This window comes from Corynebacterium sp. HMSC077G07, assembly GCF_001809225.1.
GTDB lineage: Bacteria > Actinomycetota > Actinomycetes > Mycobacteriales > Mycobacteriaceae > Corynebacterium > Corynebacterium jeikeium_D.
Genome location: NZ_KV796550.1, coordinates 65,064 through 109,549, shown reverse-complemented (window position 1 = coordinate 109,549; position 44,486 = coordinate 65,064). Strand labels below are relative to the sequence as shown.

The following is a 44,486-nucleotide window of genomic DNA, read 5'->3' as shown; positions in this document are numbered from 1 at the left end:
CCTCCGCGTGTGCGGAGAAGAGCGGGTGCGTGGCCCTTTAACGTTGTGGGTTCAGGAAATACCTCCGCGTGTGCGGAGAAGAGGAGGTTAAGTGGGCGGAAACGTCGGCTCGTTCGGAAATACCTCCGCGTGTGCGGAGAAGAGGAAAAGCGTCTCACGAAGGAAAAGGCGGCTTAGGAAATACCTCCGCGTGTGCGGAGAAGAGGGAAGGAGGAGAACCGATGAGCCGGGAATTTCATGAAATACCTCCGCGTGTGCGGAGAAGAGATTTGACCACGCAGTCAGTGTCTCGAATAACAGGAAATACCTCCGCGTGTGCGGAGAAGAGCCACTCAATCTTCATCGTTACCCCACCACCTTGGAAATACCTCCGCGTGTGCGGAGAAGAGTGCTGTTGACGTTTGTTAAGGGCATGGCTGATGGAAATACCTCCGCGTGTGCGGAGAAGAGCTCCTGCTGCTGTTGCTGTCTGAGTTCTTCCAGGAAATACCTCCGCGTGTGCGGAGAAGAGTTGGGGGTTGCTTCTCCGGTGCGGTCGAATTTGGAAATACCTCCGCGTGTGCGGAGAAGAGAGTTCCCGACCTGCGGTTTTACGAAGAAGTTTCTTCAAGTCCGCGAGTTTCGGCAGATAAGGTCACAGGCAGCAACAGACCATCGAAGTCCTGAATCACTCGGCGATTACTCCCCATCGTATTTACGGCGAACCCCTGCTCTCGGGTGGGATCATTATTAATCATCGTTAGACGTCCCTCCCCTATAGCTCGGCTGCACCGGCTCCATAGATTATCACGAACGCGTCTCGACACGTTACCTACAAAAACTCCAGTATCAACTTCAACTAAGAAACGAGTTAGATACCCTCGGAGATGTTCCGGCAAATTAGATGCAGTAAGTACCAAAAACATAAGGGATGCGCCTACTGTTACTGGGGTCGATTTCCATACTGTGTATGCCCAGCCACTTCGTCGCCCCGTCCCGCAATCAACCGGTCATCGTCTCTTTCTGGCAGATACGGTTCGAGAATCTCCATTAATACTCCAATCATCTCTTTCAACATGCCCCTTCGATGAATCTCACGGCGAATTTCCTTCCGAACTTCTTTTAGAGCGTCACCACTTTTCGAGCATCGGAAAGACAACGGAAGCGAAACTTCAGGTTTATATAAATCAGCCAGATCGAACAACAAAGAACGGGCATCGCCACGATGGATTACTCCCAGCGCAGGGTTAATCCCCAAAGCTTGGCAGGCGGAAGCGGCACAGCCGTATAACATTGAGTTCGCCAAATTGAGGCACAAGTTCACTGAATCTTCAGCTGTAGTATCACGCCGAAAAGCCTTGACACCATGCTCTCGAGCTAAAGACCGATATGTCTGTTTCATCATCCGGCCTTCGAGTCCACGCATCACGGCGATGCTGGTCTCTTCGGAATCAATGTCCAACCCAAGCTGGCGCCGATACAGGATAACCGCAGCTTTCCTCTGGTTACGTTCCGATGATACAAGCTTGGCTTGGGCAATCGCCCATCGAGCAGAGCTCGTCAATGGTACAGAGTAGGAATAAGAAGGCACTCCTCCCCCACCGGTGAACATGACTGTCACCCCTGCACGGGTACACGAAGTCATGGCCGCCGCTGAAATGCTCGTCCCAGGCCCTAAATGCAGCACAGCCAAACCTGAAACCGGTAATTGCACACGCTGAATCAGCGACTCGCCTTCGACTTTCGAATAAGCGACAACACCGGTCTTGTCCTGGCGCACGCTACATCGCTCGAGGTAGAGGAAACTAACTCTATCTTCAAAACGAACCTGGTGTCCTGCTGGAATTTGAGAGAATGCAATAGCTTCCTCTGAATAAGTCACTACGCACCGGTCGCTTTCCCGCTGAATCCTAGGAAACCAACCAAAGAATCGTAGAGTTCATGCGCCTCGACGGCATAGTACTGACTCAAGAGGGTTTTAGCATCGGCCAGTGAGATTGGAGACTCAATCTGCGAAAACTTGCTCTGTCTCATCGGCATAGAAGCCCTTAGCGCTTTGCGGATTCGCTCACGATCCCCGCTGCGAATCGATCTCAGTTCCTCGACATCTCCTTGCCATCCGCCTGGAATGCTGTCCCCGGAATCCAGGAGAATAACTCGCACTGACTCCTCCTCGATAAGGCGAGTTCTAGCATCACCACCATCCAAAGATAGAGCAGACTCATTACTAAAGTTCTCATGGAGATTGGCCATGCGGTATTCCGGGTCTAGGATCTCTTCGACTTCGTAAGAGACGCTTTTACCCTTACGCGCCATTAGGCTTTCAGCTGCAACCTGATCGAAATCAGCATCCGTTGCAGACGGGTTCTTCAAATCGTCAAAACTCACTGAAGCAGCATCCACGAATTCCTGACACTCCTCCGGCATCTTCAGAACTCGATGCTGCTGGATCCACCGCGATGTGCGAAGCATCTCCGCTTTGTAATACGGATATCGCAGTTTTTCGCTTACTTCAACACCATCGACCACTCGAATCAATGGAGTGTGAATCCCAGGAATTCTTTCGCTTCTTGACGTATCTTGCCTTCGCCACACCCTACCGATTCGCTGAATCAGCGAAGCTGAAGGACACAAATCCGTAGTCAAAATATCCATGTCAATATCGAGCGAGGCTTCAATCGCCTGCGTACCTACGACGGTCACACCAGTGGCGTTACCGTTAGGTCCGATTATTTTTTCCAGCAACTCTGCGTTACGACGTCTATGTTCCGAAGTCATCGCGGAATGTAGCACGACTACATTGTGCCCTGCATCGGACAATTGTCTCGCTACTGATTGAGCCCAATCCACTTGGTTCACAATTACTCCAATACGTGCTTGCGGGAACCGTAAGCGTTGTTGGATTACCCATTCCGCATGAGCACGGCAATTGTCGGAGTGACTGATCTTTGTGTGATTAAGTTCTATATCTCGTCGTAGAACATCAAACGGCAGAACTGAAACTACTTTAGACTCCTCAGCCTTCTTGACCCGTTCGCCCCCAGAATTATGCTCTAGTGCGCATTCCTCCCGCTGCACACTTTGAACTTGGCGACGAGGACGAACAACCGCTACTGCGGGAAACTCAGCAGGTTTGTCAACATTCACTCCTGAGTATGCATGTACAAGTCGTCTGTATTGCCAGCTCGGGAAGGTAGCAGTCAGAAGAGTTACTCGTGCACCAACTTTGCCAAGCCACTCAAGAACAGTGCTCAGCAGCTCTGTCTGATAATGATCAAGCGTATGAACTTCGTCAACAACGATGTGGGCATTGGCCAAGGACAATAATAGTAAATGTAGCCATTTTGTACGGAGTCCGGCTTTCAAACTCTGATCAACCGTTCCCACCGATACAGCTGCCATCAGTCGTGACATCCCGGCTCTCACGAATGATGCGGGATACAGTCCGCCAGATTCTCTACAGCTAGGATCCCCTTCCGTATCATCATGGAAGCTACTTACTGGGGTGTCGTAAAAATCCTCAACACTCGCGAGGCTATGAGCCAACGACGCTACGTTCGGCGTGCTAGAAAAAGCACGCTGCACACGTCTCATTAATGCATTCGTTGTTGCTTGGGTTGGCAGTAAAAACAGGAGGCGCTCATTCTTCTGCGCATGGCGAAGCAGAGCCGCCTCTGTCTTCCCGATTCCAGTCGGAGCCATGACTCCGACAAGCCCGTCACCAGCGTCACGAACTATTTTCTGGATGTGCCGTGGACTACGTTGCTGCAGAATAACTGACTCTGCGTGCTCCTGCGATTCCCAGCCAGAGTAGATGCCAAGGTTTTCACGGACGTATTCGTCTGCCCTCTCGAGCTGAACTCGATACCACTCGGTTGGGTCATTGAGATTAAGCTCACCTCGGCTTGTGGCTGCTTGCGCGTTCTCAACCCACTCATTATTTGATGCCAAACGATCAGCCAGCACGGTCAGTCCAGATAAAAGGATAGAAACCGCAGGGTCACACTCTTCGGGAAGTTCGTTTCGCGATACCCCGACGGCCCTCTCAAAACACTCTTGAATATTCTCGTGCGCAGTCTTCCATCCTTCCCATTTGAGCATCTCATCGGCACGTTTCATGGAGGATGAATGCATCTTTCCACGGAAGGGAAGGGTAAAGTAGCCATGATGACCTAAAGCTGGCAGTGTCGCCCACTGTTCTCCGATGGTTGAATCCCCGAGATTCATTCCGCCGATACCGATTGCAGATACGCGTTCATGCCTACGAAGATCGCTGTACCTATTCCAGCGCTCCATCTTCTCCCGTGGAACGGGTTCGTAATTTCCACTGTCACGAATCTCGGATCGGACTTTTCGCCACGATTCATCGTCCCGCATGTGCTGAAACTGAAATAGCGGGTTGGCTTTTCCTAAATCATGCATACCCACTACCCAGGCCACGATGCACTCCGCATTTTCTCCCAGTGCATCGCTTATTTGGAAGCGCAGCTCGGGTCGAAGCCAATGCCTAAACAAGTAAGTACCTACCGCAGCTGCATCAAGCATGTGTGCTAAAAGCGGATACGTCTCAGCGTTCTCACCCTTCTTTGCCCAAAGCTCGGAATGGACAAGTGAGTCACTCATGGAATTGCCTTCACGCTTAGCATCCCGCAGCCATACGCCTTTTCCCTGCCGACACCTTCGAGAATCAATCTGTTTAGAGCCTCTGGATCGTCGACAAGCGCAGCACCATCCAAAACATCAACCTGAATGGCCATTCGGGAAGACTCCCGTTCGGTGGCCTTCAGCACCTCTCGCTGATGGTTAACCAACTGCACCTCCTTCAAGGCTCCAGCGAGTTTGTTCTGAATCCACGGAGTAATTGTTGTCCGCCCCTGCTCAATTGCGTCTATCTCTTGGTCATATGGCACGGGCGTCACGATGGTCTTCATCTTTCCATCATGCTGTTCACGCTTTCGACGAACTGCATTGACAGCTACACGAAAGACAACTGGCTGACCGGGCTCAAGGTCGAATAATTCCACAGTACGACTTTCAGCCCCTCGAAGCTCACCGAGATGTACAGGTTCCACCGAAGACTGGATAAGGAAGTACGGGGGGTGACCTGCAGTGAAATCAACTCGGAAAAGAATTTTTCCTGTCTGTCTGGGATTTGCATCAAACTCCCCAAAGAGGCTCATCACAGCCCTGTGTCGGAACAACGGAGAGTCAATCGACGACGGGACAAAGCTCTTTTTCTTGTTTATTCTTCGCGAAAGCAAAGAATGCACTGGAACCTTAGTCAGAAATACTGTTGCTGTCATGAAAACCTCTCTATTTACAGCATCAACGGTACAGTGAAACTGGTCTCCGCTTTCGTGGAGGTACTTCGTTATATTCGGCTATTTGCACACCTTCTCCGCGCTCGTGGAGGCACTCTCAAATAGCCAACCAGTTTTATTAATACTTATATTCGGCAATTGCTTGCGACGTATTAACCTCATCGGTACCATAAAGCAGTACCTAGCGAAAGTGAACTACGAATGAAGATAAATGCTCTCACGGATTCACCCTTCCTAAGAACACCGAACGGTCGCTCAACCGTTCGAGACCTCCTTCTTTCATCACATAAGCAAGACACCGCCATCAGCGTCGATGGCGCCGCATATCAGTTCACGGCGCAGTTACGTTTCCTCGCTGCGATCACAGCAGTGGCTTTACGTCACACATCAACCCCAATCGAAGAAATTGTTCAGGGCGGCCTACCAGAAAATGCTGTCGACCAGGCAATTACAGATTTAGCTCCGGGCTGCGACCCCTTTGATTCAATTCAGCCTTTTCTTCAACGTCCACCACTGCCATGCGATGGCCCAAAGGACAAAGCCCACCTACTGATGGCTGGACATTTCCCTATTAAAAAGCTCTCACCGGCAATGCTCCCCGACGAGGGCGAGACGTACTGGAACCTAATCAATGACGGGACTCCAGCCTTAGCACTGCCCGACGCTCTGCTAGCCCTCGTGGTGTACCACCACCTCTCAATGGCGGGAAATAACAACTACGCAGGAGACAAATGCCAAATGGGAGCTCCAGGCATGCGTTTTGTGGGCGCCGATTACACCGCGACTGAGGTTATCCAAACCGGAGATACCCTTCTGGAAACCTTGCTGTACCAAATACCGACATCATGGGTAAAAGGCAGTGGCCTTCCGGCTTGGGCAGATCGAACGTGCAACAATTCCACACTCCCGGATGCTCCAAATCAGGCGCATCCACTTTGGCGAGCCACATGGAGCTCCAATGCTCCAGCATGCCATTGGGAAGATGGGGTACTTAATGGAGTTCGCACAGGCGGCATCCCCGAAGAGTGGTACTTCAAACCCGAGATGGGCACAAATAAAACGACATACAAAGAATGGTGGGATCAGCGCAATACACTTGACCCGTTCTACCTGTATGAAACGCGTGAAAAAGGCGGCGAAACCTTAGTTCGTGTCGACTTGGGGCGAGACAACACTGACCTTGCCGTTGAGTGGGCCGCAAATAACCGTTCAAACAAAGTGCATGCTCGAATCTCAAGCCGCGCATTATCCCGCTTACCCAACGACGCGCCGCTCATTTTCGCACAACACCTAATTGCAGGTACAGCTAGCTCACCAAATATTCGCGCCAGCGAAGTTTTCTTTCCCTCATCTGCGGAATGGGCATTCGATGTCGACGAAGACTTACAAGAGGACATTCAGCTTCAAGCTAAACTTATCAACCAGCTGCATCGCAGGGTATGTCAAGTGTTTAGCAGGAAACCCACGAAATCTAAGTACCCACCCGCAGTTTTAGATGACATGATTGACCGAAAGCAGGACGCTTCAAACGCTTTCTGGCGCAATATTTCAGCGGTTTACCAGGACATATTGAACGACGCTCGCAGATTCTATAAAGCTCAGTCTCCTTCACCTTTTACGCACAGCTACGAGATGCCAACCGACCTCAGAGACCGCTGTATTGACGCGTCGTTGTGCGCATTTGATGAAGTTGTCAATCCCCATTCCATTCAGGAGCCAGCACGAATCGCATATGTCCGAGCGCAACTCCGAAATGGATTACAAGCCTTAATACCCAAGCCGGCCAGTACCGAGGAGAGTTTCTAATGACATCTTCCGAAGCTAATAGTGTCCACACAATGTGGGCAACGCGGTTAGCCAGCGTTCTCGCCTTACGAGACGACGCAAATATCCAGTCACCCCGTTGGAGAAAGACTCGAGCAGAGCTGCGTCGCGGAGCCTCACCAGCAACCGAGCACTATGCCTATCCGCATGTTCTTCCGTATGCAGATCCGACACTTTCCGACCATCAAATAACATCACTCGTTCGTCTCTTTGCTTTGGTAGCAGAATTCGACCAAGTTCCTCACTACCGACCACCGAACACAACAGACACAAATGGACAAAAGAAGATTCGGAGGATCGGGCATTGGGCTCGACAAGTCTCAATTGCTCAAGCGAAGAAAACTGGCGAACAATTTGAGGCTAATCCCGACGACCTCGACTCCGTTGGCCAGCGCCTGCAATTCATCTATTCACTCGATGCGGAAGAGGCAATTCTTAACGTTTCGCGTATCTTGAAAATTGCAACTGCCCTGCCCGGACCTATTCCGGCGCTCGACTACTACGACCTGTTCCGGACCTTCCTATATTGGGGCAATGGATTCACGCCTGAGTCACAGAACATTAGGCGCCGAATGCTGCGAGACTATTTCTCTTACTTCGCTGAAATTCCAGAGACCTCCTCCAACGCAGATAACGACAACAAAGACAACGCAACAACATAATTCTGTCGTAGAGGCATAAACAACTCCCCGAGAAAGGCCTAAACTCCATGCCCCATAACTTGACCCTCAGCATCGTCACCGCAATCCCATTCAGCAATCTAAACCGTGATGACACCGGAACCCCAAAACGAATTAACCAGGGCGGAGTTCTTCGAGCCCTCCATTCTTCTCAATCGATTAAGCGCAGCATCCGGTTACGCTACGAAAACGCGTCAATGGACCTAAGCATCCGCTCGGGTGAACTCGCCGAAGAAATCGTCGAAAGAGTCCTTGAACTGAACCCCGACGTTGACCGGAAGGCTGCACTGAAAAACGCGAGATCAATCGTCGGCAAGCTCACCAAAGCTGAAACACCAGCTAAGACTTCTGGCGACGTTGATTCGCAAACCCAAAAGGCTGAATCCGCTCGTTCGACGTGGATGTCAAATGAAGAGATCAATACTGCCGCCCAGACTGTGCTGGCCAGCCTGACGAGCGGAAAGGACATCAAGAAAACCGATGTCAACGACTTTATTCAGGAGCACCGAACAGGATCACTAGCAATCGCTGCCTTTGGTCGAATGTTCGCCAATTCCCCTCAAAACACAACGGAAGCGGCCCTCAGCGTCTCCCCAGCAGTAACAACTCATGCGACCAGCATCGATACCGATTACTTCTCAACTGTCGATGATCGACACGAGGCACAACATCGAACTGGGGCAACATATCTCGGAGTTAGCCAGTACACCAGTGGCGTTTTCTACCGCACAGTCAGTATCGATAAGAAACAGTTGCGTGAAAGCTGGTCAGCTTTCGATGCAGAAGACTCTCGAGAAAACGTCCGGGAATTGATTCGATCAGCTATCTATGGCCAGCCACGCGGCAAAGAGCACAGCACAGCCCCATACGTCCTTCCAGCCCTAGTACTCGCTGAAGAACAGCGCTACCGGACTGCATATGACTTCCAAACTCCGGTCATCCCCGAAGGAGCTGGAGGATTCCTCGCAGCTACAATCACTTCCCTTTCTCAACAGTATTCCGCAGCACGAAGCTTTGACGCCGGAAACTTCGGCCCCACTGAAGCCCTCGCTGGAACTTTCCCAGGGCTTGAAGGCAAGTTCGGCAAACTCGAGCCGACTCAGCTGGACGACCTCATCGACACCGTCGTGAAGTGGGTTTTTGATGACTGATTCAGTGTTCATTCGGCTGGCTGGGCCAGTTCAAAGTTGGGGCAAACCAGCCATCACCGGTAATTTCGTCAAAACTGACAAAATGCCTACAACCACTGCACTCCGCGGACTGATTGCTGGTGGCCTTGGATACCGCCGAAATGAATGGCCGGACTGGATTTCTGATATCGAGTTCACTGTTCGAGAAGAACGCCGACCTACGTTCGTGGACGACTTCCACACCATCGGCTCGCGTGAAGATGAGTGGGACTTTCGGCGTCGTCTAGCGATTAGCCAAGGACTTAAAGCCAAGTCAGCAAAATCGGTTGCCTACAAACCCGGTGTCGGAGCGACTGTGGTCGTCCGCCGAACATACTTGGCCGATGCGGAATTCATCGTCCGCATAACCTGCGAGGGACACACGGAGGACATTGACCGAGCTGTTTCAGACCCGGTATTTGTTACGTACTTAGGCCGCAAAGCGTTTTCGGCAACTTTCCCGTTCTATTTAGGCACGGGAAAACCCGAGCTTCTCCAACGAATTCCGAATATTTCGAAGGACACCCAACTCGGAGATAGCACTACAGTTAATCAGTACTTTTTAGCAAAAGGTGCGGGCACACGCCCCGCAACAGTTGTTGTTCCTCGTGTTTCAACTCGCGCGGAATGGATGGGCAGGGTCGGCCAACTGGGTTTGAAGCTACGGTCAACGATTCAAGAAAACTAGAAGCACCGAACTTCGGCACAGTGGGATTTTGATTCACAACGCACGAGCGTGGCTAACGGTATCTCGCGTATCTGTCAATTTCGCCGCCGGAGTCCACGCGCCGAGTTCGTGGCCGGCGGGCGTCGTGAAGCAAAAGCGAAAACTACCTGGGAAGTCGTATGGTTCCTTGACAATCTTGCCACCCGCGGACGTGACCTGCTCGTAGGCGGCATCGAGATCCGCTGCTCGAATGAGGGGGCATGATTGCGCGGGTGGGATCCTCGGCGTTGATTCAGCTGACGATGCCAGAATCGCTGGTATCGGCGCAGTCGTCGCCGTACATGGCGTAATTCCACCCGAATACGCTGGAGACGAAGTCGCAAACGGTACTCAGCTCCTCGACGGACGACACAGGAAACTCAATGTCATCAAAGAGTGCGCCAGTCACGAACTAATCCTAAGGCAGAATCGAGCCCCCGCCATTCGCCTGCCACATTGCAACGCGCCCCACTCTCGCGCCACATCACCAAAACTACTTATGTAATTACCCCCGGTTTCTCCCATAACCGCAGGTGAGAGACTACAGCGAGTCAACTTTCTCCCCAGCACCCCTCAAATCACCCCCGGCAATCCGCCATTCGTTATAGAGTGACGCACGACACTTTACGACGAATCTGTGAGGTAAAAACACATGACTTCCGCCACCATTCAGCCGGGCGGCGAAGCCTTCATCTACGAGGCAATTCGCACCCCTCGCGGCAAGGGCAAGAAGGACGGCTCCCTCCACGAGGTACGCCCGGTATCACTTCTCGTCGGCCTCATCGACGAAATTCGCAACCGCTTCCCAGAACTGGATGAAGAACGCATCAGCGACCTCATCGTTGGCTGCGTCAGCCCGGTCGGCGACCAGGGTGCGGACATTGCCCGCACCGCAGCACTCACCGCAGGTCTGCCGTACCGCACCGGCGGTGTCCAGATCAACCGCTTCTGCGCTTCCGGCCTCTCCGCCATCAACTTGGCTGCTCAGAAGGTCCGCTCCGGCATGGACGAGCTCGTCCTCGCCGGCGGCGTCGAGTCCATGTCCCGCGTGCCAATGATGTCCGACGGCGGCGCAATGGCGATGGATGCACAGGTCTCGTTCGCGACCGACTTCGTCCCGCAGGGTATCTCCGCTGACCTGATTGCATCGCTCGACGGCTTTGACCGCGAGTCCCTCGACGAAATGGCAGCGCTCTCCCACGCCCGTGCCGCAAATGCATGGTCTGAGGGCCGCTTCGACCGCTCGGTCGTCCCAGTCAAGGACGCTAACGGCCTGACCATCCTCGACCGCGATGAGACCATTCGCGAGGGCGTCTCCGCAGAGTCCCTCTCCGGCCTGCGCGCAGCCTTCACCATGATGGGCGAGCAGGGTGGCTTCGACGCAGTTGCACTGAAGAAGTACCCGCAGCTTGAGCGCATCAATCACGTCCACCACGCAGGTAACTCCTCCGGCATCGTCGATGGCGCTGCACTGACCCTGGTTGGTTCTGAGAAGGCCGGCGCAGACATGGGTCTGACCCCACGCGCACGCGTTGTCGCCACCGCCGTTAATGGTGTCGAGCCGACCATCATGCTCACCGGTATCGAGCCGGCTGTCCGCGAGGCACTGGCCAAGGCCAACCTGACCGTCGACGATATCGACGTCTGGGAAATCAACGAGGCGTTTGCCGCCGTCGTCAAGCATGCTCAGCAGAACCTGGGCATCGACTACGAGAAGCTCAACATCAACGGTGGCGCAATGGCCATGGGTCACCCGCTGGGTGCAACCGGTGCCATGATCACCGGCGCCGCAATCGACGAGCTGCACCGCACCGGTGGCCGCTACGCCCTCATCTCGCTCTGTGTGGCTGGCGGCATGGGTGTTGCAACCATCATCGAGCGCGTCTAAAGCAAACCGGAACGAAACTCACAGCGACAATTACCGCGGTCACACCGCGATAACCACAAAGGACTGACTGATTTATGAGCACAGATAACATGTTCCGGTGGGATCAGGACGACGCCGGAATCGTCACCCTCACCATGGATGACCCGAACGCACCGGTCAACACCATGAACAAGACCTTCCAGGACGACATCCGCGCCACCGTGGAGCGCCTGGAAAACGAAATTGGCGACGGCTCTGAGACCTCCATCAAGGGCATCATCATCACCTCTGCGAAGAAGACCTTCTTCGCAGGCGGCGACATCAAGCAGATGTCCAAGGCCACTGAGGACGATGCAGCTGACATGTTCAACATGGTCGAGGACATGAAGGCCTCCCTGCGTCGCTTGGAGAAGCTCCCGGTGCCAATTGTTGCTGCCATCAACGGCGCAGCACTGGGCGGCGGCCTCGAGGTCGCGCTGGCTGCTAACCACCGCGTTGCTGCCGATGCCCGCGGTTCCAAGATTGGCCTGCCAGAGGTCACCCTCGGCCTGCTGCCGGGTGGCGGCGGTGTTTCCCGCGTCGTGCGCATGCTGGGCATTCAGGACGCGCTGATGAAGGTCATTCTGACCGGCGCTCAGATGAACCCGGGCAAGGCTCTCGCAGCTGGCCTCGTTGACGAGGTTGTTGCTCCGGAGCAGCTCATCAACACCGCTCGTGCATGGCTGACCAGCGAAGACGCCAAGGCCGCACAGCCGTGGGATGAGAAGGGCTTCAAGATCCCGGGCGGCGATCCGAAGACTCCTAAGTTCGCAATGAACCTGCCGTCCTTCCCGGCAAACCTGACCAAGCAGCTCAAGGGCTCCCCGATGAAGGCTCCGCGCCTTGCGATGCAGGCTGCCATCGAGGGCTCTCAGGTCGACATCGACACTGCACTGCGTATCGAGTCCCGCTACTTCACCGAGCTGGTCACCGGCACCCAGTCGAAGAACATGATGCAGGCGTTCTTCTTCGACCTCAACCACGCTCAGGGTGGCGGCTCCCGTCCACTGCAGGCTGACGGCACCCCGTACCCGAAGCGCGAGTTCAAGAAGGTTGCCGTTGTCGGCGCCGGCATGATGGGCGCAGGTATCGCCTACGTGTGTGCAAAGGCTGGCATGGAAGTTGTCCTGAAGGACATTTCCCTGGAGAACGCCGAGCGCGGTAAGTCCTACTCTGAAGGTCTGGAGGCCAAGGCTCTCAAGCGCGGTCGCACCACTGAGGAGAAGTCCGCAGCGCTGCTGAACCGCATCAAGCCGACTGAGTCCTACGACGACCTGTCCGATGTCGACCTGGTCATCGAGGCCGTCTTCGAGAACACCGACCTCAAGCACAAGGTTCACGCCGAGATCGAGGCCGCAGTTCCGGAGACCTGCATCCTGGGCTCCAACACCTCCACCCTTCCGATCACCGAGCTGGCTTCCCACGTCAAGCGTGAGAAGGACTTCATCGGCCTGCACTTCTTCTCCCCGGTGGACAAGATGCAGCTGATTGAGATCATCTCCGGCGACAACACCGACCCGGCAATCCTCGCCGCTTCGCTGGACTTCGCTGTTGCAATCCGCAAGATCCCGATTGTTGTCACCGACTCCCGCGGTTTCTACACCTCCCGCGTCATCGGCACCGTCATCAACGAGGCCCTGCGTATGGTCGCTGAGGGCTACGACCCGGCCATCATCGAGGCCGCTGGTCGCCAGGCTGGTTACCCGGCACCGCAGCTCCAGCTTGCCGACGAGCTTAACCTCAAACTCATGGAGAAGATCGCTGGCGAGACCCGCGCTGCCGCCGAGGCTGCAGGTCAGACCTTGGACGAGGGCGGCGTACCGGCTTTGGTCGAGGCCATGCTGCACAAGTTCGAGCGCCCGGGCAAGCTCGAGGGTAAGGGCTTCTACGAGTACGTCGACGGCAAGCGCTCCGGTCTCTGGCCGGGCCTGTTCAATGAGCTCCGTGAGGAGCTGAACATCGCCCCGATCGCTCCGGAGGACACCGACCTGCAGGAGCTGGTCGACCGCATGCTCTTCATCGAGGCCATCGAGACTCAGAAGTGCGTCGACGAGGGCGTTCTGCTTCACGACGCCGACGGCAACATCGGCTCCATCTTCGGTATCGGCTACCCGGCCTGGACCGGTGGTACTCGCCAGTTCATTAAGAACTACGACGGCGCCACTGTTGTCGACCCGGCCGCAGCTCACCCGGAGCGCCGCGGCGTCGCGGGCTTCGTCGAGCGCGCCGAAGAGCTGGCCGCTAAGCACGGTGAGCGCTTCAACGCTCCGGAGTCCCTGAAGAAGTAGGACTACCCCGAGCGCACCCCGGTTGCTGGAATTGTTCCAGTAACCGGGGTTTTTCGCCTTCGAGGCCACGTCAACGGCGTAGCACCGCTGAACGCACCAGCGCACCAACCCCAATTCGGCCTACCCGTTAAACTGCGCACATGGCTAGAAACGTCGCTGATCTGCCCACCGCACTGCCTGAACTCGCTATCGACCAGCAGGGGTTTGATGCCCCATCGCCGCAGCTGGTCATGCTTAACGACGAGCTCGCGACCCAACTCGGCCTCTCCCCGCAGTGGCTTCGCTCGGAGGCTGGCCTGAAGTTCCTCACTGGCCACGGCGCCGATCACGGAGTCGGCCAGGAAACCGATACCCCACTCGGCGCATACACAACCCCGATGGCCACGGCCTATGCCGGCCACCAGTTCGGCAACTTCGCAGGCCTACTCGGTGATGGTCGCGCGCTCTTGCTTGCCACAGTTGAGGTTGAACCGGGGCTGACTGGGCTGCACTGTCCGCCTAACCAGCCCGACTGCCCCAAAGAGACAACCCACAGCGACAACACCCAGGCCTACGAGATTCAGGCGAAAGGCACCGGCCCCACGCCCTTTTCCCGTGGCGGTGACGGCAAAGCCACGCTGACCTCCGCGCTGCGGGAGTACCTCATCAGCGAAGCCATGTATGCGCTCGGCATCCCCACCACCCGCGCGCTGGCGGTCATCAAAACCGGCGAAGAGATTTACCGCGGCTCGCAAACCCCATTCGACAACACCGACCCCACCACCGAACTTCAACCGGGTGGCATCGTCGTGCGCGTAGCATCCAGCCACCTGCGAGTTGGCACGTTCGAGCTGGTCGCTCGCTCCGGAACGGACACCGGAATCATGGATCGGCTCATCGAGTTCGCCGCGCAGCGGCACGGCTACGAGAGTTCGGCGGAGTCGGTTCTCCGGGACGTCGTCAAGCGGCAAGCCAATCTCGTTGCGGCGTGGCTGGCCTGCGGATTTGTCCACGGCGTGATGAACACCGACAATGCCAGCATCGCGGGCGAGACCATCGACTTTGGGCCGTGTGCGTTTCTGGATGCGCACGATTCGCGGGCGGTGTTTAGCAGCATTGATCACGGCGGTCGGTACGCGTACGGCGCGCAGCCAACAATCGCGGGGTGGAACATGTCGAAGCTTGCGGAGACTTTGCTACCGCATTTCGCAGGCACCCCGGAGGAAGCCCTCGCACGCGCCCGCGACATCCTGGGCGAATTCGCCGACGAATTCACCGATGCGCTCAGCCGCAGGTGGCTGCCCAAGTTGGGGATTCTCCCCTCGCTTTACGACGACCCGCTGGCCATCCCCCTGGTGCAGCAGTGACAGGCGTTGCTGGCGAAGTTTGGGCTCGACCATACGAATGCTCATCGGGCGCTGATTGAGGTTCTGGCCGATGGTGATGGGGATACAGTTGCTGCGTTGGCTGCGCTGACCAGGCTGACCGCTGATCCTGCGTTCCCCGCCGCCGCGGCTGAGTGGGGGCAGTTGTGGAAGCAGACGCGGGAAGAGCTGGGAATCGACCAGACGACGGCCCTGACACTTATGGAGGAAACGAATCCGCTGTATATTCCGCGAAACTACCTGGTCACGGAAGCGTTAGCGGCGGCAGGGGCGGGGGATCTGACCGACTACCGGCACCTGCTGGAGGCGGTAACCAACCCCTTTGAGTCGCAAGACGTCCCTGCGGGGTTCACGGAGCCGGCACCGCGGGAGTTGGGTGCTTTCCACTCGTACTGTGGGACTTAATGCGCTGCCTCTCCGCCTCCTCCAAAGTCCACTTCCTCTTCCAAAGCCCACTTCACGACACAGGTGTCACCTCGTGCCAGCTGTGGAGGTGGCATGAGGTGACACCTGTGTCGTGAAGTCGCGGATGGGGCCGGACAGGAGCCCGGCGGTGGGACAGCCAGAAATTCAGCAGCCCCAACCCCTGCGGGGGTGCCAGGATGTTACAACGTTGCACCACTGCACAGGATTAACTCCCCAATCGAGGGTAAAAGACACCGTCAAATAAGGGATGGTTCGCCTGATTAATACTCATATGTTTTTTGGACTTGTATGGTTAGAGACTGTATTGAACGGTCGTATCCAAACCTTAGAGCCCACCACACCCAAGTTGTCACCACCACCATTGCCTATGCAGGTGGGAGGTGGGTATCTAAGTCATTTGGAGTGAGCCGATCACCAAATTCATATCGCCTATCTGGCAGAATCTAGAAAGGCTCGCGATGCATAGACCCGTTGCCTCCGGCCCCTTCCACACCCGGCAGAAACTCCGGCGGAAGCTCCGACAGCGAGAGAAGTCCCGTGCCACAAAACTGCACGCAACAACGCTCAGCGGAAAAGGAAAGTTCACGCTGCATGTCCGCCAGATCCTGGCGGCTTTGCTGGTAATCGCCTTGCCAGGAAGCGCGCTCGCTGCCTGCAGCACTGACCAGCAACAGGTCGGCGCGGGGTTCATTGTGGTCCAGAACTCCGAACCACAGTCGCCGCTGTACACCACTGACACCAATGAAACCGGTGGTGGCGATATCCTCCGCATGCTCTACTCAGGTCTGGTGCGCTACGACACCGACGGCTCGATGATCCTGGACCATGCGGCAGAAATTAAGCCCAACGAGGACTCGACCCATTTCGACATCACGCTAAAACCGGGCTGGACCTTCCACAACGGCGAACCAGTCACCGCGCAGAGCTACATCGATGCCTGGAATTACGCTGCCTACGGCCCGAACCTGCAGAAGCAGCAGTCCTTCTTCGCCAACGTGCAGGGTTTTGATGCTGTTTCGGGAGAAAAGGCCACGGAGAAAACACTCTCCGGCCTGAAAAAGGTCGATGACCTGAGGTTCACCGTGGATCTGACCAACCCAGATTCTTCCTTCCCGCTCAGCCTCGGCTATGTCGCGTTTATGCCGCTGCCGAAGGCCGCGTTCGAAGACAAGAAGGCTTTCGGTGAACACCCAATCGGCAATGGACCGTACAAGATGGCCGAAGGCCGCGCTTGGCTGCACAACAACCAGCTAACTGTGGTTCGCAATGATGACTTCGCCGGTGAGCACAAGGCCCGTAACAACGGCCTGGTATACCGCTTCTACTCGGACGTGGACACCGCATATGCAGACCTCCAGGCCGGCCGCCTGGACACGCTGCCACGCACAATTCCACCAACGGCTCTCGCCAGCTTCCAAACCGACTTCCCCGACTCCAGCGCAAATGTCCCGACCTCGTCTTCGCAGTACTTCGCAATTCCGCGAAATCTGCCAGGTTTTTCGGGTGAAGAGGGCAAGCTTCGTCGTCAAGCGATTTCTATGGCGATTGACCGGAAACTAATCACTGAGAAGATTTTCTTCGACACCCGCACCCCGGCGCGCGAGTTCAGCTCGTTGACGCTCGGTGACCTTGACCCGAACGTACCTGGCCAAGAGGTGCTGGAATACAACCCGAAGAAGGCCCGCCAACTGTGGGCCGAAGCCAACAAAATTGCGCCGTTTACCGGCTCGTTCGACATCGCCTACAACGCCGACGGCGGACACCAGCAGTGGGTCGAAGCGGTGACCAACATGATTGGCGAGACCCTCGGCATCGATTCCCACGGCAAGGCCTACCCGACCTTCAAGCAGCTGCGCGATGAAATCTCCAACGAGACCATCACCAGCGGCTACCGCACTGGCTGGGCAGCTGACTACCCATCTGTGGCCAATTACATGCTTCCGCAGTTCGTCACCGGTGGCTCCTCGAATGACAACCACTACTCCAACCCGGAGTTCGACAAGCTGATTCAGGAGGCGGCCTCGGCAAAGAGCGCAGAAGATGCCAAGCCGATTTATGTCAAGGCTCAGTCTGTGCTGATGGAGGACCTACCAGCGATTCCGCTGTGGTACCCCAATGCTTCGGTGGCGTGGAACCCGAAGCTGCGCAATGCCGTAGTGATGTGGGACGGCATCTTGGACTACCCAATGATTGAGAAGGACTAGCACCATGGGTTGGTATATCGGAAAGAGACTCCTGCAGATGGTGCCGGTATTCTTCGGTGCCACACTGCTGATTTATGCAATGGTCTTCGCCATGCCAGGCGACCCCATCGCTGCACTGGCTGGTGATAAGCAGCTGCCACCGGAGCAGGTCGCAGCACTGCGCGCTCACTACCACCTGGATGAGCCTTTCCTCGTCCAGTACTGGGAGTATCTCAAGGGCCTATTCACCCTGGATATGGGCGAGACCTTCTCCGGCCGCTCGGTCGGCGAGGAAATTGCGCTGGCCTTCCCTATTACGATTCGCCTGGCGCTGATGGCCGTTGCCATTGAGGCCATTTTCGGTATCGGCCTCGGCGTTATTGCCGGTATGCGCAAGGGCGGCTTCTTCGACTCCACCGTTCTGGTGATGTCCCTGCTGGTTATCGCAACTCCGACCTTCGTGCTCGGCTTCGTGGCCCGCTACCTCTTCGGTGTGCGCTGGGAGATTGTCTCCCCCACCGTTGGTAGCGATGCCTCCTTTACCTCCCTGCTGCTGCCGGCATTCGTGCTGGGTCTCGTCTCGGTTGCTTATGTTCTGCGACTGACGCGCTCCGAGGTCTCGTCGGCACGCCATGCTGACTTCGTACGCACTGCCCGCGCCAAGGGCTTGCCAACCTCTGAAGTCACCCGTCGCCACATCTTGCGCAACTCGCTAATTCCCGTTGTGACCTTCATCGGCGCTGATCTCGCGGCTCTGATGGGCGGCGCAATTGTCACCGAGGGCATCTTCAACGTGCCAGGTATCGGTGGCCTGATCTTCCACGCCGTCCAGATTGGTGAAGCTCCCACCGTGGTCAGCATCGTGACCATCCTGGTGGTTATTTACATGTTCGCCAACTTGCTCATCGACTTGCTCTACGCAGTCCTGGATCCGAGGATTCGTTATGCCTAAGCCAGATTCGACGCAGTTAGATTCGACTCAGCCAGAAAAGCAGGCCAACGCCGTGCATACCGGCACCGCGCAGGCCAACACCGCGCAGGCCCCCGCCGCACAGGCGACGAACCCCGACCACAAGCAGTTGCCGGATACCCCACCACTGGGGCTCTGGGGTTCGGCCTGGCAGAACCTGCGTTACCGCCCACTGTTCTGGGTTTCCGCATTCATTATTTTGCTCTCCATCGCAGTGGCCGCATTCCCGTCGCTGTTCACCTCTGTGGACCCGACGGCGGCAAACCTGCGTGACTCGCTGGCCCCAGCCCGCGACGGCCACCCGATGGGCTTCACTCAGCAGGGCTACGACGTCTACGCCCGTGTCATCTACGGTGCCCGCGCCTCGGTCATCGTCGGCATCGGCGTCACCCTGGCCGTGACCGTGGTGGGCATCATCCTCGGTGCCATCGCTGGCTATCTCGGCGGTTGGGTCGACGCGGTGCTCTCCCGCATCACGGACATGTTCTTTGCCATCCCCCTGATTCTCGCCGGCATCGTGCTGATGCAGCTGTTTACCGAACGCACCATCTGGTCCGTGGTCTTCGTGCTCGCTGCTTTCGGCTGGCCGCAGATGGCGCGCGTGGTGCGCTCCTCGGTGATCTCAGTGAAAAACGAGGAATACGTCACCGCCTCCAAGGCGCTCGGTCTGTCCAGCACTGGCATTCTCTTCCGCCATGTGCTGCCGAACTGCCTCGCCCCTGTCATCGTCATGGCCACGACCTCGCTGGGTATTTACATCGTCGCCGAGGCCACGCTGTCCTACTTGGGCATTGGCTTGCCGACGACCACCGTTTCCTGGGGCAACGACATCTCTGTCGCACAGCAGGTGCTCCGCCAGGCCCCGTCCAACCTGTTCTGGCCAGCACTCGCCCTGGCGATTACCGTTCTCGGCTTCATCCTCATGGGTGACGCTTTGAAGGATTCTCTCGACCCGAAGGAGCGTCGTCGATGAGCACCGACACCAATACTTCCGCAGCGCCCATTCTCACCTTGAAGGATGTCTGCATTGGCTTTCCGACGACCACAGCGTCCGGCCGCCGCAGTAAATCGTTGACCGATGTGGTGCATGACGTCGACCTGGAGGTTTTCCCCGGTGAGACGGTCGCCATTGTCGGCGAGTCCGGCTCGGGTAAGTCCACCACTGTCCACGCCGCGCTGGGGCTGTTGCCCGGTGATGGTGAAGTCACCGGTGGCACCATCACCTTCGATGGCCGTGACATCACACACCTGACCGACCGCGAGTTTGTTAGCATCCGCGGCAACGGCATCGGCCTGGTCCCCCAGGATCCGATGACCAATCTCAATCCAGTGTGGACCGTCGGTTCCCAGATTAAGGAGGCGCTGCGCGCCAACAACATCGCCACTGGCTCCGAGGCCCACAAAAAGGCGATTGAGCTGCTGGAACAGGCTGGCCTGCCGAACGCTAAAAAGCGTATCGACCAGTACCCGCACGAGTTCTCCGGTGGTATGCGCCAGCGCGCGCTTATCGCGATGGGCTTGGCCGCGCACCCAAAGCTGCTGATTGCCGATGAGCCCACTTCCGCTCTCGACGTGACCGTGGCGAAGAAGATCCTCGACCACCTCGACAAGCTCACTAGCGAACTCGGCACGTCCGTGGTGCTTATTACTCATGATCTCGGTTTGGCTGCCGAGCGCGCTGACCGACTCGTCGTTATGCAAGCAGGACGTGTCGTGGAGACCGGCCCTGCTCTGGAAGTCCTCACCCGCCCGCAGCATCCATACACCAAGCAGCTGATCGCGGCGGCTCCATCGCTGGCTGCCCGGCGCGGTGATCGCGTGGTGGCGGCGCCGACGACATCGGATGCGGACCAGAAGGAGATTCTGGTCGCGAAGAACTTGGTGCGCGACTTTGCCATCCGCGGCGACCGTCCGTGGCGCAAGGATTCCTTCCGCGCCGTCGATGACATCAGCTTTACGCTGCGTCGCGGTCGCACCATCGGAATCGTGGGCGAATCCGGTTCGGGCAAGTCCACTGTCGCCAACATGGCGCTGGGTCTGCTCGATCCGACCGAAGGCGAAGTGCTTTTCGACGGCAAACGAGTCCAGGGCCGGAATCGTAAAGAGGAGCTGGAACTGCGACGTCGCATTCAGCCGATTTTCCAGAATCCATACGCGACGCTGGATCCGATGCGCACCGTGCATTCCTCCATCGAGGAGCCATTGCGCATTCACAAGATTGGTACCAAGAAGGAGCGTGAACAGCGCGTATTCGACCTGCTCGACCGCGTGGCACTGCCAGCCGAGATGGGACGCCGCTTCCCCGGTGAGCTCTCCGGCGGTCAGCGTCAGCGCGTGGCAGTCGCGCGTGCGCTGGCGCTGAATCCTGAGGTTGTGGTCTGTGACGAGGCCGTTTCCGCCCTCGACGTGGTGGTGCAGGCGCAGGTGCTCGAGTTGCTGGCTGAGCTGCAGGAAGAGCTGGACCTGGCCTACCTGTTCATCACGCATGACCTCGCGGTGGTGCGCCAGGTAGCCGATGAAATCATCGTGATGGAGCACGGCAAGATGGTCGAGCACCGTCCAACGGATGAGCTCTTCGACCGCCCGGAGAAGGAGTACACCCAGCGACTGCTGGACGCCATCCCAGGTGCGTCGTTGGATTTGGATCTGTAGCTGGGCAGTGGCCTGTTTCCCCAGGGCACTTCGCTCCGCCCCCCTCTGGGCCACTTCACGACACAGGCGTCACCTCGTACCAGCTGTGGAGGCGGCATGAGGTGACATAGGTGTCGTGAAGTGGCTGGGCGATTTTGAGTCGGAGCGGATTGAGCGGGAGAAGAGAGAAAGCTATCCGGAAAGACCGTCCAGACAGCCTGCTAGTCCTCCGGAGCAAGCTCGCTTTCAGTAACCCACTTGTGGTTCTTCATGGTCATACCATCATCGTCAATGTCGACCATGTACACCGGCTCCTGGGTGGAGTAGTCAACAGTGCCCTTGGCCCCCTTCATGCCCGCCATATGCTCGGCGTTGATGGTGATCTCGGAGCCGTCGGCAAGCGGTGCTTCGCCTGGGTTCTCCAGCTCCTCATGAACGACCCAGCGGTGGTCCTTCACCGGCTCACTGCCATCGGTCGGGGTGTAGGAAACGGAGTAGGTAGTGGTGTTGAAAACACCAACAACCTTGCCTTCTGCACCCTTCATGCCCGGCATGTGATCGGCGAGAACCTGCACTTCACTGCCGACCGGGAACTTCGCGTTGTCCGCCGCAATCATTCCCTCTGGAGCCGGACCACCATCGGCCGGATGGTCATGGCCGGCCATCGCGTCATCACCATGGTCACCATGACCGCCATGCTCATCGGCATCGTCCATATCATCCATGTCGTCATGGCCCTCAGTACTGGTGGCCGACACGGAAGAGCTGGTCTCGCTACCAGTGCTGCTTGCCTCAGTACTAGCCGAATCATCGGAGGAGCAACCGGCCAGCACAAGGACGCTGGCGGCACCCGCGGCTACGAGAGCATCTAGTGGTCGAATATTCTTTGCCATGGTTGAGCTCCTTTGTTGTTGGTGTCAATCAATCTATGACCTCAGCCTAACAACGCTCCCCCAGCGTCACCAGGACTTATCGCCCTCGGCGAACAGAGATAGTCCAGCCAGCCTCACCGGTCTGCTCGAAATTGGTGACCTCGTGGCCATCCTTCGCAGCCCACCGCGGAATCGCATCCGTGGCCTGGGTGCAGTCGAATGGGATCACCAGCTCCTCGCCGACCTCAATCTTGTTGATCGCGTCCTTGGCCTCGATCAGCGGGAATGGGCACACCGCGCCGACGGTGTCGAGCTCGTAACGCCCATCGCCCAGTGGCGTGAGCTTGCCGTCTTCCTGCTTGACGACGCTCCGGTCGAGCAACGCTACCGGCGCGACAGTAAAGGCACCCGCCAGCGGGGAGGCCTCGGTGCCAGCGGCACCGGCACCTTCGCTACCCGGCAGGGACACAGGCGAAGTAGCAGTCGAAGTGACCGGAGCAGTTGCCGATACCGCTGTGTCGTTGGTGGTGGAAGGGGTGCTCGGGACGTCGTTAAGCGAAGGTGCGGACGGCTTCAGCCAGAGCTTTGCGGCGATAGCGACACCTGCGGCGATGGACGCCAGTGCGAGCCAACCCTGGTAGCTGAACAGCGAGGTCTGGACCATGCCGTTACCGACGGTGCAGCCGCCGGCCCACGCAGCGCCGACACCCATGAAGATGCCGCCGACGACCGAGCGTGCACCCTGGGTGGCGTCCGGGACGCGGAGGCGGAATTCACCGGAGGCCTTGGCCGCGATGAAGGAGCCGACGAGGATGCCGAGGACGAGGAGGACGCCCCAGTCGAAACGCTCGGTGTCACCAGTGACAACGTAGTTGGCGAGGTTGGAGGACGGAGTCGTGATGCCGAGGCCGTCGTTGCGGCCGGTGGCGGCGGACAGCGGCCATGCGATAACGCCAAGTACACCGACGATGGCGGCGGTGGCGTACACGTGCCAGGCCTTTTCAGTCAGAATGTGCGCCAGACCGGACTTACGTGGCGCCAGAGTGGCCGGGCGCGGACCGGAGAATTCTTCGCGCAGGAAGCGGACAGCGAAGTATGCCGTGACGGCGCTCAGCGCGATCACCAGTGGCCAGATGCTAATGCCCAGAGAGGCGTGGATGCTGGTCAGGCCGACGGTGCGGTCCTTCAGGGAATCCTGCAGGCCATTGAGGAAGCCAGTCTTCATGGCAGCAGCGGATAGGGCGTAAAAGACCAGTGCGATCCAGGAGCCGATCAGGCCCTCACCGGAGCGGTACCAGGTACCCGAGGCGCAGCCACCGGCCAGGACGATACCAAGTCCGAAGATAACGCCACCGACGATAACGGCCAGTGGTGCCAGCTCGTTGTATTCGGGAGTAATCACGCCGGCGCTGGTCAGTGCGGCCAGGCCGATGGCGTGGACGGAAATAACAATCAGCAGGGCGACGAAGCCGCGCCAGCTGCGCTGAGTGAAGATGTCGCGCAAGAAGCCGGTGACGCAGAAGCGTCCTCGCTGCATAACAAAGCCGAGCACGGCGCCCAGCGCTAGTCCTGAGATGAGCATGAGAGTGTTTCTCCTAAATTTATGAGCCAGTCCGCCATCAAAGCCATAATGAACAGACCTGTCTATTAGTGGATTAGAAGCTACTCTACACAGCGAAAAAAGTCCAACTTAATGAAGTTTTCACAGGGTAGAACACCTGCCAATAGACAGACCGAACCGTATAGTTGCTGGTGAGAAGCGCAAGTTGTGGCAAGCTAAAACACTATGAGCGCACAGAATTCAGCCCTGGTTGGACACCAGCGACACCAGCGGCTCCTTGCGATGCGCTCGATACTCGACCTTCCTTTTACCCATGCTTTCGCCCTTGACCCTCAGGCGGTCATCGATATTTCCGGCGTGGCCCGCCTCAGCGAGCTCAATGCCAAAAATGTCGTGACAATCGACAGCTTGCGTTCACTCGCCCACACCAACACGCAGGACTTTTACGCCATCGATGACGCGGCAGAAGCTCTGGGCACCGCCTTGCGGATGGCAATTTCCTCCCGGCAGCTACTCTGGTTCAGCTCGCTGCCCGAAAGTGATGTGGACAAGGTACAAAACATCCTCGGCGGCGACATCGTTCATGTGGTGGGCCCGGAACTGGCCGTCGATAAGCTCGATGACAGTACCCTCGAGCTTCCAACTGCACTGAAGCAGCGCGGAGAACCACTGGTGCCCATCGCTATCTCGCCAAGCGAGCTGGTACAGGCCTGGGCACACGGCAGTCGCGTGCAGCAAAAACTGCTCGCTTACCTGCTGGAGGGAACAAATACGCTGGTCATGCAGCAAAAGGATCTGCATGCACTACGCAAAGTCGGGACCAAACTCATCGAGCGCAACCCCGTGTGGCGCCTGCTCTACAACCCGAAAGTGTTGGCCTACCTGGTGGTGATGGTCTACTCTTCGCTCCGCGCGCTACCTGTGGTTTTCGTCCCCGGATTCCACGGCAATGTCTGGGTGCTGTGGAGCATCGACATCATTACCGCTATCCCCTACACCTGGGGAATTGTCGAGATGATCACCGGCCGCTCATTCGGCCGAAGAATGCTGGGGCTCCTGATCACCGTAGTGACTTTCGTCTCGCCCTATGTCTATTTCTGGGCCAACGGACGCGATTATCCGGTGTGGGTCACCATCTTTGTCATTGCGTTAATTGTTGCAGCCTGCGCCGTCGAATACGTCCGCTGGCTGCGCGACCGCGCCATCTCCGCAATCCTGCGCCAACCACCCACCAACTGCCGCTAGCGACCGCTAAGCGAGCGCCGCACGCCGCCAATAATCAGCCAGGCACCGGCGGCAACGTTGACAGCCACAAGCCCGTGGATAGACGCCTTGCTTAACGACGCTGCCATCGTCTCACTTGCGATAAGCATGCCGGTCGAGACAATCCAGATGAACGTTGCGGCAATGTTGGCAATCCGGCCGCGTTCCACGCGGAATGGATGCGTGTAGTGCAGCGGCACCAACGTCATTGCGCTGAAGATAAAAATGGCAGAGATACACACCGCCATCGGCGCGTTCCATACCCACAGCAAGACCGCCACGATATTCCACGCGGCGGGGAAACCAACGAAGTAGTAGTCGCCGGACTTGGCGGCTTCGTTGGCATAGCAGAACATCGACGACACCAGGACCAAAATGATCAGGGCAATCGCCAACGGCCGTGGCCCCAGCGGCAGATACATAACCATGAAAGCCGCGGGTATGGCGGTCCAGGTGAGATAGTCGACGATATTGTCCACCACTGCGCCGTTAAACCACGGGACGACTTCCTTGATGTGATGCTTACGCGCCATATTGCCGTCGACACCATCGACGACGAGGGCAATGCCCAGCCAAAACCACATCCAATGTGGGCGGCCCTCCAACAGTGCGACCGCAGCCAGCGTTGCCCACACCAAACCGGTCAGCGTAAAGGCATGCACAGCCCAGGCGATGACATGCTGGCGCCGGGTGAAGCGGGTGAAGGTCGCGGCGGTGCTGGCAGTATCGGCGCAGGCAGTATCTGGCCCACTGGCGGCACTAGAACTGGCATTGTCGGAGCGGGTAGTAGCGTTCACGGCAGATGTCCTTTAGAGAACAAATGCGCACAACTGCAAACCTTTATCGCAGTTGTGCGCAGAGTCGATTTTTTCAATCGGTGAGTATAACGGCCGATGGGTCGTTTTCCCGTATTTTTACTCGGACTTGTGCCGAGTTATTTAACGACGATCCTCGAACCAACCGGTAACAGCCGGTGCTGTGTTCTCGTAGACCAGCTTGGCTTCGGTGTACTCCTCCAGGCCGGTCGGGCCCAGCTCACGGCCAATACCGGACTGACCAAAGCCACCCCACTCGGCCTGTGGCAGGTAGGGGCCAAAGTCGTTGATCCAGACGGTACCGTGACGCAGCTCGCGGGAAACACGCTCAGACACCTCGCGGTTAGATGTCCACACCGCACCGGCCAGGCCGTATTCGGTGTCGTTGCCGATCTCGATGGCCTCGTCAACCGTGGTGAAGGTCTCCACCGTCACTACCGGGCCAAAGGCTTCGTCGTGAACGCAGTCCATTTCGCGGGTGACCTGGTCAATCACGGTTGGGAGGTAGAAGTAGCCGTCGGCAAGCGAGGCGGAACCATCGGCGGTGGTACCTGCGGCGATCTCGCCGCCTACGCGCACACGAGCGCCCTGCTCACGAGCTCGATCGACGTATGCCGCGACCTTATCCAAGTGCTGCTTCGAAATCAGCGCACCGGTCTCGGCCTTCTCGTCGAGCGGACCGCCGAGCTGGATGTGTCCGGCGCGCTCGACCAGATCGTCGACAAACTTCTCGGCGATGGACTCCTCCACAATCAAGCGAGCGCCCGCCGAGCACACCTGACCGGAGTGCAGGAACGCAGCATTGAGGGCATTGTCCAAAGCGGCTTCGTAATCGGCGTCGGCGAAGATGATGTTCGGGTTCTTGCCGCCGAGCTCAAGCGCGACCTTCTTCACAGACTTAGCCGCTTCACCAGCAATAATCTTGCCAGTGACAAGACCGCCAGTGAAGGAGACCATGTCCACCTTCGGATGCGAGGACAGCGGTGCGCCCGCTTCGGCACCAGCTCCGGTAATGAGGTTGGCAACGCCCGCCGGAACACCCAGATCATCGATGACGTGCATGAGTAGAATTGCTGTGTGCGGAGTCAGCTCCGCCGGCTTGAGCACAAAGGTATTGCCCGTGGCCAGCGCCGGTGCGACCTTCCATGCGGTCTGCAGCAGTGGGTAGTTCCACGGCGTAATCAGACCACAGACACCGACGGGCTCACGCACAATACGCGCGACGACGGACGGGTCATCCGCATCCACGAGACGACCGGCATCATTGCCTGCAAGCTTCCCGAAGTACTCAAAGCAGGCGATGATGTCATCCATATCGGCTGCCGCCTCTGGCAGGCGCTTACCGGTATCCATGGCCTCTGCCCAGGCAAATTCGTCCTTGCGCTGCCTGATGGCAGCACCGATGTCGAGTACCAACTTGCTGCGCTCAGCTGTGCTCCAGGATGCCCAGGAACCTTCCCCGGTACATCGGAAGGCGGCGTCGGCGGCGGCGATGGCGCGCTCGGTGTCGGTCGCATCTGCTTCCGCAACTTCGGCGATGAAAGAGCCATCGGCCGGGCACTCGATAGTGCGAGTGTTGCCAGCGGCTGCAGCGGACCAGGTGCCGTCGATAAACAGCGTGGCCGCGCCTTCGTGGGATTTGGCGGTCTCGGGTGCGAGGGCCTTATCAGTAGTTGAAGGCTTAAAGGTCATTTAGGAATCCTCCTTGGCGTAGTCATCAGACCATTCGCGGACAGGTTCGGCATTATCGGACAGATCTGAGGTGCCCGGGAGATCAGACTGCATGTGCAAAAACTCCAAGTGCCGTTCGTAGAGGTCGAGGACGTCGGAAATCAGCTGCTCTTGGGTGTAGCCATAGACGTCGTAGCCGAGCGAACCGGTCAGCGTGAAGACCTCGAGGCGGTAGTAGTAAATATCAGCATCACTGTCCAGGTGTACCAGGCCAGCAAAAGACGGCGTCAAGTGTTCAACCGGATAGACCTGGTAGCGGAAGCTCATCTCCTCGCCGAATCCGACCTGCAGGTCAATCTGGTCAATACCGACTTCTTCTGCTGGTTCACGGTGCAGCGTCACTTCACCGCCACGTTCCCTGATAGCATCTGCCACCTGTTCAAGTGCGGGCTGCACCACTCGGTCGAGGTAGCGCATGACTGGCTTCTTGCCCGGGAAGGACATGGAGCGGGCAAGTCGATTGCGCCAGTCACCCTGTTGGCCATCCACGGCGCGGCCCGACATCGCCCCGTGGAGGGCTCGACGTGTCGAATCCTGTTGCAACAGCTCCAGTCGCAGCGACTTAAACAGGCCATACATCACCAGATAGATGACAAAGGCAAACGGCAGACCCATCACAATCGTTGCCGACTGCAGCGTCGGAATACCACCGACATAGAGCATGGAGATGGTCAGCACACCGACCACGACAGCCCAGAAAATACGGGTCCACTTCTTACCGTCCTGCTGTGTGTCGGTGATCTTCGAAGTGAAGTTACTCATCACCAGTGCCGCCGAGTCCGCCGAGGTGATGTAGAGCAACAGGCCAATCAGAGATGCGACTGCAGCCACCATCATCGGCGCCGGGTACTGCTCCAGCAGCAGGTAGAAGGCACGCTCCGGGTAATCCAGTGCAGTCTGGCCAAACTCCGAATCGCCACCGATAACCAGGTCCAGAGCCGAGTTACCGAACACCGATACCCACATCAGAACGAAGAGGAATGGAATGGTCAGCGTGCCGACGACAAACTGACGCAGACTACGGCCACGGGAAATGCGAGCCAGGAACAAACCGACGAACGGTGCCCAGGCCACCCACCAAGCCCAGAAGAACAGGGTCCAGGAGTTCAACCATTCCTGCGCTCCGGAGAACGCGTAGGTATCCATAGTCATGGACGGGAACTTCGAGACGTACTCACCGACGTTCATCACCAGTGCGTCAAACAGGAACGCGGTGCGGCCGGTAACCAGGATGTAGAGCATCAAGCAGATGGCCAGGCCAACGTTGAGCTCCGAGAGACGACGAATTCCCTTGTCGACACCGGAAACTGCGGAGGCGATAGCCACCGATACGGCCACGACGATTAGAGCGATCTGCCAGGACGTACTCTCATCCACCCCGAACAGCACACGCAGGCCGTAATTCAGCTGGACGACGCCGATACCCAGCGAGGTTGCGACACCGAAAACGGTACCCAGCATCGCCGCGATTTCGACCGCTTCACCAGCGGGGCCGTGGATGCGCTTGCCGATAATCGGATAGAGCGCCGAACGAATGGTCAGCGGCATGTTCAGGCGATACGCGAAGTAGCCGAATGCCATACCCATCAGGGCGTAGAGTGCCCAACCGGTCACGCCATAGTGGAAGAGCGTGAACACCACTGCCTGACGTGCAGCTTCGATGGTCTCCGCGTCTCCGGTCGGCGGGCCATAAAACTGTGCCACCGGCTCCGCTACCGAGAAGAAGAGCAGGTCAATGCCGATACCCGCCGCAAAGAGCATAGAGGCCCAGGAGAACAGACCAAACTGAGGCTTGGCGTGATCGGGGCCGAGCTTAATCTGTCCCGTTCGCGAGATAGCGACGTAGAGCATGAAGAGCACTGCCACCGTCGCGGTCACAATATAGAACCAGCCGAAGTTCTTCGATACCCAGGCGACAATGCCAGCTAGGGTGTCCGCTGCATTGTCCGGGGCAAAAATAGCCCACAGGGCAATGGCAAGAATGCCAACACCTGAAATAATAAATACAGGCCAGTTGACCTCAGGCTCGGAGGTCACACTCGCTTGCGCTTGTTGTGGAGGGGCCGACTGCGATCGCTGCATTCCTTGCGACGATCCAGATTTTTCCTCCGTTACCTTCTCAGTTGGCGGAGTATCAGACATAGGAAAATCCTTCAGATTCGGGAACTAACCCAGCATACCTAGTTTGAATAATCCCTCAAGTTTAAGAATCGATTCAGAAGAATTCTCCAATACCAACATCAACACCTTCACCTGCATATTTACCCAGTTTTCAAGACGTTTAAAATCATTCCAACTGGAATTGAATACCAATTGTGTGGCATTCTATATAGGTGAAGGGGATTTGAGATACGCCTCCGGCCACTTATTCCAATATCAATATATAGGGCCCGCCTTTAAATATTACTTGGGGCTTATCGGGGCTTATCACAGTCCTTGAAAACCATTCCGATATACATCGGCAAACAACCTACGGAGGTACACCAGAACATGGGAGCTTTCCCGGCTGTCTTCAACTTCGGTAAAAAGAATGGCAACACCACAGTCGAACACCGCGACGTCGTCATCGTTGGCGCGGGCTCTGCCGGCTCTGTGCTGGCTAACCGGCTGTCCGCAGACCACACTCAGCAGGTGCTCGTACTCGAGGCCGGCCGCATGGACTCCCTCTGGGATCTCTACATTCACATGCCTTCGGCGTTCTCCTTCCCAATCGGTAACAAGTACTACGACTGGAAGTACGAATCCGAGCCGGAACCGGAGATGAACGGTCGCCGCATCTACCACGCCCGCGGCAAGGTCGTCGGCGGCTCCTCCTCCATCAACGGCCAAATTTACCAGCGCGGTAACCCCATGGACTACGACAAGTGGGGCGACACCAAGGGGCTGGAGAACTGGGGCTGGAACCACGTTCTGCCGTACTTCAAGCGCATGGAAAATGCGCTCGGCTCCGACAAGGACGACCCGCGCCGTGGCCACGACGGGCCGCTGCGCATGAAGCGCGGTCCGGCCGATTCTCCGCTGTTCAAGGCCTTCTTCAGGTCTGTTCAGCAGGCCGGCTACAACTACACGCCGGACGTCAACGGCTACCGCCAGGAGGGCTTCGGCCCCTTCGACGCGAACATCGACAAGGGCCGTCGCCTCTCCGCAGCTCGCGCATACCTGCACCCGGCTCTGCAGCGTCCAAATCTGGAGCTTCGCACCCGCGCAGAAGCCACCCGCATTCTCTTCGAGGGCACCAAGGCCGTCGGCGTGGAGTACACCTGGAAGGGTCGCACACGTCAGGTGCGAGCAGACAAGGTCATCCTCTGCGGTGGCGCTTTCAACTCTCCGCAGCTGCTCGAGGTCTCCGGCATTGGCGATGAGAAGGTCTTGAATGCTGCTGGAGTGAACGTCGTCAAGCACCTGCCTGGCGTCGGCGAGAACCTGCAGGACCACCTGGAGGTCTACATTCAGTACAACGCCACCCAGCCGGTGTCTTCACAGCCGTACCTGGAGAAGTGGCGTTGGCCGTTCATTGGCCTGTGGTGGATGCTCACCCACAAGGGCCCGGTGGCGACGTCGCACTTTGAGGGTGGCGGCTTCGCTCGCTCCAACGACAACGAGCCCTACCCGAACCTGATGTTCCACTTCCTGCCGCTGGCCATGCGTTACGACGGCACAAAGATCGATAGCCCGCACGGTTTCCAGTTCCACGTTGGCCCGATGTACTCGGATGCCCGTGGCCATGTCCACATCACCTCCTCGGACATCAAGGTCAAGCCGTCGATTCTGTTCAACTACCTGTCCACTGATCAGGACCGCCGTGAATGGGTCGAGGCTGTCAAGGTCTCCCGTAAGCTGCTGGACACCCCGGCAATGAAGGAGTACACCGACGGCGAGATTTCCCCGGGTGCAGATGTGCAGACCGACGAGGAAATTCTCGAGTGGGTCCGCAGGGATGCCGAGACCGCACTGCACCCATCCTGCACCTGCAAGATGGGTCCGGCCTCCGACGAGATGGCCGTGGTCGATCCGGAAACCATGCAGGTTCACGGCACCGAGGGCCTCTACGTGGTTGACGCTTCGGTCATGCCGGGCATCACCAACGGCAATATCTACGCACCGACCATGATGATTGCCGAAAAGGCTGCTGACCTCATCGCCGGCAAGACTCCGCTGGCACCGCAGGACATTCCGTTCTACCGCGCCGGCCAAGGTATGCCGCTGGATCCGCCGGAGAACAATAAGTAGTTCTTGAGGCGGTAGCGGGTAGCGCGGAGTCTATTGCGCAACGCCGTTCGTCGGCATTGGCCGGGTTCTCCCACATGGGGGAATCCGGCCTTAGTGTTACTCTCGCCCTATGAGCAGCACAACCTCGCAATCACCCGAAAACCTACGACGCTCATCAATCATCTTGGCTCCGATGGCCGGTGGTCCATCCACGCCCGAACTCGTCGCTGCAGTTTCCAATGCTGGTGGGGTTGGCACGCTTGCCGCCGGCTATCTCACTGTTGAAAAGCTCACTGAACAGGCACGGCAGACGTGCGCGCTGCTTGACGACGGCAAAGGTTTCAGCATCAACCTCTTCTGCCCCAACACGGCTGACGCCGGTGGCGGAACCTCCGAGGAGGGGCTTGCGCAGTGGACCACGTTTCGCGGCCACTTAGCACCGGCAGCAGACCACTTCGACATCGACTTGCCCGATGCTCCGACCTGGTCAGATGACTACTTCTCGGCGAAAGTCGAGGCAATTCTCGCTGATGATTTTCTGCCCAACCCCGACGCGCTGGAGTTCGTCTCCTTCACCTTTGGCTATCCAGATAAAGAATTCGTTGCTCGGGTAAAGGAATCTGGCCGCAAAGTGGTGCTGAATGCGACCTCAATTGAGGGGGTGCGGGCGGCGGCTGCGGCTGGCGCTGATCGCATTGTTCTGCAGGGATTAGCTGCGGGTGGACACCGCGCATTCGTGAAGGGCAAGGACTCGTCCGACAACATTGGGGCCTCTGTAGAGAAGCTCGCCCAAGCAGTCACCGAGGCGAGTGCAGTTACCGATGCACCCATCATCGCCGCTGGTGGGGTGGGTAACCGAGAGGACGTCGTCAAGCTTTTGGGTGCTGGTGCGACAGCTGTACAAGTTGGCACACGGTTCCTCACCACCGCAGAGGCGGGTACGAAGGAGACGCACCGACGGGCATTGCGTGAGCTCACGGAGCGCGGCACCGTTTTGACCCACGCCTTTTCCGGCAAGCCCGCGCGGGCAATTGAGAACACGTTTACCCGGGAGTTTTCTAGGGTCGCGCCGGAACTTTATCCGCAATTGCACTACTTGACCACGCCAATCCGTGGTACCGCGAATCAGGCCGGCGATCCAGAATATCTCAACTTATGGGCGGGTATTGCTTTTTCTCAGTGCGAGAACCAAACTGCGGGCGAGGTTGTTACGGAGCTTTCCGGCTCAGCCGAGTAATACGAAGCCACCGAAGCTACAAACAGCACAATGACCAGCCCCGGGCATACATCGTGGCTGGTCATTCGGCTTTATTTGTGACGATGGCTTTTATGCCGACGGCGCAGTTGTGGCGTTAGGCGTCGAGCAGCCAATCGTTCGGGCTGAACAGCTCGAAGTGAACGTTATTGCGGTCAATACCGCGATCGGCGAGCTGCTGGCGAATGGCCTGCAGGAAACCATTGCCACCACAGAGGTAGAACTGAGCACCCTCCGGCAGCTCCGTATCAGCCAGATTCATCAAATCCGGCTCGTACCACACCTGCTGGCGGGCATTGGCTAGCGCAGAGACTGCGTTATTGCGTTCTGCACGCAGTGCGTCGGTGTTCTCGGCGCGGTCCGCGTGGAGGACGACAACATCACGCTTAGAGTCGGCGGCCACCAGGGCATCCAGCATGCCGATCATGGGGGTGGCGCCAATACCTGCGGAAATGAGCACTACCGGGTCATCGGACTTTGTATCCAACACCAGGTCACCTGCAGGCAGAGAAATTTCGATGGCATCGCCCGGCTGCACCTTTTCCCACAGCTGTGTGGAAACTTCGCCAGCCGGCAGGTCCTCGGAGGCATCGACACGACGAACCGCGAAGGTCAGAACACCTTCCTCGCCGCCGACCAGAGAGTATTGCCGTAGCTGGCCGGCGCCGTCCGGCATGGTCTGGCGCACAGAGATGTACTGTCCTGGGAGGTAGGAAACGGGGGTTTCGTCGTCAAGCTTGACGGAGAACACTGCGACGTCATCACCGCGCTCTTCACGGGAGACGACGTGAGCGGCGCGGAAGACATCGCCTGCTTCGACACCGAGGTCGTCATAGAGCCCCTTCTCGAAGTTGATGAGAACACGCTCCATCTCCAGGTAGACGGCATCCCACGCATCGCGGACAGCTCCCTGAAAGACCTCTGGGGTGAGGATTTCCTCGATGGCATCGAAGAGGTGCTTGTGTACGATTGGGTACTGCTCCGGCTTGATACCAACGGAGATGTGCTTGTGCCCGATACGGGAAAGCAGTTCTTCCGGGGCGGGAGCATCTGGGTCGACCAGGGTAGCTGCGAAGGTAGCGACGGATGCCGCCAGCGCCTTCTGCTGAGCACCCTGCTTCTGGTTGCCGCGGTTGAAGGTATCGGCAATGAGCTCCGGGTGAGCAGCGAACATCCGGTTATAGAAGTTCGGCGTGATTTTCTCGATGTTGGCACCGACAACGGGCAGGGTTTGGGTGATGACTTCAGCCTGCTCTGGGGTCAGGCCGTTCTTGTTGACATTCAGGTTTGGCATGACTTCACAATAACACCATATTGCGCATTCCGTTTGCGTATTATCACCCAATGGTGTCCCTAACTACTCTATGCGGTTGAGTTTTACCCGTCTTGAACTGCACAAATGGCAATGTCGAAAACTTCACCAGAAAACTTCGACAGCACCATTTTTAGCTTTTTCAACCCGCGGTCAGGCCTTCAGCTCTGCACCTAAACCGGACGAATATTGAGCTGGGTACTCCCCTGCGGACCGCCTCCCTCGGGGCGATTGGCATCCACACCATTAGCCGATTTGGGCGGAATGAGATCAGCAATCAACACTGGATCCAGTGCGGCAAAGAACGCCTCCTGCGCAGCCGCTAACTTGCCACGCAACAGGCACGTCGGCAGTAATGGGCAGTCAGTGCCGACACAATCGACGACCTCGTTGTTTTCCAAAGTGCGCAGCAGCTTGCCGACGGATTTTTCCGTAGCCGACTCGCGCAGATAGATGCCACCATTGCGCCCCTTGACCGCCTCCAAGAAGCCGAGCTCCACAAGTCGTGAGACAACCTTGGAAACATGCGCGCGAGACGCATTGAGAGACTCCGCCACCTCGGCAGCGGTGTACTTGCGCCCCGGCTCCCCCATCGCCATCAAAGTGATGACACGCAGGCTCAAATCAGAGAAAAGCGTTAATTGCATTGCGTGTCACCCTTCATCGTTGTACTGCACAAACCACCCCCTTGCCAGCCACTTCGGGCAACAAGGGGGTGGTTCTATGTTCTAGCTTTTAGCAAGGCTAGCTAGCAAGATCTTAGTCCTGCAGGCTCTTCTCGATACGAGCCTTCAGAGCCTCGAACTCGTCCCAGACTTCCTGCGGAACGCGGTCGCCGAGGAACTTCAGCCACTCCTCGTTGTCCGGCAGGTCACCCTGCCACTTAGCAGCCGGTGCCTTCAGGGCTTCCTTGACATCTTCAAAGTCGATGTCCAGGCCAGTCAGGTCCAGGTCCTCTGCCTTAGCGGTGTGACCAACAACGGTCTCCTTGGCGCCAACACGGCCCTCAATGCGGTCGATGATCCACTTGAGAACGCGAGAGTTGTCACCGAAGCCCGGCCACAGGAAGCGGCCGTCTTCGCCACGGCGGAACCAGTTGACCAGGAAGACCTCTGGCATCTTGTCGCCGCCCTTGGCGCCCATGTCGATCCAGTGCTGCAGGTAGTCACCGACGTTGTAGCCAATGAACGGCAGCATTGCCATCGGGTCGTGACGCAGGGAGCCGACCTTGGCCTCAGCGGAAGCAGCGGTCTGGCCGGAAGCCAGGGTTGCACCGATGAAGGTTGCGTGGTTCCAGGACAGTGCCTGGGTTACCAGCGGCACAGTGTCCGGGCGGCGGCCACCGAACAGGATGGCGTCGATCGGGACACCCTGCGGGTCGTCGTACTCCGGTGCGGCGACCGGGCACTGCGAAATCGGGGTGCAGTAACGGGAGTTCGGGTGCGAGGACAGCTCGTCGGAATCCGGAGTCCAGTCATTGCCCTTCCAGTCAATGAGGTGATCCGGCTTGCCTTCCATGCCTTCCCACCAGACGTCACCATCGTCGGTCAGTGCGACGTTGGTGAACAGGGTGTTACCGGCCTCCATGGTCTTCATGGCGTTCGGGTTGGAGGAGTAGTTGGTGCCCGGCGCAACACCGAAGAAGCCGTTCTCCGGATTAACAGCGTACAGGCGACCGTCCTCACCGAACTTCAGCCATGCAATGTCGTCGCCGACGACCTCGGCCTTCCAGCCCTCGATGGTCGGAGTCAGCATAGCCAGGTTGGTCTTACCACATGCAGACGGGAATGCAGCGGCGATGTGGTAGGCCTTGCCCTCCGGATTAGTGAGCTTCAGGATGAGCATGTGCTCAGCCATCCAGCCCTCTTCCTTGGCCATGACCGAAGCGATACGCAGTGCGTAGCACTTCTTGGCCAGGATGGCGTTTCCGCCGTAGCCGGAACCGTAGGACCAAATCTCCTTGGTCTCCGGGAACTGGGTGATGTACTTCTCATCGTTGCACGGCCATGCAACGTCCTCCTGGCCCTCCTCCAGCGGAGCGCCAACGGAGTGCAGAGCGTGGACGAAGTCTCCGTCCGGGCCAATCTTGTCCAGGGCATCCTGACCCATGCGGGTCATGATTCGCATAGAGAGAACCACGTATTCCGAGTCGGTCAGCTGAACACCCAGCTTCGGCTCCGGGTCGGTGATCGGACCCATGCAGAACGGAACGACGAACATGGTGCGGCCCTTCATGGAACCGCGGTAGTGCTCGGTCATTTCCTTCTTCAGCTCGACCGGATCCGCCCAGTTGTTGGTCGGGCCAGCGTCCTCTTCCTTTTCAGAAGCGATGAACGTGCGGGACTCCACACGAGCAACGTCCTTCGGGTTAGAGCGGGCAAGGAAAGAGTTCGGGCGCTTTTCCTCATTCAGCTTGATAAGAGTTCCCTTATCAACCAGGTCCTGGGTAAGGCGGTTCCACTCTTCTTCCGAGCCATCAGCAAAGACAACCTTGTCTGGCTGGGTCAGTTCTACGACCTCAGCAATCCAGCGCAGCAGTTCGGCGTTCTCGGTCGGGGCCTGGCCCTCGAGACCAGGAATAGAAGGTGCGGACATCAGTTCTCCTGACTCATTGATTCGCGTCTTAATTTAAGGCTACCGGGGGATACCGAAAGTTGCCGGGCCCCACATCGACAATCGGCTTGTTCCCGCATTTGCAAGCCGTTACATCACAGCTTTACAACAAATAATTTTCCTCGCCCCATTCTTGCGACCTGTTCATTTACGGCCATAACCAGTGAATAAGGCCAGCCTCACCACATAAATTTACAACCATTAACCCTTTGGGTGCAGTTACCCCCATTTGTAAGCAACCGAGACACGGGTACCCCCGCGCACCGTGGTTCCAAAGTCGTTAGTCCCAGCTGCCCCGAGCGGATTGCTCCCATGAGTACGCATCCCACTTCCCCGCGGCTGATGCCGGTTCCACTGCTGCTTCGCCCATCGCGTCAGCAGCCCTCACATCATCACTGCTCCAAGACTCCCAAGTGCCGTCAAAACGGACCGTCGTAACGTGATCCACCGTGCCGTCACCGTCCAGATCTGAATAGATTGACAACCCGGAATCGTCGGCAAGCGTAATTGACCCCTCGTCGTCGCCGAGGTCGTAGAGCTGCCCATCGACCTCCACAACCAGCCCGGCGCCACCAACGTCCACCGACTGCCCATCAATCGGTGTCGCCGCCTCCAAACCACACGGCGTAGCGGGCGAACGCGCCTCCACCCCGCCATCGGACGCGGGTTGATCGGAAAAGTACTGCAGTAAAGAAAACTCATCCATCGTGATATCCCCCTATTTCTCTTCGCTGTCACAGCTATCGTGCAGGCGTTCCGGTGTACTCCGCCAGCTGCTCTATTCGCCATCCCGGACCCCGCGCACCAATGGCTTCGCGCACCGTCATCTCCACGGACTGTGTCCATTTTCGCCGCAGATGGGCAAGATAATTTGCCCGCCACTGCGCGGTGCGTTGGCGTGCGTTACGACGAATCGTTGCACCCATCGCCGCCACCGCAACACCGAGGCCTATTGCAAGTGCGACCAGCTGCGCCGCAAGCGTCGGCACCCCAATCCACATCAGCAATCCGTGGACGATCCGCACTGCGCCGACCGCCACGCCAAGCGATGCCACCGCCACCAGAGCGTCCATGGCATAACTGGGGCGAGCTGGGCTTGCTGGAGCGGGCACTGAGACTTCCACACGAAGACCCAATTCGTCGCCACCCCGCTGCTGCAGCCGCGTCGCTGCAATTTCGGCACGGCCCTGAAGTTCCGCTTGGTCACCCGCGGGGCCGTCAGCCACTTCCTGGAGCGCATCCCGCACTGCACTCTCAGCTGCCAACTGCATCTTCCGCTGCAATCGCGCCGCCGCCCCGGCTCCGCGCGATCGCTCCTGCGCCAGCTGAGCTCGCACGTTTCGAGCCCGGCGCGCACTCAGTGTTTCCCCCGAGTTTCTGGGCGGGCCTTCTGCCAGCAGAACCAGGGTTCTGGCCATCCTCTCGTCCAGCGCACCCATCGGGATTGTGCTGTCGATTTCCTGACGCCAGGCCTCGGCATACTCACCATTGCCAATCAGACCAACTGCAACGCGGCCGGTGGCCTGGCTAATTGCTGCAACCGTGCTGACGCACTCCCGCGTGGGCTGCACCTCGCTGTCTGCAACATAGAGCACGACGGCGCTGCGTTTATCCACAAACTCCAGCCGACGTGGCGGCGTCGCAGTGTCAACGATCTGCGAGAAGTCCGCGCGGTCCGCCGCGTCCCCGGCTTTGGTGACAAGGAGCGGTGGCTGCTCAGACCCCTCCGCCGAGACCGGGCGTGGCTCAACTACGTCCGGTGTTGCCATAGCAACTCCTCCAGGCTGTCTCTAGCCGCGGGAAAGGCTGCCGCGATCTCAGTCAACTGCACTGCGAGTAGCCCGTCATCATTGCGTGATCCGCCTTCCGCACCGTAGCGTTCAGCAATCTTCCGCAACGCGGAACTGAACAAAAAGGTGTGTTCAGCTGTCTCGTTTGTGGTGATGTCGCAATACTCGTCGGCAAGCGAATGGCGAATCGGTTGTTGCTCGATGACCAGCGCGACAGGGGCGGACAGCTTGTCGGCCAGCTCCGCGTGACATTGCGAAAATGCCTCGCGCACAGCGGTTTCACGCACGCCCCTGCGCAATCGTGCGCAGATTATCGGTGGCCGTTTCTCGCGCTCAAGCGCCTTGGCGACGCACACCTCCGCGCCGCTCGTGTTAGCGGTGTCCGAGTGCGCGGCCTGCCGTGATGACAGCCAGTCCACCACGGCAGCGCGCAACGACGACGATGTAGATCCCGTTGACGGCTGTGTTGTTTCCGTGACATCGGTTGCGGAAATAAGGTCCATCCGGCCTAGTCCCCTCCCATAAATCCCCTGCGTGGTTTAGTTAAAACCTGCGTAACCCCCATACGGCCCGTGAGCCAGATTCCGCGCCCTGAAACGCTGCGCTAGGCAGACCCCAAGCACCGCTTCAACAAACGAATAAGCGCGGCTTCGCGTTCAGCCTACAGCGGACCGCGGATTCGGCAAGTCGACAAAACAACTTTCCCCGCCGTGCCGCCTATTCAGGACGACGCGGCATCGTCAACCGGCGTGAAACCGCCAGGACAACAACAAAAATCCTAGGGGCAATGATTGGATAGTTGGCCGATGTCGTGGACAATAGGGAACGTGACTACTTCTGATTTTTCTGAAAATATCGAACAGCCTGCGGTTTCGCAGGAATCCGAACCATTGCCAACTCGCGCAGACGAGCAGGCGGAACAACCGCATGAGCGCCAGCCGAAAAAGGGCGAATTGCCTGCAGGTCGTCCGGAAAAGACCCAATTCGACGATGGTCTTGACTACCCGCGCATCGGCAATCTGTCCTTCCGCCGTGGCACTTTGACTCCCAACCAGGAAAAGATCTGGGAAGACAACTGGGACACGTACGGCAAGGTCCTCTCCGACGAAGTCATTGACGTGGAGGAATGGTTCGGTCGCAAGGGACCGACCATCGTCGAGATTGGCTGCGGCACCGGCACGTCCACCGTGGCAATGGCTCCGCAGGAACCGGACCACAACATCATCGCCGTTGAGCTTTACCGCCCTGGCCTGGCGAAACTACTCTCCGCCACCGTGCGCAATGAGGTGTCGAACATCCGCATGGTCCGCGGCGACGGCGTCGAGGTTTTGCAGCGCATGATCGAGCCGGAGTCGCTGGCCGGCGTGCGCCTGTTCTTCCCGGACCCGTGGCCGAAGGCACGCCACCACAAGCGCCGCATTGTGCAGTCTGGCACGTTGCGCCTGATTTCTTCGCGTCTGAAGCCCGGCGGCATTTTCCACGCCGCCACCGACCATGCGGACTACGCAGAGTGGATCGAGGAGCTCCGCGAGGTCGAGCCGACGCTCGAGCCTATCGCCTGGCCCTGGCCGGAATCCCCCATGCTTCTCGACCGACCGACGACCAAGTTCGAAGCCCGCGGCCTGAACCTCGACCACGACATCCACGAGTTCATCTGGCGCAAGAAAGAGGCATAGGAACATGAGCACTACCCAAAACACCTCTGCCAGCTACAACACCACTGAGACGCACCCGACCGCACTACTCGTGTGGGACGCCCCGAACTTGGACATGGGGCTCGGCGCCATTTTGGGATCCCGCCCGACCGCCGCACACCGCCCGCGCTTCGACGCCGTGGGCAAATGGCTTATCGACGAAGCCGAGCGCGTATCCCACAAAATCGGTTCCGACGTCCTCCCCGAGGCCACGGTGTTCACCAACGTCAACCCGGGCTCAGCGGAGATTGTCCGCCCCTGGGTCGAGGCTCTGCGCAATGTCGGTTTCGCGGTCTTCGCAAAGCCGAAGATCGAAGAGGACACCGACGTTGACCCCGACATGATTGCGCACATCCAACGGCGTTACGACGAAGGCGTGTTGCGCAGTGTCGTCGTTGCGTCCGCCGATGGCCAGAATTTCCAGGAGCTGTTGGAAAAGCTCGCATCCGAGGGGATTCGGGTAACCGTCATCGGTTTTCACGAGCACGCTTCCTGGGCGCTGGCCTCCGATGCGATTCGCTTCGTTGACCTGGAGGAAATCAAGGGCGTCTTCCGCGAGCCGCTACCGCGTATCGATCTCGACCGCCTGCCTGATGGCGGTGCGTGGCTGCAGCCGTTCCGTCCGCTCACGTCGTTGCTCAAGGAGCGCGACGGCAAGAACGACGACTAGGGAGACCACCGCGGCGACGTCTAGGGAGACGAACAGGAAGACGAACAGGCTTCTTATTTATGTCACGACTTAAAAAAGTCCTCAAAACCGGCAATTCGAGCTGGCTACGATCGATAATCCTCGTGGCCCTCGTGATTGCCGGTATCGTCCTGACGGTAAGAAACTGGGACAGCGTCGTCCAGGGGCTCCAAATCCTTGCGGATGTCGATGCTAAGTGGCTGTTCATCGCCATTTTTTCCGTGGCTTTTTCGCTCTACGCGATGGCGGAAGTGATGCGTCTGCTGTTGCGAGCTGGAGGCGTAAAAGCAGCCACTCGCCGTAGCACCAATGCGCTAACCCTCGCATCCAACGCGTGGGCGGTCACCGTTCCCGGTGGTGCCGTATTCTCCACGGCGCTGCAGATTAAGCGCATGATGCAGTGGGGCGCATCCGCGGTCCTTGTCAGCTGGTTCGTGCTTTTTTCGGGCGCGTTGTCGTTTTTAGGTCTGGCATTTCTGGGGCTTGGCAGCCTCTTCTTCGTCGGACAGGGTGGCACGACCGCAGTGCTCATCGCTATGGCAATTGCGGTTTTACTAGCCACCATTTTGCTGTGGCGGATTTCGCAGAACCCGGCTTTTCTCAACAAGACAGGCGCGTGGTGTCTGCGTGTCTTTAACAAGATTCGAAAGAAGCCCGCGGACACCGATGTCGACCGACTTGAAGAGTCCGTCAAACAGCTGACCAGCGTGAAGTTGCCCGTGCAAACTTTAGCTCTTTCCTTCACCTGGTCCTTTATCAACTGGGTGGCGGAAATTGTCTGTCTCTACGCCGCCATCCGGGCCGTTGGTGTCGATGACATCTCCGCTACGAAGGTGCTGCTGGCCTTCGTAACCGGCAAGCTCGCGGGTTTCATCCAGGCCACACCGGGCGGCATCGGCACTGTCGAGGCCGCTTTGACCGCGGCTCTCATCGCAGGCGGCACCACCGGCGCCGAGGCCTTTGCAGCGGTGCTGGTCTACCGCATCGTTTCCTTCGTCCTGGTGGCAATTGTGGGCTGGATTATCTACGCCCTCGGCTTCGACCACAAGGATCAGCCCGAGCATCAGCCAGTCGCTGACCGCTAATGGCTTCCTCGCCGCTGGTCGCTGGTCACCCACCAATCTGAGGGGTCGCTAGACTAAGAAGCATGAACACACGCGTATCGACGTTCTTGATTGACATCCTCGCCATCTTTATTTTCGCCGTGTTGGCACGTCTGGCTCACAACACTCCCGAGGATCCTTTTACCTTCATCAATATCCTCGATACCTGGTGGCCGTTCGCATTCGGTGTCCTCCTGGGCACCGCGCTGATTAAGAACGAGCCGAACCCGCGTGCAGTGAGTTCAGGCGCAATTGTGTGGCTCGGCACTGTCGTCGTCGGCCTAGCTGTGTGGGCCACCCGCAATTCGGCAGTCCCGCACTGGTCCTTCATTCTGGTTGCCTCAGTCATGAGCGCCTTGCTGCTGCTGGGTTGGCGAGCAGCGTCGAATGCGGTTGCTCGTAAGTCTCTGGACTAAGCCTTCGGACCCGTCCCTAACCCTTCGGTTTAGTTCACTGACTAAATCTGGTTTTTAATTTTTGCACTCCGCCTCGATAATTGAAGAATGGACAAATCTTCAGACGAGGCTCTCGGCAATCAACCAACTGCTGAGACCCAACGAACTCACAACCCCGCAGGGTCCAGCGAAGAACGCACGTTCATGGGCCAACCGTGGGGTCTCGCCAACCTCTTCGGCATCGAAATGTGGGAGCGCTTCAGCTTCTACGGCATGCAGGCCATCCTGGCTTTCTACATGTACTACGAGACCACTCAGGGCGGTCTCGGCCTGGACAAGGGTGCTGCTACCTCCATCGTCGGTGCTTACGGCGGTCTTGTCTACATGGCCGCACTCGTTGCCTCTCTGGTTGCCGACCGTATCCTTGGCTCGGAGCGGACACTGTTCTACTCCGCCATCCTGGTCATGTTTGGCCACATCTCCTTGGCATTCATCCCCGGCGTGATTGGCCTGGCTATTGGCCTTGTCTCCATCGCAATCGGCTCCGGCGGCGTGAAGACCAACGCACAGGTCGTGCTGGGTCAGCTCTACGCCAAGGACGACCCGCGTCGTGACGCCGGCTTCTCCATCTTCTACATGGGCGTCAATATCGGTGCCCTGTTCGGCCCACTGCTCACCGGCTGGATCTGGGGAATGAAGGGCTTCCACTGGGGCTTCGGCCTGGCCGCTATCGGTATGGCTGCCGGTCTGATTCAGTACATCCTGATGCGCAAGTCCACCATCGCCGAGGCCGGCCATGAGATTCCGAACCCACTGCCGAAGAAGCAGTACCCGGTATGGATTGGCATTGCAGTGGTCATCACTGTTGTCTCGGTTACGCTGGTTTCCACCGGAATTGTTCCGGTCACGACTCTTTCCACTGTGGTCACAGTGATTGCACTGATCGCCGCTGTGGTGCTGTGGTGGCAGATGTACTCCTCGCCACTTACGACGAAATCGGAGAAGACTCGCCTGGTCGGTTTCATCCCGATGTTCGTCTCAGGCGTGCTGTTCTTCGGTATCTTCCAGCAGCAGTTCACGGTGCTGGCCATCTACTCGGACATCCGCCTCGACCGCGAGATCTTCGGTTGGGAAATGTCCCCGGCCTGGATTAACTCGATCAACCCGATCTTCATCATCGCCTTCTCGATGGTCTTTGCAGCCGCCTGGTCCAAGCTTGGTGACCGCCAGTGGTCCACCCCAGTGAAGTTCGGTGTCGCCAACATCATCATCGGTATCTCGCTGTTCTTCTTCATCCCATTCTCCGGTGGCGGTGAGAACTCCACTCCGCTGTATGCGATTATCTGGATTCTCTTCCTGTTCACCATGGGTGAGCTCATGCTGAGCCCGGTCGGCAACGCCCTTGCTACCAAGGTCGCTCCGGCAGCATTCCCGTCGCGCATGATGGCCGTCTGGCTGATGGCAGTCGCTATGGGTACTTCGCTGGCAGGCACCCTGGCCGGCTTCTACAACTATGAGGATGCCGCTGCTGAGAACACCTTCTTCATCACCCTGGGTATCGCCTCGGTTGTCCTGGGCTTGATTCTGCTCGCCCTGCGCAAGTGGATTGTCAAGGAGTTCGTCGACGTCCGATAGGGCTGGCTCCGTAGGGCTGCCCCTCGCTCTGGCACAGCCCACGCTCACGCCCACGCCCCTCCCCCTCCTCCCCACTTCACGACACCTATGTCACCTCATGCCG

At 58.0% G+C, this 44,486-nt stretch carries 37 protein-coding genes; 20 read left to right on the top strand and 17 right to left on the bottom strand.

Annotation, left to right across the window (positions count from 1 at the left end; translation table 11 throughout):
- Positions 1–590 precede the first annotated feature (590 nt).
- From cas2e to cas6e, 4 genes are read right to left on the bottom strand one after another with little or no spacing between them, the layout of a single operon-like run.
- Entirely contained in the window at positions 591–905 is a 315-nt protein-coding gene (gene cas2e / locus HMPREF2562_RS10830) for a type I-E CRISPR-associated endoribonuclease Cas2e (RefSeq protein ID WP_083295731.1), read from the bottom strand.
- Between the two features lie 17 nt (positions 906–922).
- Positions 923–1,861: a type I-E CRISPR-associated endonuclease Cas1e gene (gene cas1e / locus HMPREF2562_RS10150; protein WP_070549970.1), complete on the bottom strand. Its 939-nt coding sequence runs from the start codon at positions 1,859–1,861 to the stop codon at positions 923–925.
- Positions 1,861–4,602, bottom strand: coding sequence for a CRISPR-associated helicase/endonuclease Cas3 (locus tag HMPREF2562_RS10145; RefSeq protein ID WP_070549969.1), 2,742 nt, complete (start codon positions 4,600–4,602; stop codon positions 1,861–1,863). The genes cas1e and HMPREF2562_RS10145 overlap by 1 nt, the downstream gene beginning before the upstream one ends.
- The gene (cas6e, locus tag HMPREF2562_RS10140) at positions 4,599–5,282 is read right to left on the bottom strand and encodes a type I-E CRISPR-associated protein Cas6/Cse3/CasE (RefSeq protein ID WP_070549968.1); all 684 of its coding nucleotides are present in this window, start codon (positions 5,280–5,282) and stop codon (positions 4,599–4,601) included. The genes HMPREF2562_RS10145 and cas6e overlap by 4 nt, the downstream gene beginning before the upstream one ends.
- Before the next feature lie 219 nt (positions 5,283–5,501).
- On the opposite strand from cas6e, the gene HMPREF2562_RS10135 reads away from it, so the two are divergent.
- The 4 genes from HMPREF2562_RS10135 to cas5e are packed head-to-tail and all read left to right on the top strand — an operon-like array spanning position 5,502 to position 9,661.
- Positions 5,502–7,106, top strand: coding sequence for a type I-E CRISPR-associated protein Cse1/CasA (locus tag HMPREF2562_RS10135; protein WP_070549967.1), 1,605 nt, complete (start codon positions 5,502–5,504; stop codon positions 7,104–7,106).
- On the top strand, positions 7,106–7,786 hold the full coding sequence (locus HMPREF2562_RS10130) for a type I-E CRISPR-associated protein Cse2/CasB (RefSeq protein ID WP_083295730.1): 681 nt from the start codon (positions 7,106–7,108) through the stop codon (positions 7,784–7,786). Before HMPREF2562_RS10135 ends, HMPREF2562_RS10130 begins: the two co-directional genes overlap by 1 nt.
- A gap of 59 nt (positions 7,787–7,845) precedes the next feature.
- Positions 7,846–8,955 (top strand): type I-E CRISPR-associated protein Cas7/Cse4/CasC, encoded by a 1,110-nt coding sequence (gene cas7e / locus HMPREF2562_RS10125; RefSeq protein WP_308813178.1) that lies wholly within the window; start codon positions 7,846–7,848, stop codon positions 8,953–8,955.
- Entirely contained in the window at positions 8,948–9,661 is a 714-nt protein-coding gene (cas5e, locus tag HMPREF2562_RS10120; protein ID WP_070549964.1) for a type I-E CRISPR-associated protein Cas5/CasD, read from the top strand. The genes cas7e and cas5e overlap by 8 nt, the downstream gene beginning before the upstream one ends.
- 33 nt (positions 9,662–9,694) lie before the next feature.
- On the opposite strand, the gene HMPREF2562_RS11205 is transcribed toward cas5e, so the two are convergent.
- Together HMPREF2562_RS11205 and HMPREF2562_RS10990 are read right to left on the bottom strand one after the other, a co-directional pair.
- Positions 9,695–9,835 carry a hypothetical protein gene (locus tag HMPREF2562_RS11205; protein WP_371325815.1) on the bottom strand — a complete coding sequence of 47 codons (141 nt, stop codon included), beginning with the start codon at positions 9,833–9,835 and terminating at the stop codon, positions 9,695–9,697.
- Between the two features lie 97 nt (positions 9,836–9,932).
- The gene (locus HMPREF2562_RS10990; protein WP_168162084.1) at positions 9,933–10,088 is read right to left on the bottom strand and encodes a hypothetical protein; all 156 of its coding nucleotides are present in this window, start codon (positions 10,086–10,088) and stop codon (positions 9,933–9,935) included.
- Between the two features lie 243 nt (positions 10,089–10,331).
- On the opposite strand from HMPREF2562_RS10990, the gene HMPREF2562_RS10115 reads away from it, so the two are divergent.
- From HMPREF2562_RS10115 to HMPREF2562_RS10085, 8 genes are all read left to right on the top strand, one after another.
- On the top strand, positions 10,332–11,567 hold the full coding sequence (locus HMPREF2562_RS10115) for an acetyl-CoA C-acetyltransferase (protein WP_070549963.1): 1,236 nt from the start codon (positions 10,332–10,334) through the stop codon (positions 11,565–11,567).
- A 74-nt stretch (positions 11,568–11,641) separates the two neighbouring features.
- On the top strand, positions 11,642–13,873 hold the full coding sequence (locus tag HMPREF2562_RS10110) for a 3-hydroxyacyl-CoA dehydrogenase NAD-binding domain-containing protein (protein ID WP_070549962.1): 2,232 nt from the start codon (positions 11,642–11,644) through the stop codon (positions 13,871–13,873).
- A gap of 140 nt (positions 13,874–14,013) precedes the next feature.
- Positions 14,014–15,219, top strand: a complete 1,206-nt coding sequence (locus HMPREF2562_RS10105) for a protein adenylyltransferase SelO family protein (protein ID WP_246819348.1) — start codon at positions 14,014–14,016, stop codon at positions 15,217–15,219.
- A gap of 6 nt (positions 15,220–15,225) precedes the next feature.
- A complete protein-coding gene (locus tag HMPREF2562_RS11115) occupies positions 15,226–15,642 on the top strand; it encodes a YdiU family protein (protein WP_246819347.1) in 417 nt (138 codons plus the stop codon).
- Positions 15,643–16,121: 479 nt separating this feature from the next.
- The gene (locus tag HMPREF2562_RS10100; protein ID WP_070437242.1) at positions 16,122–17,867 is read left to right on the top strand and encodes a peptide ABC transporter substrate-binding protein; all 1,746 of its coding nucleotides are present in this window, start codon (positions 16,122–16,124) and stop codon (positions 17,865–17,867) included.
- A 4-nt stretch (positions 17,868–17,871) separates the two neighbouring features.
- Positions 17,872–18,798, top strand: a complete 927-nt coding sequence (locus HMPREF2562_RS10095; protein WP_016421610.1) for an ABC transporter permease — start codon at positions 17,872–17,874, stop codon at positions 18,796–18,798.
- Entirely contained in the window at positions 18,791–19,789 is a 999-nt protein-coding gene (locus HMPREF2562_RS10090) for an ABC transporter permease (protein ID WP_049171781.1), read from the top strand. Before HMPREF2562_RS10095 ends, HMPREF2562_RS10090 begins: the two co-directional genes overlap by 8 nt.
- The gene (locus HMPREF2562_RS10085) at positions 19,786–21,468 is read left to right on the top strand and encodes a dipeptide ABC transporter ATP-binding protein (RefSeq protein ID WP_070549961.1); all 1,683 of its coding nucleotides are present in this window, start codon (positions 19,786–19,788) and stop codon (positions 21,466–21,468) included. Before HMPREF2562_RS10090 ends, HMPREF2562_RS10085 begins: the two co-directional genes overlap by 4 nt.
- Before the next feature lie 200 nt (positions 21,469–21,668).
- Here HMPREF2562_RS10085 and HMPREF2562_RS10080 read toward each other — a convergent pair whose 3' ends face one another.
- Together HMPREF2562_RS10080 and HMPREF2562_RS10075 are read right to left on the bottom strand one after the other, a co-directional pair.
- Positions 21,669–22,340: a YdhK family protein gene (locus tag HMPREF2562_RS10080; protein ID WP_070549960.1), complete on the bottom strand. Its 672-nt coding sequence runs from the start codon at positions 22,338–22,340 to the stop codon at positions 21,669–21,671.
- 76 nt (positions 22,341–22,416) lie between these two features.
- A complete protein-coding gene (locus tag HMPREF2562_RS10075; protein ID WP_070549959.1) occupies positions 22,417–23,901 on the bottom strand; it encodes a YeeE/YedE thiosulfate transporter family protein in 1,485 nt (494 codons plus the stop codon).
- Between the two features lie 204 nt (positions 23,902–24,105).
- On the opposite strand from HMPREF2562_RS10075, the gene HMPREF2562_RS10070 reads away from it, so the two are divergent.
- Positions 24,106–25,125 carry a hypothetical protein gene (locus HMPREF2562_RS10070; RefSeq protein ID WP_070549958.1) on the top strand — a complete coding sequence of 340 codons (1,020 nt, stop codon included), beginning with the start codon at positions 24,106–24,108 and terminating at the stop codon, positions 25,123–25,125.
- On the opposite strand, the gene HMPREF2562_RS10065 is transcribed toward HMPREF2562_RS10070, so the two are convergent.
- The 3 genes from HMPREF2562_RS10065 to betT all read right to left on the bottom strand — a co-directional run bounded on the left by HMPREF2562_RS10065 (position 25,122) and on the right by betT (position 29,831).
- A complete protein-coding gene (locus HMPREF2562_RS10065) occupies positions 25,122–25,940 on the bottom strand; it encodes a CDP-alcohol phosphatidyltransferase family protein (RefSeq protein ID WP_083295729.1) in 819 nt (272 codons plus the stop codon). The two genes, HMPREF2562_RS10070 and HMPREF2562_RS10065, sit on opposite strands and share 4 nt — an antisense overlap.
- 141 nt (positions 25,941–26,081) lie before the next feature.
- Positions 26,082–27,650, bottom strand: a complete 1,569-nt coding sequence (locus HMPREF2562_RS10060) for an aldehyde dehydrogenase family protein (RefSeq protein WP_070549957.1) — start codon at positions 27,648–27,650, stop codon at positions 26,082–26,084.
- On the bottom strand, positions 27,651–29,831 hold the full coding sequence (gene betT, locus HMPREF2562_RS10055; protein WP_070549956.1) for a choline BCCT transporter BetT: 2,181 nt from the start codon (positions 29,829–29,831) through the stop codon (positions 27,651–27,653).
- Positions 29,832–30,179: 348 nt separating this feature from the next.
- Here betT and betA point away from each other — a divergent pair, with 348 nt between their 5' ends.
- The gene (betA, locus tag HMPREF2562_RS10050; RefSeq protein ID WP_070549955.1) at positions 30,180–31,919 is read left to right on the top strand and encodes a choline dehydrogenase; all 1,740 of its coding nucleotides are present in this window, start codon (positions 30,180–30,182) and stop codon (positions 31,917–31,919) included.
- 109 nt (positions 31,920–32,028) lie between these two features.
- Entirely contained in the window at positions 32,029–33,135 is a 1,107-nt protein-coding gene (locus tag HMPREF2562_RS10045) for an NAD(P)H-dependent flavin oxidoreductase (protein ID WP_070549954.1), read from the top strand.
- A 115-nt stretch (positions 33,136–33,250) separates the two neighbouring features.
- Here HMPREF2562_RS10045 and HMPREF2562_RS10040 read toward each other — a convergent pair whose 3' ends face one another.
- The 6 genes from HMPREF2562_RS10040 to HMPREF2562_RS10015 all read right to left on the bottom strand — a co-directional run bounded on the left by HMPREF2562_RS10040 (position 33,251) and on the right by HMPREF2562_RS10015 (position 39,371).
- Positions 33,251–34,447, bottom strand: coding sequence for a globin domain-containing protein (locus HMPREF2562_RS10040; RefSeq protein WP_070549953.1), 1,197 nt, complete (start codon positions 34,445–34,447; stop codon positions 33,251–33,253).
- Between the two features lie 191 nt (positions 34,448–34,638).
- Positions 34,639–35,112, bottom strand: a complete 474-nt coding sequence (locus HMPREF2562_RS10035; RefSeq protein WP_070549952.1) for an Rrf2 family transcriptional regulator — start codon at positions 35,110–35,112, stop codon at positions 34,639–34,641.
- A gap of 112 nt (positions 35,113–35,224) precedes the next feature.
- Positions 35,225–37,060 carry a phosphoenolpyruvate carboxykinase (GTP) gene (locus HMPREF2562_RS10030; protein WP_069359740.1) on the bottom strand — a complete coding sequence of 612 codons (1,836 nt, stop codon included), beginning with the start codon at positions 37,058–37,060 and terminating at the stop codon, positions 35,225–35,227.
- 298 nt (positions 37,061–37,358) lie between these two features.
- On the bottom strand, positions 37,359–37,784 hold the full coding sequence (locus tag HMPREF2562_RS10025; protein WP_070549951.1) for a DUF6802 family protein: 426 nt from the start codon (positions 37,782–37,784) through the stop codon (positions 37,359–37,361).
- 34 nt (positions 37,785–37,818) lie between these two features.
- The gene (locus HMPREF2562_RS10020) at positions 37,819–38,847 is read right to left on the bottom strand and encodes a hypothetical protein (RefSeq protein WP_070549950.1); all 1,029 of its coding nucleotides are present in this window, start codon (positions 38,845–38,847) and stop codon (positions 37,819–37,821) included.
- Positions 38,829–39,371, bottom strand: a complete 543-nt coding sequence (locus HMPREF2562_RS10015; RefSeq protein WP_070429905.1) for a hypothetical protein — start codon at positions 39,369–39,371, stop codon at positions 38,829–38,831. The genes HMPREF2562_RS10020 and HMPREF2562_RS10015 overlap by 19 nt, the downstream gene beginning before the upstream one ends.
- Before the next feature lie 324 nt (positions 39,372–39,695).
- Here HMPREF2562_RS10015 and trmB point away from each other — a divergent pair, with 324 nt between their 5' ends.
- From trmB to HMPREF2562_RS09990, 5 genes are all read left to right on the top strand, one after another.
- The gene (gene trmB / locus HMPREF2562_RS10010) at positions 39,696–40,544 is read left to right on the top strand and encodes a tRNA (guanosine(46)-N7)-methyltransferase TrmB (RefSeq protein WP_224433347.1); all 849 of its coding nucleotides are present in this window, start codon (positions 39,696–39,698) and stop codon (positions 40,542–40,544) included.
- A 4-nt stretch (positions 40,545–40,548) separates the two neighbouring features.
- Positions 40,549–41,232, top strand: a complete 684-nt coding sequence (locus HMPREF2562_RS10005; RefSeq protein WP_005510460.1) for an NYN domain-containing protein — start codon at positions 40,549–40,551, stop codon at positions 41,230–41,232.
- Between the two features lie 59 nt (positions 41,233–41,291).
- Entirely contained in the window at positions 41,292–42,335 is a 1,044-nt protein-coding gene (locus HMPREF2562_RS10000; protein WP_070549949.1) for a lysylphosphatidylglycerol synthase transmembrane domain-containing protein, read from the top strand.
- A 62-nt stretch (positions 42,336–42,397) separates the two neighbouring features.
- Positions 42,398–42,769 carry a DUF3054 domain-containing protein gene (locus HMPREF2562_RS09995; RefSeq protein ID WP_016421636.1) on the top strand — a complete coding sequence of 124 codons (372 nt, stop codon included), beginning with the start codon at positions 42,398–42,400 and terminating at the stop codon, positions 42,767–42,769.
- 87 nt (positions 42,770–42,856) lie between these two features.
- A complete protein-coding gene (locus tag HMPREF2562_RS09990; protein ID WP_070549948.1) occupies positions 42,857–44,383 on the top strand; it encodes a peptide MFS transporter in 1,527 nt (508 codons plus the stop codon).
- The last annotated feature ends 103 nt before the right edge of the window (positions 44,384–44,486 follow it).

Coding starts and splice junctions, on each gene's coding strand:
- cas2e (WP_083295731.1), bottom strand. CDS start 905: ATGTTTTTGGTACTTACTGCATCTAATTTGCCGGAACATCTCCGAGGG.
- HMPREF2562_RS10145 (WP_070549969.1), bottom strand. CDS start 4,602: ATGAGTGACTCACTTGTCCATTCCGAGCTTTGGGCAAAGAAGGGTGAG.
- cas6e (WP_070549968.1), bottom strand. CDS start 5,282: ATGACAGCAACAGTATTTCTGACTAAGGTTCCAGTGCATTCTTTGCTT.
- HMPREF2562_RS10135 (WP_070549967.1), top strand. CDS start 5,502: ATGAAGATAAATGCTCTCACGGATTCACCCTTCCTAAGAACACCGAAC.
- HMPREF2562_RS10130 (WP_083295730.1), top strand. CDS start 7,106: ATGACATCTTCCGAAGCTAATAGTGTCCACACAATGTGGGCAACGCGG.
- cas5e (WP_070549964.1), top strand. CDS start 8,948: ATGACTGATTCAGTGTTCATTCGGCTGGCTGGGCCAGTTCAAAGTTGG.
- HMPREF2562_RS10115 (WP_070549963.1), top strand. CDS start 10,332: ATGACTTCCGCCACCATTCAGCCGGGCGGCGAAGCCTTCATCTACGAG.
- HMPREF2562_RS10110 (WP_070549962.1), top strand. CDS start 11,642: ATGAGCACAGATAACATGTTCCGGTGGGATCAGGACGACGCCGGAATC.
- HMPREF2562_RS10105 (WP_246819348.1), top strand. CDS start 14,014: ATGGCTAGAAACGTCGCTGATCTGCCCACCGCACTGCCTGAACTCGCT.
- HMPREF2562_RS10100 (WP_070437242.1), top strand. CDS start 16,122: ATGCATAGACCCGTTGCCTCCGGCCCCTTCCACACCCGGCAGAAACTC.
- HMPREF2562_RS10095 (WP_016421610.1), top strand. CDS start 17,872: ATGGGTTGGTATATCGGAAAGAGACTCCTGCAGATGGTGCCGGTATTC.
- HMPREF2562_RS10090 (WP_049171781.1), top strand. CDS start 18,791: ATGCCTAAGCCAGATTCGACGCAGTTAGATTCGACTCAGCCAGAAAAG.
- HMPREF2562_RS10085 (WP_070549961.1), top strand. CDS start 19,786: ATGAGCACCGACACCAATACTTCCGCAGCGCCCATTCTCACCTTGAAG.
- HMPREF2562_RS10080 (WP_070549960.1), bottom strand. CDS start 22,340: ATGGCAAAGAATATTCGACCACTAGATGCTCTCGTAGCCGCGGGTGCC.
- HMPREF2562_RS10075 (WP_070549959.1), bottom strand. CDS start 23,901: ATGCTCATCTCAGGACTAGCGCTGGGCGCCGTGCTCGGCTTTGTTATG.
- HMPREF2562_RS10070 (WP_070549958.1), top strand. CDS start 24,106: ATGAGCGCACAGAATTCAGCCCTGGTTGGACACCAGCGACACCAGCGG.
- HMPREF2562_RS10060 (WP_070549957.1), bottom strand. CDS start 27,650: ATGACCTTTAAGCCTTCAACTACTGATAAGGCCCTCGCACCCGAGACC.
- betT (WP_070549956.1), bottom strand. CDS start 29,831: ATGTCTGATACTCCGCCAACTGAGAAGGTAACGGAGGAAAAATCTGGA.
- betA (WP_070549955.1), top strand. CDS start 30,180: ATGGGAGCTTTCCCGGCTGTCTTCAACTTCGGTAAAAAGAATGGCAAC.
- HMPREF2562_RS10045 (WP_070549954.1), top strand. CDS start 32,029: ATGAGCAGCACAACCTCGCAATCACCCGAAAACCTACGACGCTCATCA.
- HMPREF2562_RS10040 (WP_070549953.1), bottom strand. CDS start 34,447: ATGCCAAACCTGAATGTCAACAAGAACGGCCTGACCCCAGAGCAGGCT.
- HMPREF2562_RS10035 (WP_070549952.1), bottom strand. CDS start 35,112: ATGCAATTAACGCTTTTCTCTGATTTGAGCCTGCGTGTCATCACTTTG.
- HMPREF2562_RS10030 (WP_069359740.1), bottom strand. CDS start 37,060: ATGTCCGCACCTTCTATTCCTGGTCTCGAGGGCCAGGCCCCGACCGAG.
- HMPREF2562_RS10025 (WP_070549951.1), bottom strand. CDS start 37,784: ATGGATGAGTTTTCTTTACTGCAGTACTTTTCCGATCAACCCGCGTCC.
- HMPREF2562_RS10020 (WP_070549950.1), bottom strand. CDS start 38,847: ATGGCAACACCGGACGTAGTTGAGCCACGCCCGGTCTCGGCGGAGGGG.
- HMPREF2562_RS10015 (WP_070429905.1), bottom strand. CDS start 39,371: ATGGACCTTATTTCCGCAACCGATGTCACGGAAACAACACAGCCGTCA.
- HMPREF2562_RS10005 (WP_005510460.1), top strand. CDS start 40,549: ATGAGCACTACCCAAAACACCTCTGCCAGCTACAACACCACTGAGACG.
- HMPREF2562_RS10000 (WP_070549949.1), top strand. CDS start 41,292: ATGTCACGACTTAAAAAAGTCCTCAAAACCGGCAATTCGAGCTGGCTA.
- HMPREF2562_RS09995 (WP_016421636.1), top strand. CDS start 42,398: ATGAACACACGCGTATCGACGTTCTTGATTGACATCCTCGCCATCTTT.
- HMPREF2562_RS09990 (WP_070549948.1), top strand. CDS start 42,857: ATGGACAAATCTTCAGACGAGGCTCTCGGCAATCAACCAACTGCTGAG.